The sequence below is a fragment of the Gordonia sp. NPDC003376 genome (assembly GCF_053589235.1).
In genome coordinates this window covers 1-57,671 of the sequence record NZ_JBSFRM010000012.1, presented here as the reverse complement: position 1 = coordinate 57,671, position 57,671 = coordinate 1, and the positions used below count along the sequence as shown (strand labels likewise).

General features: G+C 66.8%; 50 protein-coding genes, 1 rRNA gene and 1 pseudogene (1 of these 52 running past the window's edge). 29 read left to right on the top strand and 23 right to left on the bottom strand.

The window, feature by feature from the left end; genetic code table 11:
- From ACWDUA_RS14165 to ACWDUA_RS14120, 10 genes are all read left to right on the top strand, one after another.
- Window positions 1–20: the 3' portion of a 2,4'-dihydroxyacetophenone dioxygenase family protein gene (locus ACWDUA_RS14165; RefSeq protein ID WP_449751642.1), read on the top strand. The gene continues 517 nt to the left of window position 1, outside the view; only the last 20 of its 537 coding nucleotides appear in the window; its start codon lies beyond the left edge, outside the window; the stop codon is at window positions 18–20.
- Window positions 17–775, top strand: coding sequence for an SDR family NAD(P)-dependent oxidoreductase (locus ACWDUA_RS14160; RefSeq protein ID WP_449751641.1), 759 nt, complete (start codon window positions 17–19; stop codon window positions 773–775). The genes ACWDUA_RS14165 and ACWDUA_RS14160 overlap by 4 nt, the downstream gene beginning before the upstream one ends.
- A 126-nt stretch (window positions 776–901) precedes the next feature.
- Window positions 902–1,705 carry an ABC transporter ATP-binding protein gene (locus ACWDUA_RS14155; RefSeq protein ID WP_449751640.1) on the top strand — a complete coding sequence of 268 codons (804 nt, stop codon included), beginning with the start codon at window positions 902–904 and terminating at the stop codon, window positions 1,703–1,705.
- Window positions 1,702–2,424, top strand: coding sequence for an ABC transporter ATP-binding protein (locus ACWDUA_RS14150; protein ID WP_449751639.1), 723 nt, complete (start codon window positions 1,702–1,704; stop codon window positions 2,422–2,424). Before ACWDUA_RS14155 ends, ACWDUA_RS14150 begins: the two co-directional genes overlap by 4 nt.
- Entirely contained in the window at window positions 2,421–4,322 is a 1,902-nt protein-coding gene (locus ACWDUA_RS14145) for an ABC transporter permease (protein ID WP_449751638.1), read from the top strand. Before ACWDUA_RS14150 ends, ACWDUA_RS14145 begins: the two co-directional genes overlap by 4 nt.
- A 54-nt stretch (window positions 4,323–4,376) precedes the next feature.
- A complete protein-coding gene (locus tag ACWDUA_RS14140) occupies window positions 4,377–5,609 on the top strand; it encodes an ABC transporter substrate-binding protein (RefSeq protein ID WP_449751637.1) in 1,233 nt (410 codons plus the stop codon).
- 70 nt (window positions 5,610–5,679) lie between these two features.
- Complete coding sequence (locus ACWDUA_RS14135; RefSeq protein ID WP_449751636.1) at window positions 5,680–6,510, top strand: SDR family oxidoreductase; 831 nt, start codon at window positions 5,680–5,682, stop codon at window positions 6,508–6,510.
- Complete coding sequence (locus ACWDUA_RS14130; protein WP_449751635.1) at window positions 6,510–8,042, top strand: AMP-binding protein; 1,533 nt, start codon at window positions 6,510–6,512, stop codon at window positions 8,040–8,042. Before ACWDUA_RS14135 ends, ACWDUA_RS14130 begins: the two co-directional genes overlap by 1 nt.
- A 62-nt stretch (window positions 8,043–8,104) precedes the next feature.
- Window positions 8,105–9,031: an enoyl-CoA hydratase-related protein gene (locus tag ACWDUA_RS14125; RefSeq protein ID WP_449751634.1), complete on the top strand. Its 927-nt coding sequence runs from the start codon at window positions 8,105–8,107 to the stop codon at window positions 9,029–9,031.
- Window positions 9,032–9,153: 122 nt separating this feature from the next.
- Entirely contained in the window at window positions 9,154–9,990 is an 837-nt protein-coding gene (locus ACWDUA_RS14120) for an enoyl-CoA hydratase/isomerase family protein (protein WP_449751633.1), read from the top strand.
- Between the two features lie 11 nt (window positions 9,991–10,001).
- Here the strand turns inward: ACWDUA_RS14120 and ACWDUA_RS14115 are convergent, their stop codons facing one another.
- The 4 genes from ACWDUA_RS14115 to ACWDUA_RS14100 form a co-directional block, all read right to left on the bottom strand.
- Complete coding sequence (locus ACWDUA_RS14115; protein ID WP_449751632.1) at window positions 10,002–10,424, bottom strand: pyridoxamine 5'-phosphate oxidase family protein; 423 nt, start codon at window positions 10,422–10,424, stop codon at window positions 10,002–10,004.
- 284 nt (window positions 10,425–10,708) lie between these two features.
- On the bottom strand, window positions 10,709–10,999 hold the full coding sequence (locus tag ACWDUA_RS14110) for a hypothetical protein (RefSeq protein ID WP_449751631.1): 291 nt from the start codon (window positions 10,997–10,999) through the stop codon (window positions 10,709–10,711).
- A complete protein-coding gene (locus ACWDUA_RS14105) occupies window positions 10,996–11,493 on the bottom strand; it encodes a flavin reductase family protein (RefSeq protein ID WP_449751630.1) in 498 nt (165 codons plus the stop codon). The genes ACWDUA_RS14110 and ACWDUA_RS14105 overlap by 4 nt, the downstream gene beginning before the upstream one ends.
- A 4-nt stretch (window positions 11,494–11,497) precedes the next feature.
- A complete protein-coding gene (locus ACWDUA_RS14100; protein WP_449751629.1) occupies window positions 11,498–12,664 on the bottom strand; it encodes an LLM class flavin-dependent oxidoreductase in 1,167 nt (388 codons plus the stop codon).
- Between the two features lie 222 nt (window positions 12,665–12,886).
- On the opposite strand from ACWDUA_RS14100, the gene ACWDUA_RS14095 reads away from it, so the two are divergent.
- Window positions 12,887–13,648, top strand: a complete 762-nt coding sequence (locus ACWDUA_RS14095; RefSeq protein WP_449751628.1) for a response regulator transcription factor — start codon at window positions 12,887–12,889, stop codon at window positions 13,646–13,648.
- A 26-nt stretch (window positions 13,649–13,674) separates the two neighbouring features.
- Here the strand turns inward: ACWDUA_RS14095 and ACWDUA_RS14090 are convergent, their stop codons facing one another.
- Window positions 13,675–14,487, bottom strand: coding sequence for a LuxR C-terminal-related transcriptional regulator (locus ACWDUA_RS14090; protein ID WP_449751627.1), 813 nt, complete (start codon window positions 14,485–14,487; stop codon window positions 13,675–13,677).
- Between the two features lie 136 nt (window positions 14,488–14,623).
- Between ACWDUA_RS14090 and ACWDUA_RS14085 the strand changes: the two genes are divergently transcribed.
- Entirely contained in the window at window positions 14,624–16,186 is a 1,563-nt protein-coding gene (locus tag ACWDUA_RS14085; protein ID WP_449751626.1) for an AMP-binding protein, read from the top strand.
- 77 nt (window positions 16,187–16,263) lie between these two features.
- Here the strand turns inward: ACWDUA_RS14085 and ACWDUA_RS14080 are convergent, their stop codons facing one another.
- The gene (locus tag ACWDUA_RS14080) at window positions 16,264–16,611 is read right to left on the bottom strand and encodes a hypothetical protein (RefSeq protein ID WP_449751625.1); all 348 of its coding nucleotides are present in this window, start codon (window positions 16,609–16,611) and stop codon (window positions 16,264–16,266) included.
- A 179-nt stretch (window positions 16,612–16,790) separates the two neighbouring features.
- Between ACWDUA_RS14080 and ACWDUA_RS14075 the strand changes: the two genes are divergently transcribed.
- Together ACWDUA_RS14075 and ACWDUA_RS14070 are read left to right on the top strand one after the other, a co-directional pair.
- Entirely contained in the window at window positions 16,791–17,333 is a 543-nt protein-coding gene (locus ACWDUA_RS14075; protein WP_449751624.1) for a DinB family protein, read from the top strand.
- Window positions 17,334–17,549: 216 nt separating this feature from the next.
- A complete protein-coding gene (locus ACWDUA_RS14070; RefSeq protein ID WP_449751623.1) occupies window positions 17,550–19,199 on the top strand; it encodes a DUF6777 domain-containing protein in 1,650 nt (549 codons plus the stop codon).
- Between the two features lie 372 nt (window positions 19,200–19,571).
- Here the strand turns inward: ACWDUA_RS14070 and nagA are convergent, their stop codons facing one another.
- On the bottom strand, window positions 19,572–20,708 hold the full coding sequence (gene nagA, locus ACWDUA_RS14065) for an N-acetylglucosamine-6-phosphate deacetylase (protein ID WP_449751622.1): 1,137 nt from the start codon (window positions 20,706–20,708) through the stop codon (window positions 19,572–19,574).
- 2 nt (window positions 20,709–20,710) lie between these two features.
- Window positions 20,711–21,619 (bottom strand): N-acetylglucosamine kinase, encoded by a 909-nt coding sequence (locus ACWDUA_RS14060; RefSeq protein ID WP_449751621.1) that lies wholly within the window; start codon window positions 21,617–21,619, stop codon window positions 20,711–20,713.
- A gap of 518 nt (window positions 21,620–22,137) precedes the next feature.
- On the opposite strand from ACWDUA_RS14060, the gene ACWDUA_RS14055 reads away from it, so the two are divergent.
- On the top strand, window positions 22,138–22,746 hold the full coding sequence (locus ACWDUA_RS14055) for a DUF3558 family protein (RefSeq protein ID WP_449751620.1): 609 nt from the start codon (window positions 22,138–22,140) through the stop codon (window positions 22,744–22,746).
- A gap of 63 nt (window positions 22,747–22,809) precedes the next feature.
- Here the strand turns inward: ACWDUA_RS14055 and ACWDUA_RS14050 are convergent, their stop codons facing one another.
- Window positions 22,810–24,321, bottom strand: a complete 1,512-nt coding sequence (locus ACWDUA_RS14050; protein WP_449751619.1) for a flavin-containing monooxygenase — start codon at window positions 24,319–24,321, stop codon at window positions 22,810–22,812.
- A 130-nt stretch (window positions 24,322–24,451) separates the two neighbouring features.
- On the opposite strand from ACWDUA_RS14050, the gene ACWDUA_RS14045 reads away from it, so the two are divergent.
- A complete protein-coding gene (locus tag ACWDUA_RS14045; RefSeq protein WP_449751618.1) occupies window positions 24,452–25,660 on the top strand; it encodes a PucR family transcriptional regulator in 1,209 nt (402 codons plus the stop codon).
- Window positions 25,661–25,679: 19 nt separating this feature from the next.
- Here ACWDUA_RS14045 and ACWDUA_RS14040 read toward each other — a convergent pair whose 3' ends face one another.
- Both ACWDUA_RS14040 and ACWDUA_RS14035 read right to left on the bottom strand, forming a co-directional pair.
- The gene (locus tag ACWDUA_RS14040) at window positions 25,680–25,943 is read right to left on the bottom strand and encodes a WhiB family transcriptional regulator (protein ID WP_449751617.1); all 264 of its coding nucleotides are present in this window, start codon (window positions 25,941–25,943) and stop codon (window positions 25,680–25,682) included.
- 42 nt (window positions 25,944–25,985) lie between these two features.
- Entirely contained in the window at window positions 25,986–26,483 is a 498-nt protein-coding gene (locus tag ACWDUA_RS14035; protein WP_053776976.1) for an HNH endonuclease, read from the bottom strand.
- 440 nt (window positions 26,484–26,923) lie between these two features.
- Between ACWDUA_RS14035 and ACWDUA_RS14030 the strand changes: the two genes are divergently transcribed.
- A complete protein-coding gene (locus tag ACWDUA_RS14030) occupies window positions 26,924–27,733 on the top strand; it encodes a class I SAM-dependent methyltransferase (RefSeq protein WP_449751616.1) in 810 nt (269 codons plus the stop codon).
- Window positions 27,734–27,858: 125 nt separating this feature from the next.
- Here ACWDUA_RS14030 and ACWDUA_RS14025 read toward each other — a convergent pair whose 3' ends face one another.
- The 4 genes from ACWDUA_RS14025 to ACWDUA_RS14010 all read right to left on the bottom strand — a co-directional run bounded on the left by ACWDUA_RS14025 (window position 27,859) and on the right by ACWDUA_RS14010 (window position 32,238).
- Window positions 27,859–29,451, bottom strand: a complete 1,593-nt coding sequence (locus ACWDUA_RS14025; RefSeq protein WP_449751615.1) for an ABC transporter permease — start codon at window positions 29,449–29,451, stop codon at window positions 27,859–27,861.
- The gene (locus tag ACWDUA_RS14020) at window positions 29,448–30,155 is read right to left on the bottom strand and encodes an ABC transporter ATP-binding protein (protein WP_449751614.1); all 708 of its coding nucleotides are present in this window, start codon (window positions 30,153–30,155) and stop codon (window positions 29,448–29,450) included. Before ACWDUA_RS14020 ends, ACWDUA_RS14025 begins: the two co-directional genes overlap by 4 nt.
- A 104-nt stretch (window positions 30,156–30,259) precedes the next feature.
- Window positions 30,260–31,285 carry an ABC transporter substrate-binding protein gene (locus ACWDUA_RS14015; protein WP_449751613.1) on the bottom strand — a complete coding sequence of 342 codons (1,026 nt, stop codon included), beginning with the start codon at window positions 31,283–31,285 and terminating at the stop codon, window positions 30,260–30,262.
- Between the two features lie 317 nt (window positions 31,286–31,602).
- Entirely contained in the window at window positions 31,603–32,238 is a 636-nt protein-coding gene (locus tag ACWDUA_RS14010) for a helix-turn-helix domain-containing protein (RefSeq protein WP_449751612.1), read from the bottom strand.
- Between the two features lie 213 nt (window positions 32,239–32,451).
- Here ACWDUA_RS14010 and ACWDUA_RS14005 point away from each other — a divergent pair, with 213 nt between their 5' ends.
- From ACWDUA_RS14005 to ACWDUA_RS13985, 5 genes are all read left to right on the top strand, one after another.
- Window positions 32,452–33,378 carry an isopenicillin N synthase family dioxygenase gene (locus tag ACWDUA_RS14005; protein ID WP_449751611.1) on the top strand — a complete coding sequence of 309 codons (927 nt, stop codon included), beginning with the start codon at window positions 32,452–32,454 and terminating at the stop codon, window positions 33,376–33,378.
- Window positions 33,379–33,458: 80 nt separating this feature from the next.
- Entirely contained in the window at window positions 33,459–34,511 is a 1,053-nt protein-coding gene (locus tag ACWDUA_RS14000) for an isopenicillin N synthase family dioxygenase (RefSeq protein ID WP_449751610.1), read from the top strand.
- On the top strand, window positions 34,508–35,293 hold the full coding sequence (locus tag ACWDUA_RS13995) for an alpha/beta fold hydrolase (RefSeq protein ID WP_449751609.1): 786 nt from the start codon (window positions 34,508–34,510) through the stop codon (window positions 35,291–35,293). Before ACWDUA_RS14000 ends, ACWDUA_RS13995 begins: the two co-directional genes overlap by 4 nt.
- 11 nt (window positions 35,294–35,304) lie before the next feature.
- Window positions 35,305–36,297, top strand: a complete 993-nt coding sequence (locus tag ACWDUA_RS13990) for an isopenicillin N synthase family dioxygenase (protein ID WP_449751608.1) — start codon at window positions 35,305–35,307, stop codon at window positions 36,295–36,297.
- A 54-nt stretch (window positions 36,298–36,351) separates the two neighbouring features.
- On the top strand, window positions 36,352–36,759 hold the full coding sequence (locus ACWDUA_RS13985) for a VOC family protein (protein WP_059036703.1): 408 nt from the start codon (window positions 36,352–36,354) through the stop codon (window positions 36,757–36,759).
- Between the two features lie 114 nt (window positions 36,760–36,873).
- Here ACWDUA_RS13985 and ACWDUA_RS13980 read toward each other — a convergent pair whose 3' ends face one another.
- A complete protein-coding gene (locus ACWDUA_RS13980; protein ID WP_449751607.1) occupies window positions 36,874–39,054 on the bottom strand; it encodes a heavy metal translocating P-type ATPase in 2,181 nt (726 codons plus the stop codon).
- Between the two features lie 162 nt (window positions 39,055–39,216).
- Between ACWDUA_RS13980 and ACWDUA_RS13975 the strand changes: the two genes are divergently transcribed.
- The gene (locus ACWDUA_RS13975; RefSeq protein ID WP_449751606.1) at window positions 39,217–40,629 is read left to right on the top strand and encodes a cytochrome P450; all 1,413 of its coding nucleotides are present in this window, start codon (window positions 39,217–39,219) and stop codon (window positions 40,627–40,629) included.
- A 20-nt stretch (window positions 40,630–40,649) separates the two neighbouring features.
- Here ACWDUA_RS13975 and ACWDUA_RS13970 read toward each other — a convergent pair whose 3' ends face one another.
- Window positions 40,650–43,889 carry a DEAD/DEAH box helicase gene (locus ACWDUA_RS13970; RefSeq protein ID WP_449751605.1) on the bottom strand — a complete coding sequence of 1,080 codons (3,240 nt, stop codon included), beginning with the start codon at window positions 43,887–43,889 and terminating at the stop codon, window positions 40,650–40,652.
- A 24-nt stretch (window positions 43,890–43,913) separates the two neighbouring features.
- Window positions 43,914–45,564: pseudogene (locus ACWDUA_RS13965) on the bottom strand (NERD domain-containing protein).
- 158 nt (window positions 45,565–45,722) lie between these two features.
- On the opposite strand from ACWDUA_RS13965, the gene ACWDUA_RS13960 reads away from it, so the two are divergent.
- Window positions 45,723–47,297: a class I adenylate-forming enzyme family protein gene (locus tag ACWDUA_RS13960; protein ID WP_449751604.1), complete on the top strand. Its 1,575-nt coding sequence runs from the start codon at window positions 45,723–45,725 to the stop codon at window positions 47,295–47,297.
- A gap of 23 nt (window positions 47,298–47,320) precedes the next feature.
- Here ACWDUA_RS13960 and ACWDUA_RS13955 read toward each other — a convergent pair whose 3' ends face one another.
- Entirely contained in the window at window positions 47,321–48,031 is a 711-nt protein-coding gene (locus ACWDUA_RS13955) for an NrtR DNA-binding winged helix domain-containing protein (RefSeq protein WP_449751603.1), read from the bottom strand.
- Window positions 48,032–48,128: 97 nt separating this feature from the next.
- Here ACWDUA_RS13955 and ACWDUA_RS13950 point away from each other — a divergent pair, with 97 nt between their 5' ends.
- From ACWDUA_RS13950 to ACWDUA_RS13940, 3 genes are all read left to right on the top strand, one after another.
- The gene (locus ACWDUA_RS13950; RefSeq protein ID WP_449751602.1) at window positions 48,129–49,397 is read left to right on the top strand and encodes a vWA domain-containing protein; all 1,269 of its coding nucleotides are present in this window, start codon (window positions 48,129–48,131) and stop codon (window positions 49,395–49,397) included.
- Window positions 49,398–49,439: 42 nt separating this feature from the next.
- The gene (locus tag ACWDUA_RS13945; protein ID WP_449751601.1) at window positions 49,440–50,450 is read left to right on the top strand and encodes an ADP-ribosylglycohydrolase family protein; all 1,011 of its coding nucleotides are present in this window, start codon (window positions 49,440–49,442) and stop codon (window positions 50,448–50,450) included.
- 82 nt (window positions 50,451–50,532) lie between these two features.
- Window positions 50,533–52,119 carry a GIY-YIG nuclease family protein gene (locus ACWDUA_RS13940; protein ID WP_449751600.1) on the top strand — a complete coding sequence of 529 codons (1,587 nt, stop codon included), beginning with the start codon at window positions 50,533–50,535 and terminating at the stop codon, window positions 52,117–52,119.
- Between the two features lie 14 nt (window positions 52,120–52,133).
- On the opposite strand, the gene ACWDUA_RS13935 is transcribed toward ACWDUA_RS13940, so the two are convergent.
- Together ACWDUA_RS13935 and ACWDUA_RS13930 are read right to left on the bottom strand one after the other, a co-directional pair.
- A complete protein-coding gene (locus ACWDUA_RS13935) occupies window positions 52,134–52,889 on the bottom strand; it encodes an alpha/beta fold hydrolase (protein ID WP_449751599.1) in 756 nt (251 codons plus the stop codon).
- Window positions 52,890–52,949: 60 nt separating this feature from the next.
- Entirely contained in the window at window positions 52,950–54,644 is a 1,695-nt protein-coding gene (locus ACWDUA_RS13930; RefSeq protein WP_449751733.1) for a GAF domain-containing protein, read from the bottom strand.
- Window positions 54,645–54,777: 133 nt separating this feature from the next.
- Here ACWDUA_RS13930 and ACWDUA_RS13925 point away from each other — a divergent pair, with 133 nt between their 5' ends.
- Window positions 54,778–55,425 carry a response regulator gene (locus tag ACWDUA_RS13925; protein ID WP_449751598.1) on the top strand — a complete coding sequence of 216 codons (648 nt, stop codon included), beginning with the start codon at window positions 54,778–54,780 and terminating at the stop codon, window positions 55,423–55,425.
- Window positions 55,426–55,457: 32 nt separating this feature from the next.
- Here ACWDUA_RS13925 and ACWDUA_RS13920 read toward each other — a convergent pair whose 3' ends face one another.
- A complete protein-coding gene (locus tag ACWDUA_RS13920) occupies window positions 55,458–56,393 on the bottom strand; it encodes a universal stress protein (protein WP_449751597.1) in 936 nt (311 codons plus the stop codon).
- A 165-nt stretch (window positions 56,394–56,558) separates the two neighbouring features.
- On the opposite strand from ACWDUA_RS13920, the gene ACWDUA_RS13915 reads away from it, so the two are divergent.
- Entirely contained in the window at window positions 56,559–57,470 is a 912-nt protein-coding gene (locus ACWDUA_RS13915) for a universal stress protein (RefSeq protein WP_449751596.1), read from the top strand.
- 118 nt (window positions 57,471–57,588) lie between these two features.
- Here ACWDUA_RS13915 and rrf read toward each other — a convergent pair.
- Window positions 57,589–57,671, bottom strand: a 5S ribosomal RNA gene (rrf, locus tag ACWDUA_RS13910); the annotation flags it as partial.

Below are 57,671 nucleotides of genomic sequence, written 5' to 3'. Positions count from 1 at the left end.
ACGAACTCTTCCGGCGTTGAGCACGATCCCGATCGGCGCGGGGACCCCGAAGGACGCGATGACCGGAGGGTCACTCGCCGGCAAGGTCGCGGTGGTCACCGGCGGCACCTCGGGCATCGGCCTGGGCACCGCGACCCTGCTGGCCGAGCGTGGTGCCCAGGTACACGCGGTAGGACTTGCAGCAGAACAGGTCTCGCCGATCGACGGCGTGACCGTGACCGAACTCGACGTCACCGACGCCGGCGACGTCACGGCGTTCTTCGGCGGCCTCGACCGCCTCGACATCCTCGTACCGGCGGCCGGGATCTCGCTGGGCGCCGAGGAGCACGAGCCGGCCGGATTCGCCCAGGTGATCGACGTCAACCTCCTCGCCGTGCACCGCTGCTGTGCGGCGGCACAAGATCTGCTGTTCGCCGGCGGCGGTGCGATCGTGCTGGTCGCCTCGATGTATGCCACCTTCGGTTCGGCGGTCAGTCCCGCCTATGCAGCGAGCAAGGGCGCCATCGTCCAGCTCACCAAGTCACTGTGTCAGTCCTATGCGCCGCATGGTGTTCGGGTCAACGCGGTGGCCCCGGGATGGATCGAGACACCGTTGCTCGACAAGACCCGTGAGGTCGCACCCGATATCTACGCCGGGTTGCTCGACCGCACACCCCTGCACCGGATCGGACACGTCAGCGACGTCGGCAAGGCGGTCGCCTTCCTGGCCGGCGACGACGCCGAATTCATCACCGGTGCAGTACTTCCCGTCGACGGCGGATACCTCACCGTCTGACCGCAGGCACCACCCACCAGAGAGACACCCGGGAGAACCGGCAGTTCCCCATACTGCCGACTCTCCCGGGTGACCTGGTGCTGCCCGGACCCGGGCACCCACAGTCGGAGAAGAAAGGACGTGCTGATGGTCTCCCCGACCACATTTCGCACCGAAGGTCTCACAGTCAGATACGGTGGCGTGCTCGCTCTCGACGCCGTGTCGATCACGGTCGAGCCGGGCGAGTTCGCCGGTCTCATAGGACCGAACGGAGCGGGCAAGACGACGTTCATCGACTCGGTGACCGGCTACGCCAGGGCCACCGGCCGGGTGATGCTCGGCGACGTCGACATCACCTCGATGGCAGCGCATCAACGGGTCGGCGCCGGGATCGGGCGCACCTTTCAGAGCCTGGAACTGTTCGAGGATCTGACCGTCGTCGAGAACGTGCTGGTGTCCACCGAGCGTGCACGCTGGTGGGCGCCGCTGACCGAATTCGTCCGGCCGCGCACGTCGAGCAGACTGCCTGCCGACGTCGAGGAGGTTCTCGATCTCGTCGGATTGACCGACCGGATGGATGCCTACCCCCCGGACCTGTCGCTGGGCGAACGTAAACTCATCTGTGTCGCACGGGCACTGGCCACCAACCCGAGCTTCCTGCTGCTCGACGAGCCGGCCGCGGGTCTCGACTCCGATGCCGGCCTGGTGCTCGGCAGGCAGCTGAAGAGCATTGCGCAACGCGGAGTGTCGATCCTTCTGGTCGACCACGATCTCAGCCTGATCCTCGACGTGTGCGAGCGGATCAACGTGCTCGACTTCGGCAAGCTGATCGCTGCCGGGACGGCCGCGGAAGTGCGCCGTGACCCCGCGGTCATCGCCGCATACCTCGGCGAGGACGTCGACTCGACGCCCGAGGCGTACGACGCCGCACCGACGGAGTCGGTTCGATGACCCCGGCGATCGAGATGCGCGACGTGACAGCCGGTTACGCCGGGGTTCCGGTGCTACGCGGCGTCGACCTGCACGTCGATCCGGGCGAGGTGGTCGCGCTGCTCGGTGGCAACGGTGCGGGCAAGACCACCACCCTGCTGACGCTGGCCGGAGTCCTCAAGCCCATCTCGGGACAGGTGCTGGCGCTCGGTGACGAGGTCACCTCGGGCAAGCCGCATCTGCAGGCCCGCCGTGGTGTGGTCCTGGTCCCCGACGACCGGTCGGTCTTCGCCAACCTCACCTGCCGGGAGAACATTCAGCTGGCACGGGCTCCGCGGGGAACGCGGCTGGACATCGAAGAGATCGTCCTGCAGTACTTTCCGGCGCTGAAGCCCAAGCTGTCGGTGCCGGCGGGGTTGCTGTCGGGTGGCGAGCAGCAGATGCTCGCAGTCGGCCGCGCGATGGCGACCCGACCGCACGTCCTGATGATCGACGAGCTCAGTCTGGGGCTCGCGCCGTTGGTGGTCGCCGAGATGATGCCGACCATCCGCACCATCGCGACCGAGATCGGCGCGGCGGTCCTGCTCGTCGAGCAGCACGTCGATCTGGTGCTCGAACACTCCGATCGGGCCTACGTACTCAACCGCGGGCGGATCGCCCTCACCGGTGGCGCCGCCGATCTGCTCGCCGACAAGGCGCAGCTGCGGGCCAGCTACATCGTCGAGGAGGCAGTTCGATGAGTGATCTCATCCTCTTTCCGATTCTCGGTCTGGGCGCAGGCGCCGTCTACGCGCTGATCGCCCTCGGCATCGTCCTCATCCACAAGGGCACCGGTACGGTCAACTTCGCGCAGGGTGCCATCGCCGGCTGTTCGGCGATCCATTTCGGGATAGCCACCAGCAACGGAACGCCGCTGTGGCTGGCGGCGGCGACCTGCATCATCGTCGCCGGAGTCGGCGGTGCGCTGTTCTACCTGGTGGTCATGCGGCGGCTGCGCAACGCTCCAGCGCTGGCGCGTATCGTCGCGACCCTCGGATTGATGCTGCTCCTGCAGGGCCTGGCGACACAGATCTGGAAGGTGCCGACGGTCGTCGCACGGCCGATCTTCCCCGTCGACAGCATCCGCATCCTCGACATGAACTTCGGCGTCGACCGCCTCTATCTCACCGCGACGGCGATCGTTCTCGCAGTGGCGCTGTGGGCCTGCTACCGCTACACGCGATTCGGTATCGCGACCCGCGCCGCCGCCGGCAACGAGCGCGGTGTCGCGTTGCTCGGCTACTCGCCCGACTACATCGGTGCCACCAACTGGGCATTGGGCTGCATGCTCGCAGCACTGGCCGGTGTCCTGTTCGCGCCCATCGCGGCTCTCAACATCGCCACGCTCACCTTGCTGGTGGTGCCCGCGCTCGCCGCCGCACTTGTCGGCAAGTTCGACTCGTTCGGTGTCACGGTCGGCGTCGCATTGGCGATCGGCGCCGGGCAGTCCCTGCTGACCAGGTTCGTCACCCAGCCGGGTATCAACGACGCCCTGCCGTTCCTTCTGATCGTGCTGGTGATGGTGGTCTCCGGGCAGCTGATCCCGGGGCGAGGATCACGCGAGACCTCGCGCCTGCCACTGGCTCCGAGCGTTCGACGCCGCGCGCTGCCGCTCGCTGTCGTCGGGGTCGTCACGATCGCCGGGCTGGCACTCCTCGGCAACGTCTACCGCGACGGCATCACCACCAGCCTGATCATGGTGATGTTGGCGCTGTCGCTGGTGGTGGTGACCGGCTTCACCGGCCAGATCTCGCTCATGCAGATGGCGTTCGCCGGTCTCGCCGCGTTCGCCGTGTCGAAGTTCGGCCAAGACGCCGGCCTCCCGTTCCCGATCCCGATCCTGCTCGCCGCGATCGTCGTGGCGCCCATCGGCATCGGAATCGGTTTCGCGGCCCTGCGTGTGCGCGGGATCAGTCTCGCCGTCGTCACGCTCGGTGCGGCGGTCGCGGTGTCGAGCTTCCTGTTCGGTAACGCCGCGTGGACCGGCGGCGCCGACGGCAGCCATGTCCCGTCGCCGTCGCTGTTCGGCTGGTCGATCGACTCGGTGGCACATCCGATCCGCTTCGGCGTGGTCACGCTGGTGGTCACCCTCGCCCTGATGGCCGGCGTGCTCAACATCCGGATGAGTGCGATCGGACGCCGCATGCTCGCCGTCCGTAGCAACGAACGGGCTGCCGCGGCATCGGGAATCGACGTCGCGATGACCAAACTCCAGGCCTTCGCACTGGCGACCTTCATCGCCGGGGTGGGCGGCGGGATGCTCGCCTATCAGCTCGGCGCCGTGGCATTCACCCGCTTCGTCCCGATGGCGTCGATCACGCTGCTGGCCTTGGTCTACATCGGCGGCATCGCCACCGTGTACGGCGCGATGACCGCGGGGGTGATCGCCAACGGCGGCGTCCTGTACGTCGCGCTGACCTCGGTCGACGCGATCTCCCAGTGGTGGATCATCATCTCGGGCGCCCTGCTGATCGTCAACGCCGTCCTCCAGCCCGACGGAATCGCGCTCGCCGTCGGCCAACAGGCCGACTGGGTGCGGCGCCGGCTCCGGACACTCGGCAAGACCACCGAGTCCGGTCTTCAACCGGCCGATGCCTGACCCCCTGCCCGATCCGAACGACTCCACGTACCCGTAGCGAGAAAGAAGACCGACATGAAACCACGACGGGCAGCTCTCTGGGGAGCGCCGCTGCTCGCGCTCACCCTGGGTCTCGCCGCGTGCAGCGGTGGCGGCGGCGACGTCACCCCGGGATCGGTGCCGCTGCCACCGGGGGCGCCGATCGTCTTCTACGACATCACCGACGCCACCGGGCTGGGCGGCACATCCGCGGCCATCTCGCAGTTCACCACCGGCGAGCTCGCCGCACAGGACCTGCTCAACTCGCAGGGCGGTGTCGGCGGGCGGCCGATCCAGGTCAAAACCTGTGACAGCAAGGGTGATCCGGCCGCGACCACGGCATGCGCACAGGCCGCCATCAACGCCGGCGCGGTCGCAAAACTCGGATTGTCGGTGGCCTGGGGCGAGAACGGGTTCCCCGTGCTCAAACGAGCCGGTATCCCGAGCCTGAATCCTCCGGTCAATCCGCAGGACCTGCGCGACGGCGAGGGCAGTTTCGTGACCGCCGGATCGACGGAATACGAGGCCCAGGTGTACTACGCGGGCGCGGTCCTCGGAGCACGGTCGATGGTCGTGTTCACCGATGACAACCCCAGCGGGCAGGACCACATCGCGCGGGTCGAGGCCGCGATCCACAACTACGGCTACGACATGACCGTCACCCCGGTACTGTTGCCGGCCGGCACCGCCGACCCCACCCCGTTTGTCGCGAAGGCCGTCCGGGCGAAACCCGACGTGATCCTGACCAACCAGTCGGGGGCACAGGCGGCACAGGCCTACACCGCGTTCTACCAACAGGGTTTCGACGTGTCGAGGATCCTCAACCAGGGTGGTGCCGCCGACTACGAGAGCTTCTTCGATCGGGTCGACGCCAAGGTCGCCGACGGCGCGCTGTTCAGCTATGCGTTCGCCAATCCCGACGATCTCACCGATCCGCAGGTGTCCCAGTACCGGGACGCGATGACGAAATACGCAGGAGTGCAGGGCAAATCGGAGTTCTACGAATGGGGATTCGCCAATGTGATGACACTGGCGGCGATCGCCGAGGAGATCGGCCCCGATCGATTCGACGCCGCATCCCTGAAGGAGTTCCTGCTCGGCGTCGACGACTTCCCGATGTTCCTCGGCCAGCCGATGAGCCGCGAGTACGCGACCACGGCTGCACCGGCGATGATTCGACCCCAGATCCAGGTCCTGCAGTACCGCGACGGGAAGCTCGTCACGGTGCAGGGATGGTTCAACCCGTACGACAAGGTACGCATCCGGTAATCGGTTGCCGAACCGGATATTCGACGACAGCGCCGGCGAGAGATGTCGCGGGCGCAAGGAACGAGGACACGTGATCGATTCACTCGCACCAGATCTCATGGCAGACCGGACGGTGTTCATCTCAGGCGGCGGCAGCGGGGTGAACCTCGCCATCGCATCGGTGATCGCCGAACTCGGCGGAAACCTGTCGATCTGCGGCCGCAGCCAGGATCGGCTGACCGCCGCGGCCGCCGAACTCACCGCCCGCGGCGCGCAGGTGGTGACGACCGTCGCCGACGTCCGTGACGCCGATGCGATCAAGCAGGCGTTCGCCCGCACCGAGGCGGAGCTCGGGCCGGTCAGTGGGGTCGTCTGCGGTGCAGCGGGCAACTTCGTCGCACCCGCCGAACGGATCTCCACCAACGGATTCAAGGCAGTCGTCGACATCGACCTGCTCGGCTCGTTTCACGTTGCGCGGGAAGGCTTCGAGCAACTCCGGGCCACCCGCGGAGCAGTGGTGTTCGTGTCCGGCGGCCAGTCGTTGATGACGTTGGAGGCGCAGGCCCACGTCGGTGCCGCGAAAGCCGGTGTCGACCAGCTCATGCGGTCGCTCGCACTGGAATGGGCGACCTTCGGGATCCGCGTGAACTCGATCATCCCGGGACCGGTGCGCGACACCGAGGGGATGCGCAGGCTCACCGAAGGCGGCGTCGAACAGGCATGGATCGACTCGGTGCCGTTGCACCGCTTCGCATCCGGAGACGAGATCGGCGCGATGGCCGCGGTACTGCTCTCCGACATCGCGTCATACATGACCGGGGCCCAACTCATGGTCGACGGCGGGCTGAATCTCTCCGGCGGCGGGCATGTCACCGCGATGTCGCGGCAGATGACCGGTGTGGCAGCCGGCGCGGTGCAGTGATGCAGCACTTCCCTGACGCCCACGCCGCGAATCCGGACCGCATCGCGTACACGATGGCCGGGTCCGGACGGCGGGTCAGCTATGCCGAACTCGCCGCGGATTCACAGGCGATCTCCGCGATGCTCTGGTCCCGGGGGCTCCGGCACGGCGACTGCGTCGCGATCCTGATGGAGAACCACCCCGACTTCCTCAAAGTGGCCTGGGCGGCGCAGCGGTCGGGGTTCCGGTATGTGGCGCTGTCGACGCGGCTGACCGCGTCGGAGGTCGCCTACATCCTGGCCGACTCCGCGGCACGGGCCATCGTCACCAGTACGGACTTCGCCGGGCTGGTCGCCGAGGCGCTGGCCGGAGACCAGACGATCCACCGCTTCACGGTCGGTGCGACCGGCGACGGATTCGTGAATCTCTTCGACGCGGTGGCGGCCGCACCGGAGGTGATCGTCGACGAGCGCGAGGGAGTCGATCTGCTCTACTCGTCCGGGACGACCGGCCGACCGAAAGGTGTGGTGTCCCAACTCGATCTGGCGCCGCTGGGCAATCCGCCCGGCATCGCCGGTCTCCTCGAGACGAGGTGGGGATTCGACGCCGACACCACCTACCTCTCGCCTGCGCCGCTCTACCATGCCGCACCGCTCCGGTTCGTGATGACCGTGCAGCGCTGTGGGGGGACGGTGGTGATCATGGAGCGCTTCGACGCCGCGAGCGCGCTCGCACTGGTCGAGGACCATCGGGTGACCCACACCCAGATGGTTCCCACGATGTTCATCCGGATGCTCAAACTTCCGCAAGCACAAAGGGATGCGCACGATCTGTCGTCCTTGCAGGTGGTGATCCATGCGGCGGCGCCGTGCCCGGCCGAAACCAAGCGCGCGATGATCGGGTGGCTGGGACCGATCATCCACGAGTTCTACTCGTGCACCGAGAACTACCTGTTCACCACGCTGGACTCACAGGAGTGGCTCGATCACCCGGGCTCGGTGGGCCGGTCGCTTCTGGGCACCGCACACATCGTCGACGACGGGGGGACCGAACTGCCGACCGGTCAGGTGGGTCAGATCTGGGCCGCCGACGGTTTCGCCTTCGAGTACCTCGGCGACCCCGACAAGACGCGGGCGTCGCGAAACGAGTGTGGCTGGACGACGGTGGGCGACATCGGATATCTGGACGCGCAGGGCTATCTGTATCTGTCCGACCGGCGGACGGATCTGATCCTGTCCGGCGGTGTCAACATCTATCCACGCGAGGCCGAGGATGTGTTGGCCGTGCATCCGGCGGTCGCCGATGTGGCGGTGTTCGGGATCCCCGACGACGAACTCGGGCAGGTGGTGCACGCCGTCGTTCAGCCTGCCGATCCGGTCGTCGACGCCGCACTTCTCGAGCAGCAGCTTCTCGAGCACTGCCGCTCGGAGCTCGCCCGATTCAAGTGCCCGCGGCGCATCACGTTCGAGGACCAGTTGCCTCGGCACGCGACCGGGAAGCTCTACAAACGGCTCCTTCAGGAGAAGTATTCGATGGCTGCACAACAGCAATAGACCGACGACAGCAAACGATGTCCGGGCGCCGGCCCGGCGCGAACCGGAAGGAGGACCATGACATGACCGATCGAACACCGCCCGTCGCGTACTCGGTGGCGCATGGCGTGGCCACCATACTGTTGAACCGACCCGATCACCTCAATGCCTTCACCGACGAGATGGAGGCCGCGCTCATCGACGCATTCGACCGCTCCGACACCGACGACGACGTGCGGGCGGTCGTGCTCACCGGTGCCGGGCGAGCGTTCTGCGCCGGAATGGATCTGGTCGCCGGCGACGATCCGCGTCTGGCATTTCACGACTGGCGACGCAGCGACACCGCACCGGCGGGCACCCAGTACGAGGTCGACGGCGAGGACCTTCCGGTGCGTCGCGACGGCGGCGGCCGGGTGTCGCTGCGGATCTTCGCCTCGCTCAAACCGGCGATCTCGGCGATCAACGGTCATGCTGTCGGCGTAGGAGCGACCATGACCCTACCCACCGACATCCGAATCGCCTCGGATACAGCGAAGTTCGCATTCCCTTTCACTCGTCGGGCGTTCGTGCCGGAATCCTGCTCGTCGTGGTTCCTGCCGCGAGTGGTGGCGCCACAGCAGGCGCTGGAATGGATGTTGACCGGTCGCACCTTCGATGCCGGCGAGGCACTGGCGGGCGGGCTGCTGCGCAGTATCCACCCCGCCGACGAGGTTCTCGACGTCGCGCTGGCGCTGGCCGCCGAGATCGCCGACAACACCGCACCGGTGTCGACGAGTCTGGCCCGAAAGATGCTGTGGCAGATGATGACCGCACCGCACCCCATGGCGGCTCACCAGATCGAGACAGCGGCACTGAACGCACGCGGCGTGAGTGCCGACGCCGCCGAGGGGATCGACGCCTTCCTCCACAAGCGGGCACCCCGCTTCACCGACACGGTCTCCGCCGACACCCCGGATGTGTTCGGGCAGTGGCCCGAGCCGCAGTTCACGCCACCGAACGGAGCCCGATGACTGGCCCCACCCCCTACCTGCACATGTCTCCCGCAGCCGGTGAGCTGCCCGATGTCGACAAGAACGATCCGCGTGGCCTCACCCGGTTCGGCCGACGACATGAGCCGACTATGTTCGCAGACATGTCCAGTCACGCAGACATGTCCGGTCACCCCGACGGCACGACGGTAACCGTGCGCCGCATCGACCAGATCACGATCGCCGAACTCGACCGGCCCGACGCGATGAACACCCTCGACGTGCGTCTGGTCGCCGATCTGCATCGGGTGCTCGACGAGGTCGATGCCGATCCGGAGTGCCGGGTGGTCATCCTCACCGGGGCCGGGCGCGCCTTCTGCGCCGGACTCGACCTCACCGGCTACGGCGACGACGATTTCGTCGCCGAGCGGGGGCCGATGGTCTCGACGTTCGAACGCCAGCAGGACATCGCCGGCCTGGCACAGCGTCTGCACACGCTGCGTCAGCCGGTCATCGCCGCGGTCAACGGCGCCGCCGCCGGTGGCGGTCTCGCCTTGGTGTGCGCGAGCGACATTCGCATCGGCTCCACCGACAGCGTATACGCCGTCGGCTTCTTGCGAGCCGGGTTCTCGGCCTGCGACATCGGGCTGTCGTGGTTCCTGCCGCGGCTGCTCGGTGTGGGGCGGGCACACGAACTCATGCTCACCGGACGCAAGTTCGACGCCGCGCAGGCACACGACTACGGGTTGCTGGTCGACGTCACCGAACCCGCGGAGCTGCTGCCGGCTGCCCTCGAGATCGCGCGATCGATCATCGCGAGTCCGCCGCTGTCGGTGGAGATGACCAAGACGGGCATGTGGGCCGCGGTGGAATCGACCTCACTGAACGCCACGGTCGAGTTCGAGAACCGGCAGCAGATGGTCACCGCGATGACCGAGGATCGTGCGGAGGCGACCGCGGCGTTCCTGGAGAAACGGGCTCCGCACTACCGTCGACGATGATCTCGGCGCGTTCAGGGGCCGCTCCCGCTCCAGCCGGTCACCGCCTCGACGCGAAAGACCAGGACCGCGGCGAACGGCTGGTCGGCGTACTGGGGATATCGGCGTGCCAGTGCTGCGCCGAGGGCATCGGCGCGAGAGTGGTCGGGTCCGGCCCAACGCAGTTCGGCCCGCACCCACCACAACCGCGACCAGTCGAGGGCGTCCCACTGCTCGACGAGCAGGGTCGCCCGCGGATCGGCCTCCAGGTTGCGTTCCCGCTGGAGCCGGATCGACGACTTGGGTTTGACCCGGTCGACAGGGATACCCAGATACTCGTCGTCCAGGGCATAGACCACCGGGACCGCGTCCACCCCGCGCCGGGGATGTACCGTCGCCAGGACCGCATGGTCATGAGCGTCGAGCCGCTGCCTCGCCTGTGTCTGCGAGAGCTTCATCGCCCCTCGCCGGGGGCATCTGCCGCGCGCGGTGACGGTGTGACCATGTCGGCAGCGGTCCGGATCGGCCACACGGCGGTTCCGGGGAACGCGCTCGACCGAGTCGAATCGAGAACAGGCGTCATCGGGGCTCCCTGGGGTGCATCTGGACAAGTATGACGGTGTCCGACGCCGATGCCCGGCAGTTCCGATCACACCTGCCGCCGGCCGACTGTCACCCGATGGCCGGACCCGACGCACACCGCACGGCGGTCTGGCCGCCCAGCACGCGCGGGGTTCTCGCCTCAATCGGTGGCAGCACGCACCAGGTCGTCGCCGGAGCGCAACCAGCCCCATACCGCTGCGCAACCGATCAGCGACCCGAACCACCGCTCGGAGTACGCGTTCGCCGACCGCAGGGCGCGGGCGAGCGATGGGATGTGCAGTCGTACCCGGTCGCCGTCGACTCCACCTAGACCGGAATGAGCCAGTGCCACAGCAGCATCCGACGGTTCGATACCGTCGGAGAGGCCGATGCGGGTGTAGTCGTGGGGTTCGGTGACGCGGGCCGTCCCCGATTCGATGACGACGATCATGCGTGTGCTCGATTCGTTCCGAAGGTCCGGCGGTGATAGGTGAGCGGTTCGACGGTGTCGTGGGCGACGTCGGCAACCTCGCCGAAGACCACGGTGTGATCACCGCCGGACACGAAATCTGCTGCGACACAGGCGACCCAGCCGGTGATTCCGTCGAGGGCGGGCAGTCCCGCGCGGGCCCGCCACGGCACCTCGGCGAACTTGTCGTCGCCCTTGCGGGCGAAGTTCAGGGCCAGTGCCGACTGCGCGGAGCCCAGCACGTTGACCCCGAAACGGCCGTGATCGCGGATCAGGCGCAACACGTCCGAGCCGTGGTCCAACGCGACCGCCACCATCGGCGGCCCCACCGACAACGACATGAATGCGCTGACGGTGGTGCCGTGCGGCCGGTCGCCGTCGAAGGTGGTGATGACGGCGACCGGGGCACACACGTTGGACATCGCCTCACGGAATGCGGTGGCGAGGGTATCCGGTTGTGTGAGAGGAGAACTCATCGTGTCAGGCCTTTGCGGAGACTTCCTGCTGGTATTTGCGCGTCATGTGGTCGACGGCCTCCAGCTGCTTCTTGGCATGACCTTCACGCACGGCACGTGCCGCGGCCGCCGCATCCAGGGTCGGCTGCGCCTGCTCCTGGAAGTGCGGGAACACCTCATCGGCGAACAGTTGCGCCGAGCGCTTGGTGTCCTCGGGGTTGGCCCAGTCGTGGCCCATCTGCAGCATGCAGCCGAAGCCACCGGACTGATCCCACAGCCGTTGCACCTGCGCACGGGCCTGCTCGGGGGTGCCGATCACGCCGACGCCGGAGGTGTTGATGAAGTCGATCATCTCGTCGAGCCTGCTTCCCGACACCGCCATCTGCGGGAAGGCGGCGACGTGCTGGAAGTAGTCGAACCACTCCTCGATGCCGTAGGCGACCTGCTTGCGGGCCTGCTCCTCGGTCTCGGCGAGGTGGAACGGTCCGGCCAGCCGCCACTGCGACCGGTCGACGGTGGCGCCGTTGGCCGCGGCCCGCTCCTCCATCACGTTCCAGTGCAAGGCCAGGGCGTCGAAGCCGTCCGCCGACAGCGTCGCGCCCAGCGAGATCAGGCCCAGACCGTACTTGCCGGCCAGACGCGGACCGGTCGGCGAGGCGACCGCGGCGAGCGCGATCTCCACCCCGCCCGGCGAGTACGGCGCGAGTTGCAGCTTGGCGTCGAACAGTTCGTGGGTGCGGGTCTTGGCGCTGACCGTCTCCCCGCGCAGCAGCTTGACGACGATGTCGAGGTTGTCGCTGAGCAGTTCGCGGGTCTCGGTGGGATCGAGGCCGATCATCGCCGAGTCGGTGGGCAGTGATCCGGGACCGATACCGAAGATGGTGCGGCCGCGGGTGAGGTGGTCGAGCTGCATGATGCGGTCGGCCGCCCACAGCGGGTTGTGGTACGAGAGCGAGGTGACGCCGGTGCCGAAGTGAATCCGCGGGGCACGCTGGGCGGCGGCGGCGATCATGATCTCCGGCGAGGCGATGATCTCGCTGCCCGCGGAGTGGTGCTCGCCGTACCAGACCTCGTCGTAGCCGAGGCGATCCAGGAGTTCGGCCATCTCGAGGTCCCGCTCGAGGGCTGCGGTGGGGTTGCGGCCGGGAACGTGGAAGGGGGCCATGAAGTAGCCGAAGCGAAGCCTGCTCATCTGTATTTCTCCTGGTCATCGGTGATCGGGCGGATTCCACGACACTAGAACCCCTGTGACCGATGCCACAGTGCACCAAAGTGGACAGTTTCCCGACGCCCCGCGACTGCAACGTCGACGAACCCTTGCGCGCGCGGGGTCCGTTGAGTTCTATGGAACGAACACCATGATCCAGATCACAGTCGGTGAGCACCGGCGGTGACGACAGGAGGGAGGCGGCCGATGACACCGGCGACCGCCGAACCGCTGCCCGGCGTCGAGTACGAGCGCATCTTCGCCGTCCTCGACCAGTGCGCGCAGGCCCGTGACCTCCCGCGGTTCAAGCATCTGCTGATGGACGCGCTGCACACGAACTACGGCTTTCCCAACACCACGTTCCTGGCCGGCCAGACCTTCCGGCACGCCTTCGCCGACCCGGACCCGGTGGTGACCGGCCGGATCACCCCGATCCTCGACGAGTACCACTCCGGGTGGTACCGCACGGACATGTTCTCCGCGCCGGAATCGTTTGCCGCACTGAGCACTTCACGGGCCATCACGCACACGCAGTTGCGCAGCCTGCCGTCGACCGCGGTCGAGTACATGGATCGGTTCCTGTACCGGCGCAAACTGCACAGTGCCGCGGTGATGCATCTGGGGCTGGCCGACGACGCGCATGCGCTGGTCGGGATCTTCGACTCGGCCGGCCACGAGGTCCCACCGCAGCAACTCCGCGCGCTGGGGCTGCTCGCCGGGCAGCTGTCGACGTTCGCCAAGACCCTGCCCGGCGGTCCCCGACCCTCCTGGCGGGAGCGGTTGTCGCCCCGTCAGCAGGAGCTCGCCGAGCTGCTCGCCGACGGCCTGACCAACGAGGAGATCGCCGCCGCGCTGCGCATCGAGGTGGACTCGGTGAAGAAGTACGTGAGTCGCATCTTCACCGTCACCCGCGTCCGCAACCGGGTGGAGTTGGCGAAACTCGTCTACACCGAACGCCTCGCACAGTAGGACCGGCCCGGATCGGCGGGCAGTCCTCAGGGCAGCAGACCGGAGCGCCGTGCGATCACGACCGCCTCGAGCCGACCGCCGGCGCCGAGTTTGCGCAGCACGTCCTTCATGTAGCCCTTCGCGGTGTGCACCCCGATCCCGAGACTCTCCGCGATCCGCGCGTTGGTGTATCCCAGCGCGGCCAGAGCCAGCACATCCTGTTCGCGGCGGGTCAGCTCCACCGTGACATCGGTGGCCGCAGTGTCGTCGTCGAGCAGTGTCTGGGTGATCTGTGCGATCTGGGCGGCCAGCGCGTCGTCGTCGACCGACCGCGCGAGATCACGTAGCCGGGCATACGCCTCGGTCAGGCGGATGCGCAGCGAATCGGCGTCGGCGTCGGCGGTGGACGCCGCGATACTCGCCCGCGAGGCGACGATCCGCTGCTCGAGCGCTCGGGATTCCACGGCCAGGGCGTCGAGGGCGCGGTCGCCGATCGGGTCGTCGGTGTGCACGGCCAGATACAGCACCGCGATCGGTGTGCGGTCGACGACGACGGGTGCCGCGGCCATCGCCCGGAGACCTTCGGCGGCGATCACCGAGTTGTACCGGTGCGTGATCCGCGGGGTGCGCAGGTAGTCGTCGACGACCATCGGCCGGTTGAGCGTCACCACCTTGCCGCCGAGGCCGTGGCCGAGTTCCACCGCGACCCCGTCGAGGGCACCGACCGTCGGTCCGACGAAGCGGTTGAGCCGCACACCTCGGCCGTTCTGAACCATCCCGGCAAAGGCGAGCGAGACACCGCTGGAGCGTTGCACCCGGCGCAGGGCGTCGGTGATCGGCGCGGCCAGGGATTCGGTCATCGCCCGCTCCTTCCTGTTCCCCGCCATTCTCCCCGTCGCACGCCGCCCCCTCTTTGGGGGGTGCCACAGGTCACACCGCGGGTCCAGAATGGTCGACGAATGTGATTCAGCTTACTCATGAGACATAGGTGAGACCATGACACAGACCGCTCCCGCCCAGCACGGCGCCGATGCCGACGTCCAGGCGTGGCTCGAGATCTTCGGAAGTCCCGACGCCAACGCGGCGACGCTGCTCGTCGACCGTCATGATCCCGACAGCGTCGCCTTCGTGACGATCGGTGTCGAGGGCGACGAGTTGGTCGCCACCAATGTCACCTACGGCGAGCTCGCCGCCCAGTCGCGGCGGCTGGCCACCGCCCTGGCCGGACTCGGCGTGGGACGCGGCTCCCGGGTGGGTGTGCTGATGGGCAAGCGCACCGAACTGGTGGTCACCCTGCTGGCGCTGGCACGCCTCGGCGCGGTGTACATCCCTCTGTTCACCGCGTTCGCCACCCCGGCCATCGAGATGCGGTTGCGCGGCGGCGACGCCACCGTCGTGGTGACCGAGCCCAGCCAGGCCGCCAAGCTCGACCCGATCGACGGACTCACCACAATCGTCGCCGGCGAGCAGTTCGATTCGCTTGTGGCACAGAGCGACCCGATCGAAGAGTCGGTGGCCGTCGGCGGCGACGGCGCCTTGATCCTGCTGTTCACCAGCGGGACCACCGGCGCCCCGAAGGGTGTGCCTGTGCCGGTCAGGGCACTGGCGTCGTTCGTCACCTACATGCGCTACGGCCTCGACGTCTCCGCCGACGACGTGTTCTGGAACGCCGCCGACCCGGGCTGGGCGTACGGGCTGTACTACGGCATCCTCGGGCCGCTGGCGATCGGCCGCCCCAACATCCTGCTGCAGGCGGGCTTCACCCCGGAGACCACCGCCAAGGTGCTCGCCGAGTTGGGTGTCACCAACTTCGCCGCCGCCCCCACCGTGTACCGGTCGCTGAGCAAGAGCAGCGCAGTCGACGGATTCGGGCTGCGGCATGCGTCGTCGGCGGGCGAACCGCTGACCCCGGACGTGATCGACTGGGCCAAGCAGGCATTGGGCACCGAGGTGCGCGACCACTACGGTCAGACCGAGCACGGCATGTTCATCAACAACCACTGGGCCGACGAGGTGCGCCGACCGCTGATCCCCAGCTCCATGGGGCAGCCGATGCCGGGCTTCGCGGCCGGGATCGTCGACGGTCAGATCGCGATCGACGTGCCGGCCAGCCCGTTGATGTGGTTCACCGGGTATCTCGATGCGCCGGAGAAGACGGCAGCCCGCTTCACCGAGGACGGGCGTTGGTACCTGACCGGCGACACCGGCCGCGTCGACGACGAGGGCAACTTCTACTTCTCCGCCCGCGACGACGACGTGATCATCATGGCCGGTTACCGGATCGGGCCGTTCGACGTGGAGAGCGTATTGATCACGCACCCGTCGGTGGTGGACGTGGCCGTGGTCGGCCGGCCCGACGAGCTGCGCGGCGAGGTCCTCGAGGCGTTCGTGGTGGTCGCCGACGGCGTGGTCGGCGACGACGCCCTCGAGGCCGAACTGCAGCAGCTGGTCAAGACGGGATTCGCCGCGCATGCCTACCCGCGCACGGTGCACTTCGTCGATTCCCTGCCGAAGACCCCGAGCGGCAAGATCCAGCGATTCATCCTGCGTCGGCAGTAGTCCCGGGGCGGTCACCACCGAACGGCGCCGGCCGACCGAGTGTGGTCGACCGGCGCCGACGGGTGTCGACCGCCGGGTCAGCGGCCGCGCAGTGCGGTCAGGCTGACACTCGGGTCGGCGGGCACACCGGTGACGGTCACCCGCACCGCACTGTTCGGGGTGCGCGCGGCCCAGTCGGCATAGCGGTCGAGGCCACGACCGATCGATTCGCCGTCGTCGGCGCGGTATCCCGGCAGCACACCGTCGACGAGGCCGGCGACATTCGCATTGCCGACGGCTGCGGCCTCGCCGCGATCGAGGGTCACCGATCCCCCACCCGGCGCCGGTGCCACGGTGAACGCCTGCGCGGCCGGCGCCGCGACGAGTCCGGCGACGCCCAGGCCCAGCGTGGCTGCGCCGATCATCACAATGCGTCGAATGTTCATCAGATTCCCCCTGGGTGAGTGTTACCGCCGGCCCATACCGAGCGGCATATGCACAGTAGCAACTTTTTCATTCATTGTCGCGAACCTGAGTCGTCGGTGTTCGACGGACGATTGCGGACCGAATCTGTCCTCATCGATTCTTAGTCTGGGTGCACAGTCACCGAGGAAAGGGAATCCACATGGCCGGCACCTACACCCACGTCACCCTCCCGACCGATGTCACCGGCGAGAAGGCCGACCTGCTGACGCTGCTCACCGACCAGCGGGCGATGTTCCTGATCACCGTCCGCGGCCTCGATGACGAGCAGGCGCGGCGGCGCAGCACGGTCAGTGAGCTCACTCTGGGTGGCCTGGTCAAGCATGTGGCCCAGGTGCAGGCGGACAATGCGACGATCATCGTCGAGCGCGACGAGAACGCGGTCTTCGACCCCTCCCGGATGGGGGGTGCCTACGAGTTGCTCGACGGCGAGACCCTGGCCGACTGGGTCACCGCCTTCGAGAAGTCGTCCGAGGAGTTCGACAAGGTGATCCTCGAGGTGGGCAGCCTCGACGAGTTGATCCCCCAGGCGACCGCGCCCTGGCAGCCCGAGCGCGAGTGGTGGTCGGTACGGAAGATGGCGCTGCACCTGCTGCGCGAGATCGCCCACCACAGTGGACATGCCGATATCATCCGGGAGGCGCTCGACGGGCAGACGACGATGTTGGCCCTGCGCGCCGGATAGTTCCCGGTTCTCGGCTGACGCTCCGGGACGCGTGGCGAGAGTTTGCCATGGTAGATCGTGGTGGTCGCGGTGTTCGTTACCCCGGTGTCGTCCGTTCGGGTGGATTTCTCTGTTGGACGGCTGAATTCGTGGCCCGTGCTTGATCGCGCATGACGACGCTCCCGATACTTGGGGCTCGGGAAGACCCGCCGATCAGCCGCAGGAGCCGAGATCCCCATGTCCTATAACCCACCCGGGCCGCCGTCCTACCCGCCGCCGTCCGTGCCGTTCGGCGCGCTGCCCCCGGAGCACCAGCCCCGCAACCGGCGGAACCTGACGCTGATCCTCGCCGCGATCGTCGCGGTGCTGGCGCTGGTGTTCGCATCGGTGGTGGTGATCGTGCTGAAGACCAAGAAGGACGGCTTCGACCTGCCGTTCCTCTCGCTCACCTCGGCCGACGCAGCGGGCGACAATCCGTTCACCCCCAGTGCATCGCTGTCGAACAAGCCGCTGGACAACGGTCTGCGGCTGAGCTCGCAGACCGGCGCCCCCCATCAGGGCACCCGCGTGGTCAGCGGCACCACCGCCGGTCTCTACGCCGGGGGCGCCAACACGTGTGACACCGCGGCGCTCGGCAACTACCTGGCCAACAATCCCTCGCAGGCGCGGGCCTGGGCCAGTGTGTTCGGGATCAGCACCGGTGCCATCCCCTACTACCTGGACACTCTCACCCCGGTGGTGCTGACCGCCGACACCTGGGTCACCAACTACTCGTATCAGGGTGGTTCGGCGCAGGCGTACCAGGACGTGTTGCAGGCCGGGACCGCGGTCCTCGTCGACGGCGCGGGTGTCCCGCGCGTGCGGTGCGCGTGCGGCAATCCGTTGGCGCCGCCGTCGGCTGCACCGGTCGGCGGGTTCCGCACCCGTGGGCAGCCGTGGCCCGGCTACCAGGTCAACTACATCACCCGGGTCGCCTACAACACACAGAACGTGACCGTCGTGAACAACACGACGACCGTCATCAACCAGGCGCCGGCGCAGGCCCCCGCCACCCAGACGTCGTTGACCCTGGTCAACCTCGACACCCGCCAGCTGTTCGAGCGGACCGTCGGCGGACTCCTCGACCTCAGCGGCCAACCACCGCTCACCGAGGCGCTGCCGACCCCGGCCGCACTCAACGTGCCACTTCAGGTCGACGACGAGGCCGAGGCACAGACCAACGGTCTGGCGCGGGTTGGGTCGCCCGAGGTGGCCCCGCAGGTGGAGCAGGAGGCCGAGGCCCGCAACAATGTGCCCCTCGCCGAGAGTGAGGACCCGGCCGACTCGTCGGATCCGTCCGCCTCGGCCGGCGGTGCCCCCGCCGGCGCCGGCAACCCGGTCAGCTCCGATGCTTCCGGCCCGTCCTCCGGCAGTACGTCCGCGAGCAGCTCCTCGTCGGCACAGGCGTCGCCGACGGTGTTCTCCGGGAGCGGTGATTCGATCGGCAGCTTCAGCTTCACGAGTGGCTCGAGTTCGGTGACCTGCCGCGCACCGTCCGAGGAGAGCACCGGGACGGTGCCGCTGACCTGTAGCGACGGTTCATCCCGTTCGGTGTCGCAGAGTTCGCTCTCGCAGTCCGCGGTCAGCTCCTACACCGGTGCCGACGGCGTGTGGAAGCTGTCGCTCACCGAGGGCAGCAGTTCGACGACGGTCGAGGTCACCTCCGCCACCTGGCAGACACTGGCCACGACCACCACGTCGACCACCACCACCGAGACGACGGTGGCGACCACCACTCCGGAGACCACCACGACGACGGAGACCACCACCCAGGAGACGACCACCGAGACCACCACGGAGGAAACGACTCTCGACACCACAACCACCACCACGACGCCGGAATCCTGATCGCCGGTAGGTGAGACAAGGCGGGTGCCCACAGAAGTGGGCACCCGCCTTGTCATCTGATGGGCATAGCCCGGTCGGCGTTCGCCACGTCGCCACTGGTCGAGCACGCATCCTTGAAAAGGGAAGCCGACCAACGATGGTAGAGCCGAGACCGACCCCCAACGATGGTTGAGCCGAGACCGACCCCCAACGATGGTAGAGCCAAGACCAACCCCCAACGATGGTAGAGCCAAGACCAACCCCCAACGATGGTAGAGCCGAGACCGAGCCCCAACGATGGTTGAGCCGGGACCGAGCCCGAAGGGCGAGGACCCGAGTCGAAACCTCCCAAACCACAACATAATCCGCAACAACAACCCCCGACACCACCACTCACACCCCGCCGCGCACGACCCGCCGAACGTCCATCTCCTCATCCAGGACAACGAGATCCGCTGCATATCCCGGTAACAGGTCGCCTACTCCCCGTAACCCCAACGCACGCGCCGGTGTTCGCGCACACATCTCGACCGCGGCGGCGAGCGCCATGTCGTCCACCCCACCACCGAGGCCCAATCCGACTACCGCACGACGAAATACGTCACCCATCGTCGTGGTACTCCCGGCGATCACGTGGGAGCCGCGGGCGCGTGCCACCCCACCCGACACCTCGACGTCCACTGTCCCGAGCCGATACGTGCCGTCAGCCATCCCCGCCGCCGACATCGCATCGGTCACGAGCGCAACCCGTTCCGCTCCGACGGCCCGCACCACATGCGCCACCACCTCGGGGTGCAGATGCACCCCGTCGACGACGAGTTCCACCGTCACACGGTCGTCGTCGAGCAATGCCAACACCGGCCCCGGTGCGCGGTGATGGAGTGGCGGCATCGCATTGAACAGGTGTGTCGCCACTGTCGCGCCGGCGCCGATCGCCGCGACCGTCTGCTCATGGGTCGCGTCGGTGTGGCCCACACCGACCACCACCCCGGCTGCCACCAAGCGGGCGATCGCCACGAGCGCGCCGTCGAGTTCGGGTGCGAGAGTGACCATCCGGATCGCCCCTGCACCGGCGTCGAGCAGTTCGTCCACCGCGCTCGCGGACGGCGGGGCGAGCGCTTCCGGATCGTGTGCGCCGCACCGGCCGGCTGCCAGCCACGGCCCTTCCAGATGGATACCCGCGACGGCCTCGTCGACGATGTAGGGTCGCAACACCCGAATCTGCTCGACGAGCGTGGGAATCGGCGCACTCACCAAACTCGCGACCAGCGTCGTCGTGCCCCGGGCGAGATGGAAGTCGGCCACCCGCTGTGGGTTGTCCGTGAACGAGGCACCACCGCCCCCATGCACATGCATGTCGACGAATCCGGGAACCACGGTGTGCCTTGGGTAGTCGTGGTCGGCCGGAGTCGGCGGCACACCCGCGCCCACGTGCCCGATACGGCCGTCGACGATCGTGAACCAGCCGGGCCGTAGCACCTCACCGCCGCTGACCACACACGCCGCCGACACCGTGACCGGCCTGGCCATCGTCATGCTCCGGGCCGGTCGAGGATCGTCCGCCCCAGCCGCACCGCGCCATGCACTGGATCGGCGTCGAGGACCCGCACATCGCGGATGCCTGCGACGGCGAGCCGCTCACGCAGACGGCGCTGCAGCATCTCCTGATGGACGACTTGCCCTCCGCCACACACCACGGGACCGTCGATGTCGAGGATCTGCGCGACGCGGATGACCAGCCCGGCCAGCGCAGCGGCGGACCTGTCGATGATGTCGGTACAGCGTGGCTCACCGGCCGCGGCCTGCTCGAACACCAAGTGCGCGCGCTGCGCCCAGAAACGTGGCGTCCGGGTGTAGAAGGCGTCGAGGAAGTCGACCACGGAACCGAGCTCGCATTCGGTCAGCAGCAGATCGGCCAGTTCGGATTCCCCGCGACCGGCATCGTGATCGGCGAGCGCGAGCCGAATGGCCTCCCGCGCCACCCAATAGCCGCTGCCCTCGTCACCGAGGAGATGTCCCCAGCCACCAGCCCGTCCGGTTGCCAGACCGCTGCGTCCCCAGGCCACCGCACCGGTCCCCGAGATCAGCGCGATCCCGTCATCGAGGTCGGCGGCACCGAGGATCAGTTGGGTGTCGTTGACCACCCAGATCTGTGCGGTGGTGAACCGTTCGGTCAGCAGACGTTCCAGCCGCCCCGCCGCCGACGGTGCATCGATCCCCGCCGAACCCGCCACCACCACGTCCACCCCGCCGGCCCCGCCCATCGCGGCGATGGCCCGGTCGAGTTGTTTGCCGGCTTCACCGTCGCCCATGGACGAGATGTTCGCGCTCCCCACGATCACCTCGGAGACGACGCTCGACGCCGACGCGCGCATCGCATGCGTCTTGGACCCGCCGATATCGAGGGCGACGATCGTCCCCCCGACGCTGGATTCAGTCACGCCGTCCATCCCACCATCCACAAGTTGCCTCCTTGTGCTGCCGAACACACTCGTCTGCAGTTACGATGCTCACACTTACGGGGAGCACCAGGGGGAAAAGGTGACCGATTTCTTGTCGTTGCCGGGCAACACGGTGCCCATGGACCACGAGGTCGGGCCACTCGGCCCCGGCGACACCGTGCCTCTCGACAACAACGCAGACGACGGCGGAGTTGTCCGGTCCACGTCGCCGGAGTGGAGATGGCGAGCCGGTGTTGCGGCGGAGGGGGCGGAGCAGTTGCGCGAGGCGGCAGGCATTGTGGAAAAGATTGGCTATTCAAACAACTTCGGGAATTGCGTCGAAGGAACCGAGCTCCACTCTAAGGTCTCCGCTTTGATCGATAATTGGAGGTCCGAACTCAGACGTAGTGGAAATGATCTCACGAGAATGGCTCAACAATGCGTAGCAGCCGACACTGAGCTCGAAACTTCCGATTCACATAATGCGTCTGTACTCGAAACCTAGGAAGTGTTTCGTAATGGCCGGAATTATCACAATTGCCTCATTTCTTGTTGTCGAATGCGAAGTTGAGGGCACCGCTGTCCCGGTCACTACAGACACCCCAAGCTCATCGCCGATAGCTGCGATTCGGCAAACAGATTCCCATGGTCGGCCACTTCCATTTCGTACAGAGTTCCCAAACCGTTGGAGCCGAAACAACGACGGATCCGACTACGAACCATGCACCGAAGTTGCCGACAGTATCATTGAATCGCTCGGCGGTGACCCTTCTACGGTCACCGATGTCGCCATCGCCGATTTTCAAACTGCTCGTGGATGTCAGTGGCTGCTTGGCCCAGCATCCACCCCATCGATTTCACAATCTGTTGGCAACTCGAGCTCAATTTCAGAACACAAGGCCGAATTGGCGCGCATTGTCGATTGGCTTCCTGATGAACTAATCAACAACCGTTCCGTTGCAGTCGGATCAATCGGTGAGGGCGAATGTTCAACACTTGTTCAATCAGGCCGGGCACACGTTGTTACGTCATACTCCGACTTAACCGAAGCTCCCCCTCCCCTCCCCACCCTCTGCGCCAAGGCCCTCGAGTTCACTCGTGCGACCATCGACAAGATGCCGCCGTGACATGGCCGAGAAGTGGTTGCGTTTCGGCTCGGCTTCCGGACCAGAACGCAACCACTTCTTTGCCTATGCGGAGACGGCGTCCGCCTTCTCCTGCACGTCGGCGGCAGGCAGCTGCTTGGTGAACTCGAGGTTCGGGTCGGCGACGTCCATGGCGAACGACTTGCGGTCCTTGTAGTAGCTCATCGACATCGACCACGGCTCGGAAACACCCTGCCGCGGAAGCCAATCCATCGAGCGCTGGACGTAGCCGGCGCCAAAGTCGAGGAGCGGGCGGGTCTCCATGGTGGAGTCGGCAATCGGCCGCACCGCCGGGTAGCCACGCGCATCCATGTAGGCGAGCAGCCGGACGAAGTGCTCGCACAGCAGGCCGACCTTCAGCGTCCACGACGAGTTGGTGTACCCGATGGCCAACGCAAAGTTCGGGATACCGCTGAGCATGAAGCCGCGGTAGACGATCGACTCGTTGATCGCGATCGGCTCGCCGTCGAGGTTGAGCGTCACCCCACCGAACAGCTGGAGGTTCAGACCCGTTGCGGTGACGATGATGTCGGCCTCGAGCTCCTGGCCGCTCTCGAGCAGGATGCCCTTCTCGGTGAAGGTCTTGATCCGGTCGGTGACCACCGACGCCTTGCCCTGCCGGATGGTGCGGAACAGGTCGCCGTCGGGCACGGCGCACAGCCGCTGATCCCACGGGTTGTACGGCGGGTTGAAGTGGGTGTCGACGTCGAAGCCCTCCGGCAGCAGCTTCTTGTTGACACCGCGGATCACCCGGCGTGCGGTCTTCGGAAACCGCTGGCACGCCTCGAAGATCACCCGCTGCTGCAGGATGTTCTTCCACCGCGCGAGGGCATATCCGCGCTCGTCGCCCAGGACGGCGCGACCGATGTTGGCCACCGGATCGTGTTTGGGCAACGGCAGGATGTAGCTCGGCGTGCGCTGCAGCATGGTGACGTGACCGGCCTTCTCGGCCATCGCCGGCAGCAGCGTGACGGCGGTCGCGCCGGACCCGATCACGACGACCTTCATACCGGCGTAGTCGAGATCCTCGGGCCAGTGCTGGGGATGGATGATCTGCCCGGTGAAGCGGTCGCGGCCCTCGAACTCCGGGGTGTACCCCTCGTCGTAGTTGTAGTAGCCGGCGCCGGAGAACAGCCAGCGAGCCTTGATCTGGGTGGTCTCCCCGGTGTCGCCGCGCTCGACGTCGACGGTCCAGCGGCACTCCGCCGACGACCAGTTCGCCGAGATCACCTTGTGCTGGTAGCGGATCTTGTCGGCGATACCGTCCTCGTCGATCGCCTCCTGCAGATAGTCCAGGATGCGCGAGGCGTCGGCGATGGACTGCTTGTCGGTCCACGGCTTGAACGCGAACCCGAAGGTGTGCAGGTCGGAGTCCGATCGGATACCCGGGTACTTGAACAGGTTCCAGGTTCCGCCCATGCAGTCGCGACCCTCCAGGATCGCGAACGAGGTCCCTGGCAACTGGGTGGTCAGATAGTGGGCTGCTCCGATCCCGGAGATCCCGGCGCCGACGATCAGCACATCCAGTGTGTCGACGGTGGTGGCGGTTTCGGTCACTGATGTCTCCTCGGATTTCGGCCGAATATGACATCCGGCGTTGTCAGGTTCCAGAATGCCACTGTTACGCCCATCACACCACGTGCATTCTGCCCACAATGGCTCCACTCACTGTTACAGTCTGCCCCATATGACCACTCCTTGGCCGACGACGTCGCCGACCGTCCGCGACCTCATCCGCCGCGGCGCCGAACTCATCCTCGATCTACCCGCCGACTGGGTCAAGGAGATCCACGAGGCGTCCCTCAGCGGCGACCGCATCCGGGCGGTGGCCGAGGACCCCGTCCTCGCCGACGGTATCCGCCGCACCAACCTCGCCAATGTGATGCGCTGGGCCACCTACACCGCCGCCCATCCCGGCGAGCGCGTCCCGATCGCGATCACCCCGGAGATCCTCACCGGCGCCCGTGACCTGGTCCGACGCGGCCTGGACGAGGCATCTCTCGACGCCTTCCGGACCTCACAGGCGGTGGCGTGGCGCCGCTGGATGGACATCGCGTTCGACCTCACCGACGACCCGGTGGTCCTGCGTGAGCTCCTCGACGTGTCGTCGCTGGCGATCTCGACGTTCATCGACGACACCGTCAACGCCATGTCCGAGCGGATGCGCGCCGAACGCGAAGAACTCACCCGGGGCACCCACGCCGAACGCCGACAGGCGGTGTCGCTGGTCCTCGAGGGGGCGCCCATCCCGCACGCCCGGGCCGAGGCGCAACTCGGGTATCGGCTGTCCGGGCCACAGGTCGCCGCGGTGGTGTGGAGCGTGGTCCCCGACGCGACGGAGATGCTGCAGGCGGCCTGCGACGTCCTGGCCCGCGCTGCCGGCGTGACCACCCGCCTCACCGTCGCGGCCAGCGCATCGTCGTGGTGGATCTGGCTGCCCACCCACGAGGTCGGCACACCAGACCTCACCGGCCTGCCCGACGTCCGGGTGTCGCTCGGCCGGTCCGGCGACGGCGTCGACGGATTTCGTTCCGCGCACTTCCAGGCCGTCGCGACCCAGCGCCTGCATGCGCAGCTCGGCGCCCGCCGCCGACAACTCGTCGCCTACGACGAGATCCGACTGGTCTCCCTGCTGATCCGCGACTCGGCCCCCACCGACGAGTTCGTCGACGACACCCTCGGCGATCTCATCACCGCCGACGACGACCTGCGCACCACCATCCACACGTGGATCTCGGTGCAGTGCAATACCTCCCGCACTGCCGAGCTGCTCTACACCCATCGCAACACCATCATCCGGCGACTCGCCCGCGCCGATGAACTGCTCCCCCGACCGCTCGCCGAGAACATGGTGGACGTCGCGGTGGCGCTCGAGCTCCTGCGCTGGCGGGAGTGAGGGGCGCGCACGGAGCCCGTCACTCCCGACCGTTCTGCAACCGCACCCCACCCCAGATACCGGTCATCCGGTTGCCACGGCCCCACGCCAGGCATTCCTCGCGAATCGGACATGAGGCACACACGCTCTCTGCGTAACCGGAATCGTCTGTGGGGAACGGGAACCAGGCGTCGGGGTTCTCCCCGGGTGCCGCGCAGCGGGCCTGCGTCCAGTCGACGTCGAGCGTCGGGAGCAGCAGCGCGGTGAGCGGGACGGGCAGCGGGCGGAGATCGAATGTGGTCATCCGACAACTCCTTCCGTCTGTGGCGGGCCCGTCCCGCTCACCTCATGGGGTGCGCGCCCCGAGGGCGAACAGTTCCCAGACCTCTTTCTGATCGGCCGCCCACGGATCGTGGACGAAGGGCGCATGCCGCATCGCCATCCCGGCCTCGCGCGGGGTGCGGTCGGCCTTGAACCCGTTGCACGAGCGGCATGCCGCGACCTGGTTTCCGAATGTGCTGGCGCCGCCGCGCGATTGCGGGACGATGTGGTCGACGGTGTCGGCCGGACCTTCGCAGTAGGCGCAGATCCACTGGTCGCGCCGCAAGATCGTCTGGCTCGACGCGTGCGAATCCATCGTCTTGCCGGCATATGGCCGGTAGGCATTGTGCTTGATCGCGACGACCCGATGGATCGGCAGGGTCAGGGTGGGTGAATGCACCACCCGCACAAGTGGTGTGCCCTCCATGTTGCGGGCGACATCGGTGGTCAGCAGGATCGCGGCGCGACGCCAGGTGACGCGCGCCAGGATCTGGAGTCCGGCGTTGGTGACGAAGACGGTCATGATCACTCCTCGAGACGATGGCAGGGAACCAGCCACCCGCGGAGGATCAACCCTCGGTGAGATCAGCCGATCGGAGTCGGCGCCTCTCGGGTGGCGCGGCCGCGGAACATTCCGCGGACAGGGCTGTGTTTCGGCGACAGTCGATACGTCGACAGCTCACGCCGACAACCGAATTCGTTGCCATCTCGACGCGTCGTTTCGACGATCATGTGCGCCACCTCCTCTCCGTGCTCGTTCATGTGCAGGCGTGCCCACGGTATGGGCATCCGGGCCGGTTGTCCAGTGATTTCGTCGTGAGGAGGCGGATCGCTCGGGGTCACCGGATCGGCCGGACCTGCGACGATCCCGACGTCGGTCCACCTCGGCACCGCCCGCACCACCCGGCCACCACACCACACCCTCCTTCCGAATTAGGGCAACCTAAGTTAGGCTCTGCGGGTATGGCCGCCCCCGAACTCGGTGAGATCCAGGAAACGCTCCTCATCCCCCTCTACGGCCGCGCCCGCGACGCTGCCGAGTCGGGTGGAGGAGTCCTCAAGGACACCAAAGCAGTCGAACTGGTCGACGCCATCGACTACGACTTCACCAAGTTCCGCGGACCGTCGCTCGGCGGTGCCGTGTTGCGCGCATCGATCTTCGACGGCTACATCCGCGAGTTCCTCCAGCGGCACCCCGAGGGCACCGTCGTCGACCTCGGGTGCGGGCTCTCCACCCGTTACGATCGCCTCGACAACGGCCGACTGCGGTGGTTCGATCTTGATGTCGACGACACGATGACGTTGCGCAGCAGGTTTTTCGACGATTCCGACCGCTACACGATGATCGCCGCCTCGCTCTTCGATCCATCCTGGCACGAGCAGGTCGCCGAACGCGGCGGCCCCCTCATGCTGGTCAGTGAGGCAGTGCTGCTGTACTTCTCGGAGTCCGAGGTGTTCGACGTGCTGCGCTCGTGGGCCCGGCGCTTCCCCGACAGCCCGCTCGCCCTCGACACCGGCGGCCGCCTGATGATGCGGTCACAGGACCGCAATCCGGTCTTCAAAGCCGTTCCGGCACGAATGAAGTGGGAGTGTGACGACCCGAATACGCTGGAACCGTACGGGTTACGCCTGGAGCAGTCCCGCACCCTTGCACAACCCCAGCCGGAGGTGGCGACAACCTGGCCGGCCAGGTACCGCCACGGGATGCGGCTGATCGGCTGGACCCCGATGGTCACCGGGTACAAGATCAACCTGTTCGCACTGACGTCGTAGGCGGGCCGCACCCACACAGGAGCAGAATTCGAGCTCCCCATTCCGTTCCCGATCATCGGCGCCGCCAATCGGGAACGGAATCGGTACGCGGGAAGCCGCCGTCCAGGACACCGCCGAGCCGACGGTCAGAACTCCGCTGCAGACAGTCCCAGCCGGTGACACACCATGCGCTCGACGACCCTCGACATACCGCCGAGGATCAGCGAACAGCAGGTCAGCACGACCACCGCCGCCCACAGCTGGTCATAGTCGAAGGCGGTGCCGGCTTCCACCATGAGGTGTCCGAGCCCGTTGTCCAACGCCAGATACTCGGCCAATACAGCGCCTGCCAGTGATGCCGGGACCGCGATGCGCGCGGCGGAGATCAGCGCCGGAACCGCGAAGGGTATCCGTGTTCGCAGGACCGACGACACATCTCCGAACCCGTTGACCTGCATCAGATCCAGAGCACTTCGGGGTGTCCGGGACAACGCCGCGTCGAGGGTGATCAGCATCGGGAAGAAGCCGACGAGGGCTGCGGCGACCGCGGCCGTGGCCGACCCTCGTCCCAGAACGGTGATGACCAGCGGGAGGATCACCACGAACGGCGTCGCCTGCCCGAACACCGCCAGTGGCAGCAGCGCTGATCGGGTACCGCCGACCACGGTGAACAGCACAGCAACGGCCAGTGCGGCAACGGTGCCGATGACGAACCCGAGTCCCGCGTGCATCAGAGTGGCCACAGTCTCCTCCCACAGCGTGGTCCGTGTGGAATCCGTTGCAGTGCGGAAGTATTCGATGATGTCAGCCGGGGTTCGCCGAATGAACTCCGGGACAAAGGGGCCGGCGAGGACCCCGTACCAGACCGCGAGAATGGCACCGGTCGACAATCCCAGCGACACGCACTTTCTGCCGATCGTCGGCTCCGGAAGACGTAGAGGTGTGGTGATCTTCGGTGATCGACCGGAGACCCGGTCCGACACGGATCGGGCGAGCGCGAAGACCGCGCCGACGGCGACCGCAGTCGCCAGGGCCATCGCCCAGGTGCGCGTGGTGAGGCCGGCACGCTGCGAGGTCACCAACGCGACTCCGACGCCTGTGGTGCCGCCCATCATCTCGGCGATCACTGCGCCGAGTACTGCCGCGGGGACCGCGAGTGCCATTCCCGTGGCCACGTTGGGGACGGCCGAGGGCAGATAGATCTTGCGAAATGTGCTGATGGGGCCAAGTCCGGCGACCGCGGCCACCTCGACCGAGGATCGGCTGGCGGCGGCCAGTCCGGTGACCGTTGCCAACGTGGTGGTGAAGAGAACGTACACGGCAGCAACGGTGATCCGAGGGATGAGTCCCGAGAAGATGGTGGTCAGCACCACCGACAGTGCCACCACGGGGACCGTGTAGGCCAGCATTGCCGTGTTCAGCAACGGTCGGGTGAGCATGCGGACACGTCCGGCTACGATCCCCAGGGTGATCGCGACGACCACACCGATCGCGTATCCGATGCCGGCCGACGTCGCCGTGGACTGCAGGTTCGTCGCGTAGAAGGCCACGCCGTCGGCACGGATCTGGGTCACGATCATCGACGGGCTCGGAACCGTGGCGGTGCCGAACACCGCGCAGGCGAGGGCCCAGCCAAGGCAGCCGACCGCCACTGGCAGCAGCACACTCACGATCGAGGACGCCGAGACGGCGGGCACCGGCCTGATCCGGATACGTGCAACTGGGATCTCGACGGTCATCGATGCAGTCCCAACAGCAGATCACGCAAGTACTTTGCATGGCCGTTGAATTCCGGCGTATCCATGGTCTCCGCCGTCCGCGGCCACGGGAGGTCGACGTCGATGGTCTCTGCGATACGTCCCGGCCGTGGCGACAGGACCACGATCTGCGTCGAGAGGATCACCGCCTCCGTGATCGAGTGGGTCACCAACAATGTGGTGAATCGCTTTCCTTCCCAGATACGTTGCAGTTCGAGATTGAGACGCAATCGAGTGAACTCGTCCAGCGCGCCGAAGGGCTCGTCGAGGAGGAGCAGGTCCGGATCTGCGGCCAGGGCCCGAGCAATGGACACTCGCTGCTGCATCCCGCCGGACAACTCGTAGGGCCGCGCTCCGGCGAACTGCTCGAGTCCGACCAGATCGAGCAACTCCGCTATACGTTTGCCGGTGTGCGACTTGTCGCGACGGCGCTCGAGCGGAAGCGCGACGTTGCGTTCCACCGAGCGCCAGGGCAGCAGCGACGCGTCCTGGAAACTGACGCCGAGCCGCCCCGACCTGGCGAGGGCAGCCGGGGACTCGCCGCCCACCGAGACCGTTCCGGCCGTGGGCTGTTCGAGCCCCGCAGCCATTCGCAGCAGGGTGGACTTGCCGCACCCGGATGGACCGAGCAGTGTTGTGAACGATCCATCCGGAACCGTGATCGTGACATCGTCGAGCGCCTGCATCGTTCTCTTACGATTCCCGTATTCCTTTGACACAGAATCGAATCGGAGCCCCTCGGTCATCGTGAGGTCTGCCCCATCGGCGTCGACGTGCGACTGGATCGCGGTCATTGCGCGATCTCCGGATTCTCCGCGTAGATCTCGTCGACGATACTCAGGTCGAACAGGCCGTCGACGTCAACCGGAACGCCGGACTTCCGAAGAGATTCCACGGTCGCCGAGGCACGGTCGGGGGTGACCTGCAGGACCCTGTTCGTGGTCCCCGGAACAATGATGAGCGGGGCCATGGCCTGGAGCTTCGCCGTTTGGTCGTCGAGCGTCAAGCCCAGACTCTCACCGTAGTGGTCGACGATCACCGACGCCGTACCGGACGGATCTGCCGCAGCTGCCTGCCATCCCAGGATCACCGCGTGGATGAGTTTCTTGACCTCATCACGACGCGACGTCAGGCTGCTCTCGTCCACCATGATCGTCTCGCCCACCGACGGATAGCCGTTCTTGTCGAACGGCATCGAGACATAGTCGACGCCCTTGGTCTTCAGCGTGACCTCATCGTTGGTCACGAATGCCAGGTATCCATCCACTTTTCCGGTCGTCAGCAACGACAGATCATAGTTCGGCGGAACGGTTTTGACCGATTCGGGATCGATCCCGTTGACCGCGAGGAATCCCCGCCACGGCGTCATGGCGGTGGGCTCGACCGCGATGGTCTTACCCACCAGATCCTGGGGGCGGCGGATCGGGTCGCCTGCCAGGGACAGCACGGTGTACGGGTTCGATTGCAGGGTCGCGGCCACGATCTTCAGGTTCGCGCCACCCTTGTTCGCCGCCGCGGTGACCTCGGGCGAGGACACCCCGACGAGTGCTTTGCCGCTGGCGACGATGGGGTCAGGAGCGATGTTGCTGCCACCCGGTTGCAGTTGGACGTCGCCCGCACCGGTCTTCGCAAAGTACTTGTCGACCTCTGCCAGCACAGGGCCGGCGGCCGCGAAGTCGTAGACCCAGTTCAGCTGCATGGTCGGGGCAGCCGTGCCACCGGTTGTCGAGCACGCGGCCACAGTCATGGCCGTCCCGAGGGCGACAACGCCACAGGCCGCGTTCATGATGCCGCGCAGAAAGTTTCGTCGGTTCATCTCTTCCTCATTGACGAATGCCAGGAAGACCCGTTCATGCCGCACGCGTGTGATCGGTACGAGGTGCGCTCGGTCGATCACGACCGGGGTTCAACAGGTTGCCTCATGGACGTAGCTGGTCGCACACCGATCGGCCGGGCCCTCCCGATCTCGATGCACATCGGCATTCAGATTATTGCCGACAGCATTCAGATTGCGGGTGTCGAGTTACAGGGAGGTTTCCTTCGGGTCAAACCTTGTTGCCGGCACACCCGCAGCGCTCACGACCCCCGACGCAGAGGCCCCACCGCACCAACGACTCGACAGAACCGACGACCTCAGCGCTCACGACGACGAGCTATCACATGCAGCAGACTCGTGCCCGCGGGATCCAGTGCAGTCCAGCGCGAACGCGAACCGGCGCGACAGAAAATCACGTCACGGCGACCCAACACCCACTCCCCGCCGTTCTCGACCTCCACCCGCAGTTCCCCGGTCATCACGTACGTCGCCGCCTCGGTGATGTGGTCGAACCACTCGGAGTTGTTCTGCTCCGGCAGGATGTCGAACTCCGAGATCTCCAGTTCGTGGTCGGCATCGGTGAACAGCAGACGGCCTGTCGACGACACCGCGCCATCGACACTGTGGATGGGATGGCCCTCACCGGAACGAAAGACCACAGCACCGGGAGTGACCGGCTCATCCGGGAGGAGGTCGCCCGGCGCCACCCCCAGGGCCTTGGCCAGTTTGTACAGACTCAGCATCGACGGCGACGACACACCACGTTCCAGCTGACTCAGAAACGGCTGCTTCAGATCGGCGAGCGGAGCCAGGGTGCGCATGGACATCCCCTGCGCCACGCGCAACTCACGGATCCGTGCCCCGATGGCGCGCGCCAGGTCGGAATCGTCCCGTGCGGCAGTCGGTCCGTCCACACCGTCGAACCGATCACCGTGAACACGCGACTTTGACACCTGCGAAACCTCTTCGTAATACATCAAGCTCAATCTGATTGCTGTGAACAGTCAGTGACTGCTTGTATGCATCTTACTGGTCCGCTCGCCTCAGCTTACTGGCTGTCCGCGTGCCGGGCGACCACCGACGACAGCGTTCACATCGCCACAGGACCACATTCCAGAACCGACCCTGCCGACACAGCGACGTCGGCGTCCGAGAGGAGCCCCCGTATGGCACGCACCGTACCGATCATCGACCTGACCCCATTTCGGTCGAACACCGACACCCAAGGCGTCGTCGACAAGGTCCGGGCCGCTTGCACGAACACCGGGTTCCTGGTCGTCACAGGACACGGCGTACCCACCGAGCTCGTCACCGCCGCGACTGCAGCCGCTCGCGAATTCTTCGACTCCCCAACCGATGTGAAGCGTTCGTACCGCAATCCCGGTCGGGGTTCGGGATACGAGGAGTTCGCCAACATGTCCCTGGGCCAGTCGCAGGGAGACCTCGCGCCGGCCGACCTGCGCGAGGGATACACCGCACGTCGGGTCGACATCATCGATTGGCGCTCGCCGGTGTGGGGCGCATCAGAGCCCGATACCGCGCTGAGAGAGACCATCTCGAACTACTACTGCGCAATGGACCAGCTGGCCGACACCATCATGGAGGTGTTCGCACTCGCCCTCGATCGGCCCCGAGACTTCTTCCGCGCGTTCACCGACCGACACGACAGCCAGGTCGCGCTCTATCACTATCCGCCGATGTCACGAGAGCCGCTCCCCGGCCAGCTGCGCGGCGGCGCCCACACCGACTTCGGCAGTCTGACACTGCTGCATGGAGATCCGTCGGTGCATGGCCTGGAGGTCTGGAACGGGACCGAGTGGGACGCCGCGCCGATCGTGGCGGACTCCTTCGTGGTCAACATCGGAGACCTCATGCAGCGCTGGACAAACGACACGTGGAAGTCCACCGTTCACCGGGTCGCGAACCCCGCGGACGGCGACTGGGACAAGACCCGCTACACCATCGCCTTCTTCCACCAGCCCAATCACGACGCCGAGATCACCAGCCTCGACCCCGTGCATCCGGCCAAGTACCCGACGGTCACCTCGGGCGCGCATTTCACCATGAAGCTCGAGGCCATGGCGCTCACCTGACACGGCACTCATCCGAGATGGCACCCACCCGACAGTGCGATACGAGTCCCTACCGACGAAACCCGGAGAAAACCCTCAGCATGACACCACTATTCGAAGTTCCCACCATCGACATCAGCCCCTTCATCCGAGCCGGATCTCCAGACGAGAAGCGCTCGGTCAGCGCCCAGATGGACCAGGCATGCCGACAGGTAGGCTTCGTCCAGATCGTCGGACATGGCGTTCCCGCAGACGTTCTCGCCGGCCTCGCCGATGCGGTCGACGCCTTCTTCGGTCTGCAGCTCGAGACCAAGAAGACCTACCGCGTCGACGGCGCCAATCGCGGCTACAGCCCCCCGCGCAGCGAAACACTCAGTCTGAGCTTGGGTCTGGAGTCGACGAGTGGGATGAACGACTTCTTCGAGGCATTCAACGTCGGGTCGCAGGCCGGCGACTTCCCCCAACTCGATCTCCCCCAGCCCGACTACGCGCCGAACGTCTGGCCCGATGTCGAGGGGTTCCGTGCAGGCGTCGAGGCGTACTACGCCGAGGCCGCACGGGTCGCCCGGACACTGACCACGATCTTCGCGCATGCGCTCGGTCTCGACGACGGATTCTTCGAGTACCTCACCGACCACTCGATCGACGTCCTACGGATGAACAATTATGCTCTGCCGCAGGGGATCACAGCCCCGGATGGCGACATCACCGGCATGGGCGAACACACCGACTTCGGATTGGTCACGGTCCTGTGGGCCGACCAGGTGCAAGGACTCCAGGTCCTCGGGACCGACAACACCTGGCACGACGTCGCTCCCGCCGATGACGCGCTGCTGGTAAACCTCGGCGATCTGACGGCGCGACTGACCAATGATCGATGGATGTCCACCTTGCACCGCGTCAAACCACCGATCGTGGACGGTACCGTCGTCCGACGCCGGTCGGTCGCGTTCTTCCACGACGGCAATTTCGATGCCGTGATCGGCACGCTACCAAGCCATCTCGATCTCGCCGACGGGATGGCGTACGAACCGATCACCGTCGGCGAGCACATCAAGGCCAAGCTCGCGGGTTCGCGTCAGGGAAAAGCGAACACCCAAGCCGTCCGTGAGGCGGCCCGAGTTCTGAGCGCTCAGGGAACACCGGCGCGTTGACGACACATCTCGTCCTGGTCCATGGCGCGTGGGCTGGTCCCTGGGTGTGGGATTCGATCCTCGATGCGGTGCGCTCGGCCGGTCACCACCCACACGTGGTCACGCTGCCGGGAGTCGGCGACCTGTCCGGTCCCGTCACGCTCGACGATCTCGCCGACACCGTCGTCGCGCAGATCGACGAGCTCGACGGGGACGTCGTCATCGCGGGGCATTCCGGGGGCGGGATCGTAGCGACCGAGGTCGGCGAACGCATTCCCCATCGGGTGGCCGGAATCGCCTATGTCGCAGGGATGATGCTTCCCTCCCAACTCGGCTACGTCGGCCTGTGCGAGCAGATGGGCCTGACCGCACCGCCCGGCGTCGGCCCGTACCTGACGGGGATCGACACCTGCTTCGGCCCCGCCACGGCGGTTCCCCCGGAAGTGGCCACCGCGATCTTCTTCCAGCTCGCCGGGCCGGATGCGGCGATCACTGCAGCCCGGCGGCTCGGTGTCCAGCTCGAGTCGGCTCGCCGCATCGCTCCCGTCTGGACCGCCGAGCGCTACGGCCGAATCCCCACGCTGTACATCGAGGCGACGCAGGATCGATCGCTCCCGCTTCACATCCAGCGCCAGATGCAGGCCCTCGTACCCCCGACCGCCACCGTCACCCTCGATTGCGATCATGCACCGCAATTGTCTTCGCCCACCGAACTCGCACAGACGCTCATCGCATTCTGCGAGACAGAAGCCCGCGGCTCGCACATCCACGGTGTCCCGGGCGGCAATCCCTCCGACAAGTAAGGACTCGACCAATGCTCATCTACAGCGCTCCCTCGACCGCGACGTCGATCCCCGTGATCGACCTCGCCGAGAGCTTCTCCGACGATCCCGAGGCCCGCGGGCGCGTCGCTTGGGAGATCCACAAGGCCAGTAGAGACACCGGCTTCTTCTACGTCACCAACCATTATGTGCCCCAAGAGATCATGGACGGGCAGCTTGCCATAGCCCGCGACTTCTTCGACCTCACGCTCGACGAGAAGATGACCGCCGACGCGCGCCGGTCCCCGTGCCTGCGTGGATATGAGGCGATGGCCATCCAGGCACTCGACGAGGGCTCGCAGCCAGATCTCAAAGAGGGTTTCCAGGTCGGTCGTGACCTCGCCGACGACCATCCCTACGTGGCACGCGGATTCGCCAACCACGGAGCCAACCAGTGGCCAGAGGTGATGCCTGCCCTCCGTGGTGTGACCGAGAACTACATCGAACACATGCGCTCACTCGGCACACACCTTGTTCGACTCCTCGCTCTGTCTCTCGAGCAACCGCAGGACTACTTCGATGCAGCACTCGACGAGGTGGTCGTGACCACACGCATGCTCCACTACCCACCGCAACAGTCCGTCGGTGCCGGAAACCAGCTGGGCGCAGGGGCTCACACCGACTGGGGATTGATCACCCTGCTTCTCCAAGACGAGGTCGGCGGCCTCGAGGTCCAGAACGCCGACGGCGAGTGGATCCGCGCACCGCACATCCCTGGGACATTCGTGGTCAACCTCGGCGACATGGTTCCGGTCCTGACCAACGGCCTCTACCACTCCACCATGCACCGGGTACTCAACTGCTCGTCCGCGCGAGATCGCTACTCGGTCCCCACCTTCTTCGATCTCGACTACGAGTACGTCATCGAGCCGGTCCCGTCATGTGTCGCCGACGGTGTGCCCACACGCGAGCCCGTGACGGTGGGCCAACACATCGCGGAGATGTTCCGGCGGACCTACACCAACGTGAGCAGCGAGATCTCGTAACCACATCGTCGCGCCACCTCCGCACCGTTCCGACGCACCGTGAGAAAGAAGGCCATGTCCGTCACCCTCGGCTTCGTCAGCATGATCTGTAGGGACATCGACCACCAATCCGGCTTCTACCGTGAAGTGTTCGAGCTTCCCGAGGCCACAGAGCTCTTCTCCGAACATTTCTGCGCACTCCGTATCGGACCGACGATCCTCGCATTCCACTCGCCGGCCGCAATCGACCTGCTCGGCCTTCCCGCCGACACCGAGCCCGGGAACTCGAACAACTCCTTCTGGACGTTCGAAGCCGAATCCGACGACGCCGTCGGAACACTCACCGACCGGGCGGTGCGTGTCGGAGCGGCCGTGGTGAAGGCCCCGTATCGCACCTACTACGGTGCGTGGCAGTCGGTACTGTCGGATCCTGAGGGAAATGTCTTCAGGATCAACCGGACCGATGCCCGGCTGCCGGGCTGACCCGTCCGCCGTCGTCGGCGGGAGTCCCGGCCGCCCAAGACGGTGGTCGTGAGATCGACTGTCGGACGAGCGCCCACCGCTACGCGGCTTCCCACTCCCCCATCCCGTTCCCGCTCATCGGGCCCGATACGCGGGAACGGAACCGGTACGCGGGAGGTCACCGCCCACCCGCTCCGGACGGAGATCCAACCGGCGGAGGAGTTGCGCGTTGAGCGCCACCACCACCGTCGACGCCGACATCAGGAGGGCACCGACGCTCATCGGCATCACGAAGCCTATCGGCGCGAGCACCCCGGCGGCGAGCGGCACCGCGATCAGGTTGTATCCGGCTGCCCACCACAGGTTCTGCTGCATCTTGCGGTAGCCGGCGCGCGACAGTTCGATCACCGACAGCACCGACCGCGGGTCCGACGACGCGAGGATCACCCCGGCCGACCCGATCGCGACGTCGGTGCCCGCACCGATCGCGATTCCGACGTCGGCCTGCGCCAGCGCGGGGGCGTCGTTGACGCCGTCGCCCACCATCGCCACCGTGTGGCCCTCGTGTTGCAGCTCGGCAACCTTCGCGGCCTTGTCCTCGGGTCGCACCCCGGCGTAGATGCGGTCCACGCCGAGGTCGGCGCCGACGCTCTCGGCGACGGCCTGGGCATCGCCGGTGATCATCACGACCTGCACTCCCCGCGCGTGCAGGGCATCCACAGCGGCACGGGATTCGGGCCGGATCTCATCGGCCAGCGCCAGTGCGCCGATCACCTCGTCGCCGTCGAGGACATGCAGGATGATCGCGCCCCGCGCACGCCACGGCACGACGTCTGCCAACTCCGACAGACCGTACTCGGCGAGCAGATGCGGCCCACCGACATGGATGCGGCGACTGTCGACGAGCGCCGACACCCCCACGGCCGGCGAAGCCGTGAACCCGCTCGCCCCCGGTATCGGGCGGCCGAGCTGCTCCCCGGCACGCACGATCGCCCTCGCGAGGGGATGTTCGCTGTCGGTTTCGGCCGCGGTGGCCAGGGCCAGCACCTCGTCCGGTTCGTGGCCGGGGGCGGCGGCGACGTCGGTGACGACGGGCTCACCCTTGGTGAGCGTGCCGGTCTTGTCGAAGAGGACCGCGTCGACGGTGCGCATGGTCTCCAGCGCGAGACGGTCGGTGATCAGCACGCCGCCGCGGGCGGCGCGTTCGGTCGCGATGGACACCACCAGAGGGATGGCCAGCCCCAGGGCGTGCGGGCAGGCGATCACCAGCACGGTGATCACGCGGACCACCGCGTCGTCGGGCATGCCGAGCGCCGTCCACACGATCGCGGTGAGCAGCGCGGAACCGAGCGCGTACCAGAACAGCCAGCCGGCCGCGGTGTCGGCGAGACGCTGTGCGCGTGACGACGATGCCTGGGCGTCGGCGACGAGCCGTCGGATCCCGGCCAGCGCGGTGTCGTCACCGGTCGCGGTGACCTGCACGCGCACACCGGAATCGGTGGCGATGGTCCCGGCCACCACCTTGTCGCCGGTCTCCCGGCGCACGGCGATCGACTCACCGGTCACCATCGATTCGTCCATCGCGGCAGCGCCGTCGACGATGACGCCGTCAACGGGCACCGAGGCGCCGGGCCGGACGATCACCACGTCACCGACGGCGAGATCGCCGGGCGCCACGGTCACCACCTCGTCGCCGACCACCTTCTCCGCCTCGTCGGGCAGCAGCGCGGCGAGCGAGTCCAGCGCCGACGTCGTCTGGGCCAGCGACCGCATCTCGATCCAGTGGCCGAGCAGCATGATCACCACCAGCAGCGCCAGCTCCCACCAGAAGCTGAGCTCGTGGTCGAGCAGATGCAGCGTCGATCCCCAGGACGAGAGGAACGCCACGGTGATCGCCAGCGCGATCAGCAGCATCATGCCGGGCCGGCGGGACCGGATCTCGCCGACGGCACCGGTGAGGAACGGTCGCCCACCCCAGAGGTAGATGACGGTGCCCAGGACGGGCGGTATCCAGGTGACCCAACCGCCGTCGGGGAGCCGGTAGCCGAGTAGATCGGCGAACATGGCGTCGAGGCCGACCGTCGGGACGGCCAGGACCAGCATGATCCAGAACAGTCGGCGGAACTGCCCCACGTGATCGGACATGTCGTGGTGCGACATGTCATGGCCGGCCATGTCGTGATCGGCCATGTCGTGATCGGCCATGTCGTGATCGGACATGTCGTGGCCGTCTGCCATGTGGTGGGTGTCGTGGTGGGCCATGTCGTGACCGGCGTGGTCCATCACGACCGGATGGTGGTCGGGATGCTCCGTCATGATCGTCACCGTATACCCCTTGGGGGTATACGGCAACCGCTGTTCTCCCGAACCGCACCCACCGACCCTGAGGTGCGCCTAGACTCTCGGTGAAACACTTGGAACATTTTGTTCCAATGGCCGGATCGAGGGGACCCGGCCGACGATCGCGGGGAGGCCACGATGCCAACGGCAACAAAGCAGATGCAGAAGGTGCTGGCCACGGTCGGCAACGCCTACCCGAGCCGCGACGTCCCCCTCGCCGACCCACCGCCCGGTTCCGGCCTCAAACCCGTGATGGGCAACCAGGGCCTTCCATTCCTCGGCAACACCCTCGACGCCCTGTCGGATCCGCTGGGCAGCGCGATGAAACGCTACGAGAAGTACGGACCGGTGTCCTGGTCGGGGGCGGTCGGCATGAAGATGGTGACCCTCGTCGGTCCCGAGGCCATCGAGGTCGCATGGATGAACCGCGACAAGGCCTTCTCCAGCGAGCAGGGTTGGGAACCGATGATCGGGCCGTTCTTCCGTCGCGGCATCATGTTGATGGACTTCGGTGAGCACATGCACCACCGGCGCATCATGCAGCAGGCCTTCGCCCGCCCGCGGCTCAACGGCTACCTCGACATGATGACCCCGCGGATCCAGAAGTCCCTCGCCAATTGGGATGTGGGCAAGGGATTCCCGATGTACACCCGCACCAAGGAACTGCTCCTCGAACTCGCCTCCGAGGTGTTCGTCGGATCCACGCTGTCGGAGGCGGAGAACCATCGCCTCGAGGATGCCTTCGAGGCCGCGGTCCGCGGCGGACAGGCCATCATCCGCGCCGACGTCGGCAATTTCACCTGGGCCCGTGGGCTGCGCGGCCGCGAACTGCTCCAGGAGTACTTCCGCTCCGAGATCGCGACGCGCCGCAAGGGCGACGGCGACGACCTGTTCACCGTGCTGTGTCACAGCGAGGACGACGAGGGCAACACCTTCGGCGACGAGGACGTCGTCAATCACATGATCTTCGTGATGATGGCCGCCCACGACACCAGCACCATCGCCCTGTCCATGCTGACCCACTATCTGGGCCGACACCCCGAATGGCAGGAGCGGTTGCGCGCGGAGTCACTCGCCCTGGGCAAACCCGCCCTGGACTACGACGACCAGGACGCACTGCCCGGCCTCGACCTGGCATTCAAGGAGACCCTGCGGATCAACGCACCGGTGGGCATGCTGTTCCGAAAGGCCATCGCCGACACCGAGATCCTCGGTCACCACATCCCGGCCGGCACCCTCGTGGCCATCCATCCGTGGGCGACGATGCTGCGGGAGGAATGGTGGCCGAACCCCAGGCACTGGGATCCGGATCGCTTCTCCGCCGAACGCCGCGAGGACAAGGTGCACCGCTTCGCCTGGGCGCCGTTCGGCGGCGGCGCGCACAAGTGTATCGGCCTGTATTTCGGTGGCATGGAGGTGAAGTCGATCATGCACCAGATGCTGCTGCAGTTCGAGTGGTCGGTGCCCGCCGACTACCGACTGCAGCTCGACTACGGCACCGGCCCCACTCCGGGCGACGGGCTGCCGATCGATTTCCGCCGCCGCGGCTGACCGATGCGCCGCCGTCGACGTCAGCCCAGCATCTGCTGGATGTCGGCGGCGGTGATCGCACCGCCGAACAGCTCGCCCTCGTCGACAGCCGCATCGAACAACGCGCGCTTGCGATCCTGCAGTGCCACCACACGTTCCTCGATGGTGTTCGACGACACCAGCCGGTACACGGTGACCGGCCGGGTCTGCCCGATCCGGTGGGCTCGATCGATCGCCTGCGACTCGGCCGCCGGGTTCCACCACGGATCGCACACGAAGCAGTAGTCGGCCTCGGTGAGGTTGAGCCCGAATCCACCGGCCTTCAACGAGATCAGGAACACCTGCGTCTGTCCGTCGCTGAACTCCTTGACCGCGGCGGCGCGTTGGGCGGTACTCATGGTGCCGTCGAGATAGCTGTAGGCGATGCCCAGGGTGTCGAGCTCGTCGCGCAATATCCCGAGGAATCGGGTGAACTGACTGAACACCAGCGCACTGTGCTGCTCGGCGATCAGTTCGGGCAGCGTCTCGGTGAGGTAGTCCACCTTGCCCGACGCCACCGCGTAGTCGGTGTCGTCCACCAGTCCGGCATGTAAACTCAACTGCCGCAACATATTCAGCGACCGGAACACCTGGAACCGGTTCTTCTCCCAGTCGCCGAGCAGACCCAGCACCTTCTGCCGCTCGCGCGCCAGGCGGGTGTCGTAGATCTTGCGGTGCTTCGGTACGAGGTCGAGCAGCATCACCTGTTCCTGCTTGGCGGGAAGGTCGATGGCCACCTGATCTTTCCTGCGCCGCAACATGACCGGCTTGATCCGGCGCCGCAGCACCTCCATCCGTTCGGGGTACTGCCCGGACTCGATCGGCTTGCGGAAGTACTCGGTGAAGATCTTCGGTGATCCGAACAGACCCGGCGCGGTCACCGACAGCAACGACCACAACTCCATCAGGTTGTTCTCCATCGGCGTGCCGGTGATCGCGAGCTTGAACGGGGCATCCAGACGGCGGGCGCACTGGTGGGTGCGGCCGTTGTGGTTCTTGATGAACTGCGCCTCGTCGAAGATCACGCCGGTCCAGTGATGCTCGTCGAGTTGCTCGAAGTTCAACCGCAGCAACGTATACGACGTCACCACCACCTGCGCGCCGTCGACCGCCTCGGCCATCGGAACCTCGCTACGGGCCTCGGTGGTGGTGATCGGGACGGCATGCAGCGACGGGGTGAATCTCTCGCACTCGGCGATCCAGTTGGGGACGACGCTGGTGGGGGCCACCACCAGGAACCGCGCGTCGGCGTCGGCCTTGCATTCGCGGGCGATGAAGGCGAGCGTCTGGACGGTCTTGCCCAGCCCCATGTCGTCGGCGAGGACGCCGCCGATCTCATTGGTACGCAAGAAGGTCAGCCAGTCCAGGCCGTCTCGCTGGTACTCGCGTAGCGAGGCCTTCAGGGTGCGCGGCACCGCCACCCGTTTCGGTGGGGCGGCCGCGGCGAGTTTCGCCATCCGCTTGCGCCAGGCGGCGAGTTGCTTGTCGACGACGCCGAGGTCGAGAAGCTCTTCCCACAGTGTGGCATTCAGGCTCTGCGGGTTGACCAGGCCGTTCTCGATCTCGCCGAGTGACCGTGCCTCGGCCAGCAGTTCGGCCAGCGTGGCCAGCTCCGGCGAGTCGAGCGCGACGTAGGTGCCCGCGTCGACGAACATATGTGTTGCACCTTGGGACAATTCGGAGATCACCGCGGCGATCGGCAGCTCGTACTCCCCGACGTTCATCGTGACGTCGAGGGAGAACCAGTCGTTGCCGACCTTCTCGTCGGCGCCGAAGCTGATCACCGGCGAGTCGTTTGCCGGACCGAAGTCGGTGCCGACGCGGTTGTCGATGAAGACATCACGGTGCCCGGTGAGACCCGGGAGACCTTCGGCGATCAGTACCGCGGCCTGGACGGCGGTGAGTGGGAAGGTCGTCGACCGCAGCGCCGATGCCCAGGCCCCGCACCGTTCGATGATCGGGTCGAACAACGCTTCCAGTTCCGTCCACAGGCGCTTCTCGGCGAGCTCGTCCCGGTATCCGACGGAAGTGGCCGGGGATGCGGGTTCGAACAGGTGCAGCTTGTCGTTGACCTGGTAGGCGATGCTCCAGGTGAACCGCACCTGGTCGCCGGGGGCGGTGGCGATGGTCAGGACCACCTTCGGTCCGATGATGGTCGGCGCGGTGATGGCCGAGGGGTCGGTGCGGACGGTGCGGGCACCGGTCAGCCGCGGCAGCGCCTCGGTGGAGAACTCGTCGAGATCCTCTGCCGGGATCACCACGACCGATCGGTTCATCGCGAGGTTCAGTTCGGCGTACTTGATGCTTCGCTCGAACTCACCGAGCAACAGCATCCCGTCGTCGACGGCACCCACGCCGTGTGCCGGCATGCCGAATGCCTCCGCCGTGCCCGGGTCCACCGTCAGTCCGTCGATCACGATCCCGGCGGTGAGTTGCGCACCGCCATCGGCGTGCGGTGACACGTCGTAGTGCAGCGCCGCAGTGCCTATTCGGATACCGCTCACCTTCAAGGACGGGTCGGCGAGCAGCGTCACACCGGCATCGACAGCGGCCTTGAGAGCAGGCCAGAACTGTGCAGCGGATTGGCCGATGGGCAACCAGTCCCCGCGCGTGACGACGGTACGCCCGGTGATGGCGGTGTAGAGCGCCCCCATCGCCACATGGTCGGACGCACCCGCGGCGAGCGCCTTGCCGTAGGCGATGTCCGACCACGACGCCCCGCTCTTGATCCAGTTGTCCCGGGCCCCCGCGGTCATCGGCCGGACGGTGAGGATCGGTGACGAGCCCGAAGTCCGCGTTCGGGCGAAGGCCAGTGCGAGCGGCGGATACTCCGGCGCGGAGACCCCGGTGCCGGCGGCCGGCAGGCCGATCAGATCGCCGAGCACCGCCCGCCAGGACAATCCTGGTACAGGGTCTTTCGCTGCAGGTTGGGTTTGCGTCGCGGCCGCGGCGGTCAACAGCAGACCCACCGTGTGCTTGCAGCACTCGCCCACCGGACAACTGCATGTGGCATATTCGATGGTCGCCAGGGACGGCGGTCCGAAGAAGTACACGTTGACGTCGTATCCACTGCGGTGGGACCCGGTGGATTCCCCGACCAGAAGCCAACCGTCCGCTTCTCGCACCCACTCGACCCCGTAGATCTTGCCCGCGCGCGCGTACTGTCTACCCCGGATGACGGTCTGTGTTCCGAAGTCTCTGACCAGCTGGCCCTCGGTCAGTCGCAGCACGGGATCGCTCACCCGTCCCAGGGTACGGACGGACGCCTACAAGCCCAACCGACGCGCCACGTCCTGCCCGCCGACTTCTCGGACGAATTCCGGGTCACCACAGATGACGAGTTGTTCACGGGCGCGGGAGAATCCGACGTAGAGGCGTTCACGGGAGCGGTCCCGCGGCCGGGTTTCGTTGAGCGCGAGCACGATCACCCGGCGTTCGAGTCCCTTGAACCCGAGTACGTGACCGTAGAACACCTGGTCGTCGTCCCAGAACGAGTCCCAGTACGCCTCGGTGCCCTCGGCCTGCCGAGTGATCTGCTCGGGGTGGCGTGACCCGGTGGTCAGCAGGGCGATGTCGCCGGGCGCCCACCCCTGGCCGAGCAGCGGATCGACCTGGTCGTCGGCGACGTCGCACGCCTCCTCCGGGCGGCAGGCGATGAACCGCCTCCGGACCGTCACCGCCACGCAGCTGCATACGCTGACCGACCATCGGCCGGAATGCCGTCGCGATCTGCCGGGTGTTGCGCAAGTTGTGGTCGAGCAACAGGGGGACCAGTGGGACCGGTGGTGTTCCCTGCCGGTCGAAAACCCGTTGTGCCTCATCGCTGAACACGTACAGGCCGTCCTCGTCGGGATCGCCCAGACAGGCGAGCATCGGCGGCCACCATTCGTCGGCGAAGTCCTGCGCCTCGTCCACCACGATCGCGTCGAAGCGGTGCCCCGCCGGCAGCTCCTCGGCCAGTCGGGTCATCTCCCGGGGGAGTTCGTGTTCCCAGAAGTCCTGACTCGCCGCGGTGCGGATCCGTTCGTCCGGCCCCGACGATGCGCCCCACCGCATTCCGAGTTCGTGGAACTCCCCCACGTATGCCGGCTGCTCGCGCCGCGGCCAACTCGCCGTGATCCGTGTGAGGTATGACGCCAGTCCGTGTGAATAGCAGACCAGCGCAACCCGTTTGCGCGCCTTGGCCAGCCGGCGGGCCTGCTCGACGGCGAGGAAGGTCTTGCCGCTGCCCGCCCCGCCGCGCACCTCCACGCGGTGGAGCAGGCCGATCGCGTCGAGGATCACCGCCTGGTTCTCGGTGAGTGCGTCGGCGGTGTCCTCGTTGACGAGGGCGCGGGCCACCACATCACGTTGGGGCAGACCACGCCCGGCGACCACCGTCTGCAGGTCTGCGATGCCGGCGGTGGTGATCGGCTCCACATCGGATTCCTTGCTCAGCAGCACCATCCGGATCCGCGGCATGAGTTCGTCGAGCTGGGTGCGGTCGAGGATCTTCCAGCGTGGACAGTCCGGTAGCGCGAAATCGTCGGGGAGTTCGACGTTGGGCAGCACCACCATGTGGTCCCAGCGCACGCGACCGTATCGCCACCGCGGGTCGGCCTCCACGTACTCCCGCAGCGCATAGCAGGCGTCGCGGGCCTGGGCGACCGGGTCGATCCGTTTGGCGCCCTGACCGGGCCGGTCCTGCATCCAGCCGGCGCCGTCGTGCCAGACCTCACCGCCCTTGACCTCGACGCACACGATGCCGGCGCCGGCGATCGCGACGACGAAGTCGGCCTCGTGGTCTTTGGTGTGGTCGGTGACGCGTTGCCCGCAGATCAGCAGATCGTCGTCGAGCATCTGGCCGACCAGCCGGGTGAACACGGCCCGTTCGCCGTGCGCGGCGAAGCGAGGTTCGGCGGGCAGGATGTGCGGCATGGCGTCGGCCTCCTCGGTGACGTCGGGTCGCTGTGCCCGGAGTGTGCCACAGCACCAGGACACCGAACGGTCACGACATCCATCCGGATGACGGTCCACCGCCCCCCGATCCGGTCAAACCGCTGACACCCGACGTCACACGCTGGTACTCCCGAGGGGTGAGCGCATCGATCTCCCCGCCCGCGACGTTGCCCGCCGTCATCGACGACATCGCGGGCCGCACCCCCGACGCCCCGTTCCTGGTCACCGACGACCGCACCTGGACCTACGCCGAGGTCCGCGACACCGCCGACCGCCTCGCCCGCAGCCTGCACACCATCGGGGTGGGGCCGGGCGATCGGGTGGCGATCGCCGCGCCGAACGGCCCGGAATGGATTCTCTCCCTGATCGCGACCGGGCGGATCGGTGCGACGCTGGTGGCGCTCAACATCCAGTACCGCGAGCACGAGCTGGACTTCATGCTCAACGAGTCCGGTGCCAGTGTGTTCATCTGCGCCTCCGAGCACCGCGGCTTCGACTTCGTCGGGTTCCTGCAGGGCTTCCGGTCACGCCTGCCCGGCGTCAAACACTTCGTCTTCCTGGGCCACAACGGGTTCGACGGCAGCCGCTCGTGGGCGCATCTGATGGAGTCCGCACCGACCACCGCACGGCGATGGAAGCCGGTGTCGACGCTGGCCACCGCGGTGCTGCTGTACACCTCCGGCACCACGGGTGCACCGAAGGGTGCGCTGCTGACCCACGGCAGCATTCTGGCGTCGGCGCTGGCACAGGCGGCCCACCTCGAGCAGACCGCCGACGACGCGGTGATCGCGCACATGCCGTTCAACCATGTCGGCGGGCTCACCTGCACCGTCATCGCCGCGGCCGTCGTCGGGGCGCGACTGATCCTGGTGCCCGGATTCCACCCGCAGCAGTCGTTGCAGGCGATCATCGACCACCACGCGACCGTGTGCGTCGGGGTGCCGACGATGTACTCGCTGATGCTGGGCGAACCGGCCTTCGCCGGCGCCGACCTGTCCGCGATACGCCTGTGCGTGATCGGCGGATCGAACCTGCAGCCGGCGTTGGGCCGGCGGGTGGCCGATGCGTTCCCGACGGCACGGCTGGCCAACCTGTACGGGTTGTCGGAGACCTCGGGTGGGGTGGTGATCTCCGCCGCCGACGACGATCTCGACACCCTGGTGGAGACGCTCGGCGTTCCGATCGGGGACGCCCGGGTGCGCGTCGTCGACGCCGAGGGCACCGACGTCGAGGCGGGCGTCGACGGTGAACTGCTCATCGGCGGCGCCTGTTTGGCCGACGGGTACTGGCAGCGACCCGATGCCACGGAGTTGGCCTTCGGTGACGACGGGTGGCTGCGCACCGGCGACATGGCTGCCCAGCGGGCCGACGGGCATGTGGTGCTGCGGGGCCGCAAGAAGGAGATGTACGTGCGCGGCGGATACAACGTGTATCCCGCCGAGATCGAGAACGTGCTGGCCACCGCCCCCGGCGTGATGATGGTCGCGGTGATCGGCGTACCGGATGTGACCTACGGCGAGGTCGGCTGGGCGATCGTGGTCGGCGACGAGGAACTCGACGTCAATCGGCTCCACGCGCGGTGCCGGGAGCAGCTCGCCCGCTACAAGCAGCCCGAGCGGATCGTCGTGGTGGACTCCCTGCCGCTCACGCCGTCGGGCAAGATCCAGAAGGCCGCACTGCAGGCGATGTACGGGTCGACGGCGAATTCCTGACGGCCCGGGTCACCGCTCGGCTCTCACAGGTCGTCTTTGCTCGGCAGCTTCCATCCGAAGGTGGCCGTCGGTGCGGATCCCTTGGCGAACAGACGCGCGGGCCGGCCACCGGCGGCGCGGGTGACCGGGCTGCCGGCGGCGTCCACCTGGGGCGCCAGCAACGGCTGGACACGACGATTGAACGAGTCGCGCATCAGACGCCGGCCGAGGATCGCCTCGTGCAGTTCCCGCAGCTCGGTGAGCGTGTACGGCGGGGCGAGGAGATTGTCCGGATCGGGGCGGTCCTCGTAACGGCGGCGCAGACTGTCGGTGGCGGCTGCGATGATCCGTTCGTGGTCGTAGAGCAACGCCTCCCCTGAGGTGAGCGCACCGGTGTCGGTCACCGGCTGCAACTCCCCGACCACGTCCGTCAGCTGCACGGCAGGCAGCGCGACGGCGTGCGCGATCGAGATCGTCCATCCCCGGGGATCCCGATCAGGATCATCGAACACCCGCAGCAGATGCGGGTGGATGTGATCGGGCGAGAGCCCCAGTTTCAGCTGCACCACCTCGTGCACCGTCTCGGTGACGGTGTGCCGTTCCCGGATGAACCGTCCCGGCAGCGCCGGAGCGCCGGTCTCGTCACGCTGGACGACCACGCACAGCGCGTCGCCGACCACGGTGAGCACCGCGATGTCGACGGCAACGCTGGGTCGCGGGTAGTCGGTCAATCGACTGAACTTCGCAGCAGCCACCGGGCAACCCTATGCGAGATTCTGCGCAAAGTAGTAATCTCACAAACGCGCAAAGTCGCCTCGGTCCGATGCCGGGGCGGAGATTGGAGTCGAAGACATGTTGTTCTCCGCCGCCCTCGACGTCGATGTCGTCGCCCACGAGTCCGCCGACGAGGTCACCGTGCTGCTCGATCTGGCGGCACCGGCCGCCCCCACCACCACCGAGCGCGCACCCGCCGCATTCCAGGTGGTCCTCGACCGCAGCGGTTCGATGAGCGGCCCACCCCTCGAGGGTGCGCAGCAGGCCCTCGCCGGGGTGATCGCCCAGCTCTCCCCCTCGGATGTGTTCGGTGTGGTCGCCTTCGATGACGACGCTCAGGTCGTCGTACCCGCGGGCCCGCTCACCGACAAGCAGCGCACCACCGACCGGGTCCGCGCGGTCACCCCCGGCGGCTGTACCGACCTCTCGTCGGGCTACCTGCGCGGTCTGCAGGAACTGCGTCGCGCCATCCGGTCGGCCGGCATCCGCGGCGGTACCGTGCTGGTGGTCAGCGACGGCCACATCAACGTCGGGATGCGTGATCACGACGGGTTCGCCGCGGTGACGGCGAAGGCTGCCGCCGACGGTATCGTCAGCTCCACCCTCGGATACGGCGACGGATACGACGAGTCGTTGCTGTCGGTGATCGCGCGGGCCGGCAACGGCAATCACGTCTTCGCCGCCGATCCGGACGCCGCAGGTGCCGCCATCGCCGGTGAGCTCGACGGTCTGCTCGCCAAGTCCGTGCAGGCGGTCACCCTGACGGTTCGTTATGTCCCGCAGGTGAAGTCACTGGCGATGTACAACGATCTACCCGCCCACCAGATCGGTGACGGCGAGGTGATGATCGAGCTCGGCGACCTCTACGGTGAGGAGTCGCGAAAGCTGTTGCTGCGCCTGGACGTCGAGGCGATCGCCGCATTGGGTGTGACCCAGCTCGCCACCCTCGAGCTGCGCTACGTGGAGACCGGGACCCTCACCGAGCACACGCTGACGTTGCCGATCTCGGTGAACGTCGTGCCCGGTGACGAACTCGGTGATCGCGTGCCGGATCCGGTGGTGCGGTCGGAGAAGCTGTACCAGGAAGGGCAGCAGGCCAAACTCGAGGCCTCGCAGGCGTTCGAGGCCGGTGACCTGACCGCGGGTGCCGCGCACCTGGCGCGTTCGCGTGCCAGCATCGAGGATGCGGTGCTCGGCGCTCCGCCCGAGGTCGCCGCGTCGATGGCCGACGATCTCGATCTGATCGATCAGATGTCCACGAATGCAACAGTTCTCGGCACCGCACGGATGTCCAAGATGTCGCGGGATTCCTATCACTCCGGCAACCGCAAACGCGGCCGCGAGTAACCCCACACTCACCGCCACCACACCCACCACGAGGAGAACTCTTTGTCCGACATCCGGTCCCGCGCCGTCGGCGCACTCCTGCTCACCGCTGTCGGGGATGCGCTCGGCGTCCCGTACGAGTTCGGTCGTCGCCTCGGCGCCACCGACATCCCCGAGATGATCGGCGGTGGCCTGGGCGCTTATGCCCCGGGCGAGTGGAGTGACGACACGTCGATGGCGGTCGCCATCGCCGAGGTCGCGACCACCGGCGCCGACCTGGCCTCCGCGGAGGGCCTCGACGCCGTGGCGCGCGGATTCTTGCGCTGGCTCACCGATTTCCCGGGCAACCGCCCACCGGACATCGGCAACCAGACCTACGCCGTGCTCGACGCCGCTCGTCGTCGGCTCGCGCAGGACCCGGACGCCGGGCCCGGTGAAGTGCTGCTCGAGATCTCGACCGCCTACGCCGTCGCCCATCCCCGATCGGCCGGCAACGGTGCGCTGATGCGCACCGCCCCGGTGGCGCTGGCCCACCTCGATGATCGCGATCACCTCGCCGAGGCGGCGCGTGCCGTCGCCGCGCTCACCCATGCCGACGAGCTCGCCGGCGACTCGTGTGTGCTGTGGTGCGAGGCCATCCGGATCGCGATCCGGCACGCCCGGTTCGACGTTCGCAGCGGACTCGACCTGCTGCCCGCCGATCGACGCGAACGGTGGTCGGAGTGGCTGACCGCCGCCGAGACCGGCGACCCGTTGAGCTTCTCCCCCAACGGGTTCACCGTCGCCGCCCTGCAGGCGGCCACCGCGGCCGTCCTACAGACACCGATCGTCGACGACGAGCCCGACCGCCATCACCTCGAGGCGCTGTACACCGCCGTCCGGATCGGCGACGACACCGATACCGTCGCGGCCATCGCCGGCGGCCTCCTCGGTGCCCGCTGGGGCGCCGACGTCGTCTCGTCCGAATATCGCGAAGCGGTGCACGGGTGGCCCTATGTGAACGGATGCGCCACCACTGCAGAGAACCTGAACCGCATGGCGACGTCTGCAGCGACCCGGCACGCCAGGCTCTGATTCAGAAGAACACAGCAATCAGACTCCGCTACGCTCACATCGCGCGGGGGCCGGCTTCACCACCATGGATGAAAGGTTGTCGATGACGTCTCTCCGCACAGAGGTTTCTGAATGGGCCGACAAGCGCGGGTTCGGTACACCTCGCACGTTTCAGGGATCCACGACGGTTGTCGCCGGAAACCCAAAGGCCCGCTACTCCGGTTTCTATCTCCTGATCTTCAGTGATGACAGCTACTACCTCGGAGAGTCGGTGGATCTCCGATCGCGGATGGGCGGGCACAATCTCGTCTGGGGCCCTGAGATCGGAGACGTGCGCTTCATCCGGAAGAACCTGTCGAAGCAGCAACTCCGGCAAGTCGAGAAAGAGTTGATCTACGAGCTCGACGGCATCGTGCCGGATCGATGCCGAAACAAGACCCATGCCTCGAAGTCTTTCGGCTCGGACAACCTCGCCGAGTTCCTCTCAGAGGAGGAACAGGCACGCTGGCTGTTGAACCCGCGCGCGTTCAACACTGCTGATACGTCGACGTTGAAGCCGATGACCCCGGCGCAGGAGATCAAGTACAAGACGTCGGCCATGCGCTATCTCGCAAATCCTGTCGAATCCGAAGCAACCGAGTTCCTCCGGTACTACCTCGACAACTGCATTCCCGCGCCGCGACGAACCGAGTATCAGGGTTGGAGCGTCAGTACCGGCACGTACGGCGGTCAGCGCCTGCTGTGTGTCAGCGTCGGGCGTATGGAGACCCTGGTGGTTGCTCCGGACGCCTCAGGTTTCGTCATCGTGCGAAAGTCCGTACTCACGGCGGGCACCAAGAACATCAAGCAGTTTCTCGCCGCATTCCCCGGGGTCCGAGCACGCGCCACCAAGTACCAGGACGCCGGTGCGGACACCGTGTGTCTCCTTGCGGATTCGCCGGAAGCGTTCCGGAGACTCATATCCGACGAACGCGTTCGCGCAGGTGCTGCGCAGCTCGTCTTCGACGTGATGAGCAAGCATCCCTGCGTGTACACGCGCTATCACTGCCCGCAGGTCGTCGAGCACGCGTACCCGGAGTACAGCCGAGCTCACGACCTCAGCACAGCAGAGGAGGAGACCACTCTGCCGTCCGGCGATTACCGAGACACCGGATCAGCGAGCATGCAAACCGTGACTGCACCGGAGCCGGTATCGGTCAACGAGGACATTCCTGATGACGTAGAGCTCTGTTGGTTCGTCAATGCCGGCACCAAAGCATCACAACGACATTCAGTCGCCGATTTCATCTCCGAGGGCGAGTGGCGGATGGACCCGAACCCCAAGTATGAGATGAAGGTTCAGGAGATGCTGCCCGGTGAACGGATCGCCGTTCGCGTGCGCAGGAACATCACCCAGGATGTCCCCTTCGACCACCGCGGGTTCCAGGTGTCGGTCATGGACATCTTGCTTACCGGCACGATCGTCGCCAATCGAGGCGACGGATGCAGCGTGACCGTCGCGTGGAACCCGCACACGGCACCGCGACGGTGGTACCTCTACACCAGCCAAGACACCGTGTGGCCGGTGGCGCGCCGGATGAACCCCCACCTGGACGAGCTGTTCGACTTTGCATTCAACGGCGGTACACAGGATATCGATTTCTGGCGGAACCAACCGTTCTGGCTCAAGCGCTTCGGCGACCACGACTGACGACGCGATCAGTCCTACGCCAGGAACGCCTCCAGCACACCGAGGAACGTGCGCCCCACCTGGCCGAGCTCCCCTCCGGTCTCCGCAGCACCCAGGTAGTCGCCGTGACCGGAAGGGAGGATCAGGGACCATCCGTTCGGGACCAGCTCCGCCATCTGCTGCGTGTGCGCCGGCAGCACCACATCGGTTCTGCCGCTCACGAACAGCGTCGGGCACGTGATGGCGCGCATCGCCGTGTCGTCGATGTCGGTGAACCCGCGCATGAGGCTCACGTCGAGTTCGAACATCCGCGTCAGGTGATCGGGGTCCGCGTCGATCTCCTCGTAGGCCGCCCGCAGCGCAGGGGGCAATGACGTGATGTTCGCGTCGTCGAAGCCGTCCCAGAATCCCTCGACGAGGCCGTCACGTCGGCAGAACGACGACGCGATGACGAGTCGCCGGATCAGGTCCGGACGTGTCTGCGCCACGTGGAGTGCGGCGGGACCACCACTGCTGAACGCGCCCAGGTCCACCGGACCCACCCCCAGCTTCTCGATCACCGCGATGATGTCGCCGGCGGAGTTCTCGAAGGTGTACGGCCGATCGGCGTGCGGGGTGTGCCCATGACCCTGCAATTCGACGCCGATCACCCTCCGTGTCCGGCACAACACCGGTATCGCCGTACCCCAGTGGGCACCGATCGTGCCGGCGCCACCGTGGATCAGCATCAGCGGCGCAACGCCTGGGTGATCTGCGCCGTAGGTCTCGTAGTACAGCTCCTGGTTGGTCATGACTCCTCCGGTCCGATCGATGGTCAACCTCTGAGGTTTGACTCGATGCCGCTCCGAAACTCACCGCAGCGGGGCCGACCACCGCAGCACCGTCCCGGCCCCGTCGTCAGGCTTCGTGAGAAGCACAGTGCCGCCACAGGATTCGGCCCGATGCCGCAGATTGTCCAGGCCACTCGGGGTCACGTCCGGCGGCATCCCGTCCCCGTCGTCGGACACCACGACGATGACCTCGTCGCCGACGCTCACCCCGACCGTGACGGTGTCGGCGTGGGCGTGGCGAACCACGTTGCTCAGCGCCTCCCGCACGACGGCGAGTAGGTGCTCGGCCAACGCGGGTTCGACCACCGACAGCGGTCCCGACGTCCGGATGTGCCGTTCGATGTCCAGCCCGCCGACCTGCTGGTCGACGACGTCCTGGAGGCGCTGACGGAGACCGCCACCACCGAATCCCTCACCATGCAGATCGAAGATCGTCGTCCGGATCTCCTGCACGATGTCCTGCAGGGTCTGCATGGTCTCGGTCAATCGTGTCCGGATCGAGGGAACATCCTCGAGCCGCTGGGTGGCCTGCAGGCGGATACCCTCGGCGAAGATGCGCTGGATCACGTGATCGTGCAGGTCCTGCGCAATCCGTTCACGCTCGGCGAGCATCTCCAGTTCCCGTGTCTGGCGGGCCGCCTCGGCCAGATGCAACGCGAACGCCGCCTGATCGGCAAAGCTGGTGATCGGCCCGAGGAGGGCGTCGCCGAACTGTGGTCGTCCCGAGGTCCGCTGCACCACCAGCACGCCGCTCGTCTTCTCGGGGGTGCGCAGCGGGGCGACGAGGACGGGTCCGAAGCGCGCGGCGGAGTCCTCGGTGAGCTGGTACGCGAGATGCGCCCGGCGCGCCGGTTCGTGGGAGGTGAACGCATCTCCGGTCGTGGATCCCTCGATCGGGATGGTGGTACCGACCAGTTCCGCGGCCGTGATCCCCTCGGCGACGGTGATCACCAGGTCGGTCGGGGCCACGCCGGCGGTATCCAGTTGTGCGATGAAGACGAGGTCGGCGTCGGCGAGGTTGAGCGCCTTCCGTGCGATCATGCCCATCACCTCCGAATGATCTGTCCCCAGCAACAATTCGGTCCGGATGTCTCGGGTAGCCTCGATCCAGGTGAGCCTCGACTGCGACTCCTCGAACAGGCGGGCGTTGTCGATGGCGATGCCGGCGGCGAGCGCGAGCGCCTGGATGATGAGCTCGTCGTCCTCGGTGAATTCACCCCCGCCCCGCTTCTCGGTGAGATAGAGGTTCCCGAAGATCTGGTCACGCACCCGCACCGGCGCACCGAGAAACGAGGTCATCGGCGGGTGGTGTGGTGGAAGGCCAACAGACGCAGGATGTTTCGAGAGGTCGGCCAGCCGCAGCACTTCCGGCTCGCCGACCAGCACGCCGAGTACGCCACGTCCGGTCGGCAGGGGTCCGATCTGGTCACGGACCGCGTCGTCGATTCCCTGGTAGATGAAGTCGCTCAGGCCGCTGCCCTCGCTCCGCACCCCCAGCGCACCGTAGGAGGCCCCCACCAGGTCGATCGCCGAGGAGACGATCGACCGCAGCGTGTCCTGGAGCTCCAGGCCGGTGGTGATGACGAGCATCGACTCCAGCAGCGCCTCGGTCTGTGCGCGGATATAGGCGCTTTGTTCGATTCGATCCTGGATTTCGGCCACGAGATCACTCGGCCGCATATGTGACAGGCCTCGATACTGGTCACCCGGGCGCATACCGGCGCCGTCGGGGTCGGCGTCCACCGGCACGATGCTACCCGCGGGCGCCCTGCACCCGACCTGATATCGCCGTCCGAGCCCGCCGCCGGGCCCGGAGTGGGACACTCGGCGGGGTGCGGAGGAGGCTGCGATGACGACAGTTTTCCTGGTCGACGACCACGAAGTGGTGCGCCGCGGGCTGGTCGGTCTGCTCGACGACGAAGACGACCTCAGCGTGATCGGCGAGGCCGGCACCTGCGCCCAGGCGTTGGCCCGGATCCCCGCCGTCCACCCGGATGTGGCGGTGCTGGATGTGCGTCTCCCCGACGGCAACGGCGTCGAGTTGTGCCGCGATCTGCTGGACACCGTATCCGGATTGCGCTGTCTGATCCTCACCTCGTTCACCGAGGACCAGGCCATGCTCGACGCGATCCTGGCCGGGGCGAGTGGCTACATCGTCAAGGACATCACCGGCCTGGATCTGGCCAAGGCCATCCGCGACGTCGGTGAGGGTCGGTCCCTGCTGGACAACCGGGCGGCCGCGGCGCTGATGAAGCGGCTACGGTCGGAGGACGAGTCTGAGCAGACCGGCCCGCTCACCGGGCTGAGCGCCCAGGAACGCACCCTGCTCGCGCTGCTCGGCGAGGGGCTCACCAACCGGCAGATCGCCGAACGGATGCATCTGGCGGAGAAGACCGTCAAGAACTATGTCTCGCGGTTGCTGGCCAAACTGGGCATGCAGCGCCGCACCCAGGCCGCCGTCTACGCCGCGACGCTGAACGATCCGCGACGGCACTGATGCTGCGCTGACCACACCACACAGACCTTCGATCACGGCACCACGAGCACCGGACAGCGCGCATGATGGACGACGTTGTCGCTGACCGAGCCCAACACCGTGCGCGACACCGTGCCGCGCCCATGGGTCCCGACGACGACCAGCCGCGCCGTCGACGAGAGTTCCACCAAACCGTGCGTCGCCGAGGTGTCCGCGTAATGCACACCGACGTCGACCGTGGGGAACTCGGCGACCGCCGGGGCGATCTGGCGCCGTAGGGCCTGGCATCCCGCATCCCGGATCTCACTCCAGTTCACCATGGTGGCCGCATAGCCGACACCGACGGCCGCCGACACCGGCCAGAAATGGGCAACGGTCACCGACCAGGCGAATGCCTGCGCGTACTCGAGACCGGCCAGCAGCGCGCGTTCGGCATTGGCCGAGTCGTCGACCCCGACGACGACATGCGGGTGCGATTCGTCGTCGGAGTCGCGGTCACGCCACACCAGCACGGGGCATTCTGCTGCGTGCAGGATCTTCATGACATGCCCACCGAGCACCGCCTCCCGGATACGTCCCGTTCTCGACGACCCGATCACCACGAACGTCGCACCGGGCGAACGTTCCCTGACGTAGTCGGCGATGGCACCGTCGTGGATGACCGACGTCACCTGAACCGACGGATCCGGCTCGTGGATGGCCACGCTCGCCTGCGCGATCGCCTTCTCACCCACCGCATGCAGATGACCACGCAGACGGGGACCGTTCCAGAGTTCGGACGGATTCAGGCCGGTGTACCAGTCGCCGTCGGGCAGCGCGGACACCAGCTCGACCGACAGGTGCCGGCGGGCGCACAGATCCGCTGCCCAACGGGCGGCGCTCTCGGCCTGTGCCGAGCCATCGATACCGACGATCACATCCGGAGGCTGCGCTGTCGGCTCCTGCGGCGTGGGATCGCGCATGATCTCGTCTCCCTTACTGCCGGGCATCTCGTCTCGACGGTAGGCCGATTCGCCGCCAGTACGCCAGCACCGTTGATCACGGATGCCGGGGTCCTTGGTCACTCCGACTGAGGAGAATCGACCGCTCCCGGACTGCAGGATCCCGTGGTGCACTGAATTCCCGGATCGCTGCGCAGGAAGGAACACCTCGTGGTGAGTTCCCCCGAAACGGTGGTCGGCGTCGATGGGTCCGACCATGCCCTGGCCGCCGCCCGGTGGGCCGCCCGCGATGCCGCGCTGCACAACTCCGCGTTGCGGATCGTATCCTCGACGGCCTCCACCGCACACGTCCCGGTGCCCTATGCGTACCGGCAGGCGTTGCATCGCAATGGTGAACGTGCCGTCGAACACGCCCGCCGGATCGCCTATGAGGCCATCACCGGCCGAGCACACATCGAGGTGCGCACCGAGCTCAGCAGCCGACCGCCGATCTCGCTCCTGCTGCAGAAATCGGCCGACGCCCGGATGGTGGTGGTCGGTGGGCGGGGCCGGGAAGCGACCACCCGGACCACACTCGGATCGGTGAGCACCGCCCTCGCCTCCCACTGTCAGAGTCCACTCGCCATCGTCCGCGGTCGGTGGCGCACGACGACACCCACCGAGGGCGTCGTGGTCGGCACCGATTGCTCACCCGCGTCGCTGCGCGCCGTCGAGGCCGCATTCGACGCAGCCGCGGCCCGCGAGGCATCTCTCCTCGTCGTGCATTGCTGGGCCGACGACGATCTGACTCTCGTCCATGCGTTTCGGCGGCCGTCCGGGCCGGACTGGGCAACCTTGCGCGCCGAGACCCGCGCACATCTGGACCGCACCCTCACCGGGCTCATCGACAAGTTCCCGCAGGTCAGGGTCGAGACGACGGTGGTGCGCGACAGACCCGTCCGCGCCCTGCTCGATCGGGCGCAGGCTGCGCAGCTCCTCGTGGTCGGTTCCCGTGGACGTGGCGGGTTCGCCGGGATGCTCCTCGGTTCCACCAGTAGGACCGTCCTGCTCAACACTCCGACATCGGTGGTGATCGTGCCCGACGACCGACAGCCCTCACCTCACCCTGCCGGTGCTCAGGCATGACCCCCGTTCACGCGCGGACGGGATGGCAGATCGGACCACGGATCACGAAGAGAACAACAGGGTCCGGAAACGAGAAATGCCCCGCAACCAAAGGTTGCGGGGCATTCCCCAAAAAATTGTTCGGCGGTGTCCTACTCTCCCACACTGACTAAAGTGCAGTACCATCGGCGCAGGCAAGCTTAGCTTCCGGGTTCGGAATGG

Bases quoted from the DNA above. Each gene is read 5' to 3' on its own strand.
- ACWDUA_RS13930 (WP_449751733.1), bottom strand. From the start codon at position 54,644: ATGCGCCCGGGTGACCAGTATCGAGGCCTGTCACATATGCGGCCGAGT.
- ACWDUA_RS14085 (WP_449751626.1), top strand. From the start codon at position 14,624: ATGACACAGACCGCTCCCGCCCAGCACGGCGCCGATGCCGACGTCCAG.
- ACWDUA_RS14090 (WP_449751627.1), bottom strand. From the start codon at position 14,487: ATGACCGAATCCCTGGCCGCGCCGATCACCGACGCCCTGCGCCGGGTG.
- ACWDUA_RS14035 (WP_053776976.1), bottom strand. From the start codon at position 26,483: ATGACCGTCTTCGTCACCAACGCCGGACTCCAGATCCTGGCGCGCGTC.
- ACWDUA_RS14150 (WP_449751639.1), top strand. From the start codon at position 1,702: ATGACCCCGGCGATCGAGATGCGCGACGTGACAGCCGGTTACGCCGGG.
- ACWDUA_RS14000 (WP_449751610.1), top strand. From the start codon at position 33,459: ATGACACCACTATTCGAAGTTCCCACCATCGACATCAGCCCCTTCATC.
- ACWDUA_RS14140 (WP_449751637.1), top strand. From the start codon at position 4,377: ATGAAACCACGACGGGCAGCTCTCTGGGGAGCGCCGCTGCTCGCGCTC.
- ACWDUA_RS14030 (WP_449751616.1), top strand. From the start codon at position 26,924: ATGGCCGCCCCCGAACTCGGTGAGATCCAGGAAACGCTCCTCATCCCC.
- ACWDUA_RS14005 (WP_449751611.1), top strand. From the start codon at position 32,452: ATGGCACGCACCGTACCGATCATCGACCTGACCCCATTTCGGTCGAAC.
- ACWDUA_RS13950 (WP_449751602.1), top strand. From the start codon at position 48,129: ATGTTGTTCTCCGCCGCCCTCGACGTCGATGTCGTCGCCCACGAGTCC.
- ACWDUA_RS13975 (WP_449751606.1), top strand. From the start codon at position 39,217: ATGCCAACGGCAACAAAGCAGATGCAGAAGGTGCTGGCCACGGTCGGC.
- ACWDUA_RS14070 (WP_449751623.1), top strand. From the start codon at position 17,550: ATGTCCTATAACCCACCCGGGCCGCCGTCCTACCCGCCGCCGTCCGTG.
- ACWDUA_RS14045 (WP_449751618.1), top strand. From the start codon at position 24,452: ATGACCACTCCTTGGCCGACGACGTCGCCGACCGTCCGCGACCTCATC.
- ACWDUA_RS13920 (WP_449751597.1), bottom strand. From the start codon at position 56,393: ATGCCCGGCAGTAAGGGAGACGAGATCATGCGCGATCCCACGCCGCAG.
- ACWDUA_RS14025 (WP_449751615.1), bottom strand. From the start codon at position 29,451: ATGACCGTCGAGATCCCAGTTGCACGTATCCGGATCAGGCCGGTGCCC.
- ACWDUA_RS14080 (WP_449751625.1), bottom strand. From the start codon at position 16,611: ATGAACATTCGACGCATTGTGATGATCGGCGCAGCCACGCTGGGCCTG.
- ACWDUA_RS13925 (WP_449751598.1), top strand. From the start codon at position 54,778: ATGACGACAGTTTTCCTGGTCGACGACCACGAAGTGGTGCGCCGCGGG.
- ACWDUA_RS14130 (WP_449751635.1), top strand. From the start codon at position 6,510: ATGCAGCACTTCCCTGACGCCCACGCCGCGAATCCGGACCGCATCGCG.
- ACWDUA_RS14120 (WP_449751633.1), top strand. From the start codon at position 9,154: ATGTCCAGTCACGCAGACATGTCCGGTCACCCCGACGGCACGACGGTA.
- ACWDUA_RS14110 (WP_449751631.1), bottom strand. From the start codon at position 10,999: ATGATCGTCGTCATCGAATCGGGGACGGCCCGCGTCACCGAACCCCAC.
- ACWDUA_RS14125 (WP_449751634.1), top strand. From the start codon at position 8,105: ATGACCGATCGAACACCGCCCGTCGCGTACTCGGTGGCGCATGGCGTG.
- nagA (WP_449751622.1), bottom strand. From the start codon at position 20,708: ATGGCCAGGCCGGTCACGGTGTCGGCGGCGTGTGTGGTCAGCGGCGGT.
- ACWDUA_RS13940 (WP_449751600.1), top strand. From the start codon at position 50,533: ATGACGTCTCTCCGCACAGAGGTTTCTGAATGGGCCGACAAGCGCGGG.
- ACWDUA_RS14040 (WP_449751617.1), bottom strand. From the start codon at position 25,943: ATGACCACATTCGATCTCCGCCCGCTGCCCGTCCCGCTCACCGCGCTG.
- ACWDUA_RS13980 (WP_449751607.1), bottom strand. From the start codon at position 39,054: ATGACGGAGCATCCCGACCACCATCCGGTCGTGATGGACCACGCCGGT.
- ACWDUA_RS14105 (WP_449751630.1), bottom strand. From the start codon at position 11,493: ATGAGTTCTCCTCTCACACAACCGGATACCCTCGCCACCGCATTCCGT.
- ACWDUA_RS14055 (WP_449751620.1), top strand. From the start codon at position 22,138: ATGGCCGGAATTATCACAATTGCCTCATTTCTTGTTGTCGAATGCGAA.
- ACWDUA_RS14020 (WP_449751614.1), bottom strand. From the start codon at position 30,155: ATGCAGGCGCTCGACGATGTCACGATCACGGTTCCGGATGGATCGTTC.
- ACWDUA_RS14100 (WP_449751629.1), bottom strand. From the start codon at position 12,664: ATGAGCAGGCTTCGCTTCGGCTACTTCATGGCCCCCTTCCACGTTCCC.
- ACWDUA_RS14015 (WP_449751613.1), bottom strand. From the start codon at position 31,285: ATGAACCGACGAAACTTTCTGCGCGGCATCATGAACGCGGCCTGTGGC.
- ACWDUA_RS14095 (WP_449751628.1), top strand. From the start codon at position 12,887: ATGACACCGGCGACCGCCGAACCGCTGCCCGGCGTCGAGTACGAGCGC.
- ACWDUA_RS14075 (WP_449751624.1), top strand. From the start codon at position 16,791: ATGGCCGGCACCTACACCCACGTCACCCTCCCGACCGATGTCACCGGC.
- ACWDUA_RS13935 (WP_449751599.1), bottom strand. From the start codon at position 52,889: ATGACCAACCAGGAGCTGTACTACGAGACCTACGGCGCAGATCACCCA.
- ACWDUA_RS13985 (WP_059036703.1), top strand. From the start codon at position 36,352: ATGTCCGTCACCCTCGGCTTCGTCAGCATGATCTGTAGGGACATCGAC.
- ACWDUA_RS13990 (WP_449751608.1), top strand. From the start codon at position 35,305: ATGCTCATCTACAGCGCTCCCTCGACCGCGACGTCGATCCCCGTGATC.
- ACWDUA_RS14155 (WP_449751640.1), top strand. From the start codon at position 902: ATGGTCTCCCCGACCACATTTCGCACCGAAGGTCTCACAGTCAGATAC.
- ACWDUA_RS14145 (WP_449751638.1), top strand. From the start codon at position 2,421: ATGAGTGATCTCATCCTCTTTCCGATTCTCGGTCTGGGCGCAGGCGCC.
- ACWDUA_RS14115 (WP_449751632.1), bottom strand. From the start codon at position 10,424: ATGAAGCTCTCGCAGACACAGGCGAGGCAGCGGCTCGACGCTCATGAC.